Below are 57,671 nucleotides of genomic sequence, written 5' to 3'. Positions count from 1 at the left end.
GAAGGGAAGCATTACCAACCTGTTGAGATTGATTCAGCACCGTAAGCAGGAATTTATAGGGCAGCATTTTTGTTGCCCTTTAATTTACAGGGTGTTTGTAGAGTGGCTGTGCAGCTTATCCGGTACACGAACAATGTAAACGATTTTTACGAGAGCTTGATTTGAATAATGCCTGCAAAAACAAGAAGTAGTGTACAGCGGCTTGTTTTGTGATCTTCATTCAAAAATGTGCTCTATCTACCAAAAATAAACTTTTAATTTAGAAAACTCTCCTTTCATCGAGAAAAATAACAATCTAGGGTTTAGACTCTAGCATTCGATATTCAATCCAATGCATTTTATAAAGCGAATTTATGCTCGATCTCATACTGTCTGCACATCAGGGTTCTCAAGAGGAGTTATTAGGCTTATCAGAAGTCTTTGACGCCGTTGATGCGTATATTTTTATAAAAGACAGTCAAGGTAATTATCAATACGTCAATAAAAAGGCGATCGATACGTTTGGTGTAGGTCTGGATGGTATTCGAGGCAAAACGGATTGGCACCTATTTAGTTATGGCACGGCTAAATTGATGCGTGCTAGTGACAAGCGGGTGATAGCGACCTGTAAACCAACTCAACAAAAGATCCCGTTTTTTATTGGTGATGAAGAGCTGTACCATTTGACGGTCTCTTCCCCGATTGTTAAGAACGGGAAAGTACTGGGCGTGATTGGCTTTGCCGTTGATATATCAAAAGACATGGAAGAGCGTCAAACGCTACTAGAAGAGGCCAATACGGACGGATTAACAGGCTGTTATAATCGTCGGTATTTGCATTTAGCGTTGGAAGAGCAGCATCAAAAATACCGAAATGACGGTACGCAATGTTCTGTTCTGATTATTGATGTTGACCGTTTTAAACCCATTAATGACAAATACGGCCACTCCGTCGGAGACAGGGTACTTGTAGCGGTGGTTAACGCGATAAATAAAGGCACCAGAGAAGAAGATTTATTGTGCCGCTATGGTGGTGACGAGTTTGTCTTAATCCTACCGGGAAGCAGTCTTGAACAAGCCCACTTATTGGCGAGTCGTCTTTCTAAAAAAATAGATGCGTTGAGCTTCGTCAGCAGCAGTGGTAAAGCGTTTGGAGTGTCGTGCTCTATCGGTGTAGCGACGCATTCGGCGATTGAAGGCAATATTATCGAACGTGCTGACAAGGCGCTTTACGTGTCGAAAAAAGGCTGTCGTGGTCGGGTGCATATGTATTGCTCAGAGCGGCGAGACATCGTCGCTTGTGATTTATGCGGCTAAGAATTCAGCACCTTTGCTAAGCCACTGCAAACTTTAATGTTAAATCATTTCTTAATCGACCCTACCCCTTGAAAACCCCGTGAAATACAGCTATTTATAACAGTATAATCAAATTTATTTGTTGTTAGCTTGTAAGGAAAAGGACGCCTTAAAACGCCCTTTTTCTATTTTAGGGAGAAAGGGATGGCAGTATTGAGAAACGTTGTATTGGTTACGCTAGGATTGTTCGCCACCAGTGCAATCGCGGCAAATACAATAGAAAGTACCACGTTGGTTGGTTTTGGTACCGCCAAGTATCCTGAAAACTTCACCCATTTTGATTACGTCAACCCCGATGCGCCAAAATTTGGCAAAGTGACTTATGGTCAAATCGGCACTTACGATAATTTTAATCGTTTTGCTTCTAGAGGCCAACCAGCAGCCGCAACTGGCAATTTGTATGATCCTCTTATGTTCTCACCAAGTGATGAAATTGATTCATACTATCCGTTGATCGCGCAAAAAATTCGCTATTCAGATGATTACTCTTGGTTAGAAGTGGATATCAATCCAAATGCTCGATTCAGCGATGGTCACCCGATTACCGCCAAAGATGTTGAATTTACCTTTGATAAATTTATGAAAGAGGGCGTGCCTCAATACCGGGTTTACTACAAAGATGTTAAATCTGTTAAAGCGATTAGCGAGCGTACCGTTCGCATAGAAATGTCTATACCTAATAAAGAGAAGCTATTTGGGATCGCACAAAACACCCAAGTGTTACCAGAGCATTTTTGGAAAGACAAAAACTTTGCCGAACCATTGTCTCAGCCCCCTGTAGGTAGTAGCGCTTATAAAATTGTCGATTATAAAGTTGGGCAGAGTTTGACTTATGAGCTTGATGAAAACTACTGGGCTAAGGACCTGCCAGTAAACGTCGGACGAAACAACTTCAAAATTGTACAGTATGACTATTATCGCGATGATACGGTTATGCTTGAAGCGTTTAAAGCTGGGGAGTTTGACGTCAGGCAGGAGTCCAGTGCTAAGTTTTGGGCAAGCTCTTACACAGGAGCAAATTTTGACAAAGGATTTATTAAGAAAGAAGAAATAGAGCATCATAAACCGATGTCGACTCAAGCGTTCGTCTTCAACACTGAGCGTGCTGTTTTTAGTGACCCTAAAGTCCGTGAGGCGCTGAATTATGCGATGGATTTTGAGTGGATGAACAAGAACATGTTTTATAACCAATACACAAGGACGCGCAGCTATTTTCAAAATACGGACTATGAAGCAAAAGGTACGCCTAGTGAGGCTGAGTTAGCCATTCTTAATAAATACAAAGGTCAAATTCCAGAGCGAGTGTTTGTCGAAGAGTATAACCCACCCGTGACAGATGGGTCAGGGCGTATTCGTCCTCAAATGCGCAAGGCATTTTCGTTACTAAAAGAAGCGGGCTGGGTATTAAAAAACAAGGTAATGACGAACGTTGAAACGGGTGAACCACTAAGCTTTGAGTTGTTGATGTATAGCCCAACGACAGAGCGCATAGCTATTCCGTTACAAAAAAACATGCGGGCTATGGGTATTGATATGCGTTTACGTACGGTCGATACCACTCAATACTTAAAACGCTGGCGAGACCGTGACTTTGATATGGTTTCTTCAAGGTATTCTGAGCATCCTTACCCAAGCTCTAACCTAAAGATAGTGTGGAACTCTAACTTTATTGATTCAACGTATAATCAAGCAGGGGTTAAAGACCCTGTGATTGACGAACTGACCGATCTTATCGAGCAGAACCAAGAATCCCCTGAGATGCTTTTAGCGTTAGGTCGCTCTCTTGATAGGGTATTGCAATGGAATTATTACATCATTCCTCAGTGGTACATCAAAAAATATCGTGTGGCGACATGGGATAAATTTGAGCGCCCTGATGTCCTACCTACTTATGACCTAGGTATTGATACCTGGTGGGTATCTAAAGAGAAAGCTGACAAGCTTCCTGAAAAGCGTCGATAAGAGGATATTATGGCGGCCTATATTTTCCGGCGACTATTGCTGGTTATCCCAACGCTTTGGGCAATCATCACCATTAACTTTTTCATTATTCAGGTCGCGCCTGGTGGACCGGTAGAGCAAGCCATCGCTCAAATGCAGGGATTGAATTCAGGCGTAATGGAGCGTTTTAGTGGTGGCGGTAAGGAAGTGGAACTCGACAGCAGTTCTGACGATGTGTCGACTGGGTACAAAGGGTCGCGTGGCCTAGACCCAGAAGTGGTGGAGGCGATTCGCAAGCAATTTGGTTTTGATAAGCCTATCCACGAGCGTTATTTTGATATGTTGAAGAATTACGCCATGTTTAATTTTGGTGATAGCCTGTTTCGTGGTGGTAATGTTATTGATTTGATTAAAGACCGCCTTCCTGTCTCCATTTCATTGGGATTATGGAGTACGTTGATTATTTACTTAATCTCGATACCGTTAGGCATCTTTAAAGCCATTCATCATGGTTCTCGGTTTGATATTTGGTCCAGTGCCATGATCATTATCGGTTACGCGATTCCGGGTTTCTTGTTCGCTATCATCTTAATCATCCTATTCGCCAGCGGTAATTATTTCAGTTGGTTCCCATTGAGGGGGCTGGTGTCGAGCAATTTTGATCAGTTGACGTGGTACCAACAGGTTATTGATTACTTTTGGCACTTAACTTTGCCGATTCTTGCCATGGTAATTGGCGGATTTGCCACACTCAGTATGCTGACTAAGAATTCATTTTTAGATGAAATTAACAAGCAATATGTCGTGACTGCTCGAGCCAAAGGGTTAGATGAAAACAGCATTCTTTATAAGCATGTTTTTCGTAACGCCATGCTGATTATCATTGCTGGCTTCCCAAGTGCGTTCATCAGTATTTTCTTTACGGGCTCAATGCTTATTGAGGTTATGTTCTCGTTAGAAGGAATAGGATTGCTAGGTTTTGAATCAACCATTCAGCGAGACTACCCGGTGGTATTTAGCTCTTTATATATCATGACGCTCTTAGGTCTGATTTTGAGTATTATTTCTGACTTAACCTATATGTGGGTCGATCCACGTATTGATTTTGAGGCGCGATAGATGGCAGCGAATCCGCTCACTCACGCAAGATGGCAGCGTTTCAAAGCCAACAAACGAGGTTTCTGGTCAACATGGATCTTTTGTCTACTGTTCTTTTTAAGTCTATTTGCGGAGTTTATAGCGAACGATAAACCGCTGTTGGTTGAGTATGATAATCAATGGTACTACCCAATATTTAGCCAATACGCAGAAACGGAGTTTGGTGGTGAGTTTGAAACCGAAGCCGACTATACCGACCCTTATGTGAGCGATCTTATTGAAGAAAATGGTTACATAATTTGGCCACTCATTCGTTTTAGCTACGATACGATCAATTACAATATTGTCGCATCGGTTCCGTCGGCACCCGATTCTGCTAACTGGTTGGGAACCGATGATAAAGGTCGGGATGTCTTAGCGAGGATAATTTATGGCTTTCGTATCTCGGTATTGTTTGGTGTTATTTTAACCATAGTATCGAGCGTTATTGGTGTGGCAGTGGGTGCTACACAAGGCTATTACGGGGGGTGGATTGATTTAATCGGCCAGCGTTTTATTGAAGTGTGGTCGGGCATGCCAACGTTGTTTTTATTGATTATCTTGTCGAGCTTTGTTGAGCCTAATTTTTGGTGGTTACTGGGAATTATGGTGCTGTTTAGTTGGATGAGTTTAGTGGGGGTTGTGCGGGCTGAATTTTTGCGATGCCGCAATTTTGACTATGTAAAAGCCGCGCATGCCATGGGAGTCAGTGATAAGCGCATTATGTTGCGGCACATGCTACCCAATGCAATGGTGGCCTCGTTAACTATGATGCCATTTATCTTATCTGGATCGGTGACGACATTAACGTCGTTGGACTTTCTTGGCTTCGGTCTACCTGCGGGTTCCCCGTCATTAGGTGAACTGCTGGCGCAAGGAAAAGCGAACCTTCAAGCACCTTGGCTTGGACTTTCAGCGTTTGCCGTACTTTCGATCATGCTGACGCTATTGGTGTTTGCTGGCGAAGCCGTTCGCGATGCCTTTGACCCACATCGACAGGGCTAATACTGAGATTTCATTATGAACCAAGACAATATAGCCCCAACAGAAGTTAAACAAGATAAGCCAAGCCACGTACTGGTTATAGATAATCTTTCCGTTGGTTTTGGGCGTGGCAAAAGTGTAGAGCAGGTGACGAATAAGGTTTCCTTAAGCATTCAAAAAGGGGAAACCTTAGCTCTCGTTGGGGAAAGCGGTTCCGGCAAGTCCGTAACGGCCAATTCAGTCCTTAAGTTGCTGCCGAAAGGTTCAAGCCATTATCTAAACGGTACGATTACATTCGATGGTATCGATATGTTGTCGTGCAGTGCTCGACAACTTCGCGGTATTCGTGGTGGTCGAATTGGAATGATTTTTCAAGAACCAATGGTGTCCTTGAACCCTTTGCACAAAATAGGTAAACAGCTGGTGGAGACATTGGCTATTCATCGCGGCATGAGAGCAACCAAAGCAGAAGCTTTAGCCGTGTCGTGGTTAAAAAAGGTGGGAATACGGTCTCCTGAGCGTAAGATTTCTGCCTATCCTCATGAGTTGTCAGGTGGGGAACGTCAACGCGTTATGATCGCGATGGCGTTAATTAATGAACCTGAATTACTTATCGCCGATGAACCGACTACGGCTTTGGATGTATCAGTACAAGCCCAGATATTAGATTTACTAAAGGAGCTGCAACAAGAACTTGGTATGGCGATGTTATTCATCACTCATGACCTGAGTATTGTGCGACGTATCGCGGACCGAGTCGCCGTAATGAAAGACGGTGAACTGGTTGAAGTTGGATCTTGTCGACAAGTCTTTACTACGCCGTCACATCCCTATACCCAAAAACTGATTGATTCAGATCCGAGAGGCCTGCCAGTTGATATTGAACCTGACGCGAAGACACTCCTGTCGGTCAATGATTTGAAAGTGTGGTTTCCAATAAAAGGGGGATTATTCAAAAAAGTCGTGGATCATGTTAAAGCTGTGACGCAGATGCAATTTCAACTTAAACGAGGGCATTCCATTGGCTTGGTAGGCGAAAGTGGTTCTGGTAAATCGACAACAGGCATGGCGATACTTAAACTTGTGCAAAGTGAGGGGGTGATTGAATTCGATGGGCAGGACATTCAACGCTTAGATAGAAAAGGAATGTTACCTTATCGAAGCCGTATGCAGGTGGTCTTTCAAGACCCGTTCTCAGCGCTTAATCCTAGAATGTCCGTCGCTCAGGTGATTGGAGAAGGGTTGCGAGTCCATTTTGAGCATGATGAAGCGCGGTTGGACAGCATGATTTGTGACGTGATGAAGGAGGTCGATCTAGACCCAGAGACGCGCCACCGTTACCCCAACGAGTTTTCGGGCGGTCAGCGACAGCGTATTGCTATCGCAAGGGCTCTCATTCTAAAACCAGAGTTTATTCTTCTGGACGAGCCAACGTCTTCATTAGACCGCACAGTGCAAGCGCAAGTACTCGACTTATTGAAGTCATTGCAGACTAAGCATGGTTTGACGTATTTGTTTATTAGCCATGATTTAAACGTAGTGAAATCGCTGTGTCACTACACAATTGTGATGCGAAATGGTGAGATTGTGGAGCAAGGTGACACACAAGTGATGTTTTCCGCGCCTCAGCATGACTATACCAAAACCTTGGTTTCGTTGTCGTCGTTTTAAAAAATCCCCTTAACAAATCGTGCGTTAAGGGGAGAGAGTCACCGATGAAACGTGTGAAACTAAATAACCTAGTCACTAAACAACTAAACACCTGAACAACTAAGTAACTAGGTAACTAAGTAAGATAACTAGCTCTGAAAGAATGATGACTAAAATGGTTAACATCGCTAGGTTGATAATCAAGTGCATCGGATCTATTTAAAGTTAAAGTTAAAACCAAATTCATAGCTGCCTTCAGTCGTTCTTGGTTCGCCTGGGCGAACACGGTGCTGACCATATCGATATTTGACGTACGGTTCGATGTATTTAGGCTTAAACGTTAACGTGAAGTCAGCATGCAAGATGTTAGGTTCTAAGTCTGTGTATGACATAATTCTTTCATGATTAAGTGAATAGCTAAAGTTCAACCAGTCTATCGGGGTATAGCTGGTTCCTAGGCTGGTTTTCCACTCTTGATGAGGGGATGCGCCTGTCTCTAGGATTTTCCCAATCACATTTCTTCGCCATTCATAGGATGTAGAACCAAAAATCAACACGTCATCGGTTAACATTCTTCCAGCAAAGATGCCAACGTTATAAATATCAACAATATCGGCGCGGCCATAGCTAACGAAAGCCTCGGTATAGGTTTCACCAAGCAGCATGCCATAACCTGCGCCAAGCTCAAGGTAGCCAGTAGAGTCCAGCTCAAAGCCTAAGTTGATCTCTTCTGTCGCTTGTACGGTTCCGGAAACCGTACCCACCCAAGAGTCGCCAACTTTTGATGTTTGTAGGCTCATCGAAGGCTCGTAATAGGCTAAATCATGATGACTGGCATAGGCACTAAGCGGTAACAATAATAGGGCAATCAGTTTTTTCATCGGTATTACTCAAATAAAAAGGAGCCGATGAAATCGGCTCCTTTGATTTTTACTGTTATTATTCTATTTGTATTTACGAGCGGTTAACTCGGTCTTTTACCGCCTGTTTGATTTGCTGGCGTTGCTCTTGAGATAAAGATTGAATTTTAGATTTAAGCGCTTGATATTCTGGGTTATCTTTTGGTGATTTTGTTCCAAAGTCAAGTCCTCCTTCAGGAGTCCACGTAATAATCTCATTTGTCTTGTCATTAATGTAAGTGACGGTCTTCTCTTTTTGATCGATAGTTACATTTGTCATGGTGTGGTGCCCGCCATCTTTTTTCCAAAATATGGGAGTACCACTTTCACTTATTGTAATGGTTCCAATGTGAATACCGTCATTATAAATGTAATACCATCCATTGCTCTCGGAAACAGTATATTTAGCTTTCAAATCACCATCTAACGGTGGAATGCCAAAGTCAGGGTCTGTTGGTTCCTGAGCTTCAACAATAACTAACCTTCCATTTTCTATTTTGAAAACAGCCAATGCGTCGTGCTGATTCTTAAATATAAACGTGTCACCTATTTTTTCAATGTGGCCGATTTGATTACCGTGCTTGTCTTCTACAACGTTGTTATTCACAAAGTAATTTTCGCCATTTATTCTGACAACAGTCTGTTCATCAGTTTTGACGATGACTGAATTAGTACCCCCGTCACCTTTGACAATAGCACTTTCAAACAAGACACCATCTCTGTAGGTTACATCGGCAATTCCATCTTGTGGTGCTGGTCCTGCTTCACCACCATTACTAGAACCATTCGATGAACAACCTGCTAAAAAAGAGGCGGCGATAAGTGTGCTGATAAGTTTAAGTTTCATTCGTTTCTCTCAAAGTGTGTTGGAACTAAAAGTGCGCTTCATGCTTGTGAAGTGGCGTTCCTAGCCGATGGAGAGAAGTATATGGATGGGACGAATTGAAGACTAATGAAAGGGTTTTATCAGGTAAATAACGCTAAGTTATTAATAAAAGAAGCGAATCTCATTAATAACCTCAGGTTATTAATGAGGGGTAATGCTAGACTGTAAGTGTCTGATGCAATTTTTTCTTTAACCATTGAGTGGTCGCATTGTTTCTATTCTTATAGTGGAAGAAAGCATTGATGTTGGTATTAACCTCTGTATTCCCAAACAGTATAGGCAGTGAGCGTAAGCCGGAATTCTCTTCAAGGTTTAGGAATGTCGAGGCAGGGAATAGGATGTCGGAGTTTTTTACTACATCAATCACCGCTGAAGGGAGTTCTGATCGAAACACGACGTTAGCTTCTATTCCTCTCATCTTTAACATTTTCTCCGTGTTGGATAAATTGGAGTTCCAATCCGCAGCAATCAGCGTCGCGATCTCAAATTTTCCACCATCTTGCATTTCAATCTCATCTTTATCGCACGGGTGATCTTTACGTATGTAAGCTCGAAAAGTATCAGTGGTTAGTTGAGTTTGTACCAGCTCCTTTGGCGCGTGGGCAATAGAGTAATTGAGACCCAGTTGTACGTCATCATTCACTATGTCTTGTAGCGTAGTTTTGTTCCAATTGAGTAACTGAATCTGAACGTTTGGTGCTTCTTTTCTTATTGATTGAAATAACTTACTCGCAATCCCTGATAGGAAAAAGGGAGATATGGCAATTTTGAGTGTGCCGTCTAGTTCACTAGGGTCAAAGTCGGAAGAGTGATTTACCGCGTTAGAGAGCTCATCCAAAATGGGACTGACAGACTCGGCAAGGATGTTGGCTTTCTCTGTTGCGCGTAGCCCATGATGGGTTTTGACAAACAGTTCATCGCCAAAGTGATCTCTGAGCCGCTGTAGCGCTTTACTCACCGCTGGCTGGGAGACAAATAGTCGTTCAGCGGCTTTTCTCATATTGCGCTCTTGATTCAAAATGATGAAGGTACGCAATAAATTGAGGTCGAGATTAGAAAATAGGTCTTTGGCCATATGAAGTCCTTAACTGCAGGTGACGGTTTCATAATAAGAATAAACAGTAAACAGCGCAAAGAGTTATCGATAAAAAATCGTTAAAATGTTTAGTTTTTGTTACGGTTGCCGATATAGTACTACGCTAACAAGGAATTTATAAAAGGATTAAGGATGAAGTTCTCGATATCGGGTAAGCTTAGAATGGGTTTTCTAGCGCTTGGTGTACTGTTTATCGTCTCTTCGCTATTGGTTTATCGAAGTGTTGTTCAAGTGCAAGACCACACACAATCTTTGCTGCAATATGATTTGCCAACGGTTGATGCGAGTCGTCAGGTGGGGCAATCCCTTCAATCGACGGTCTCTGTGCTTCGCGGGTACATGTTATTAAACGATTCAGATAATGGCCAGGAACTCGGTCAGGAAAGAGTGCTAGAGGCGTTTGATACAACCGACATTCAACTGATTAGTTTGGAGTCACTGATTTCATCAAATCAGTATCATGACTTAGATAGTACTTGGTCTAACATCAAGCTGACTGCTGAAGAAATTGTGACGCTCAGTCATACAGATGACAACCTTCCAGCTCACTCTATGTTTATCAATGAAGCCGCCCCTATTGCTGAAGTTGCATTAGATCAGCTACAAGGTTTGATTAACGATGAAGCTGGTAGAACCGAGGGAGGAGAGCGTAAACGCTTGTTCAAGCTTTATGCCGATGGCTACACATCGTTAGCCAACGCACTCGCGGCTCTGCGAGACTATTTGCAATATGGTCAACAAGATTATTTAGACAAATACCATGACTTAATGAAATATCATCGACAGGTTGTCGATGAAATCTCCAGTAAAACGTCACTGCTAAGTTCAAGCGATCAAAGTTTGTGGTCACTGTTTAATGAAATGAAGCAGCTTTACTTTCCGCTGGCAGAGCAAGTTATTCAAATTCGACAATCGGCAGATTGGAACCGTGCAAGTTACCTGATGTCTTCTTCGCTTGTGCCTGCTGTCGACGCAATGCAAATCTCCCTTAATTCCATTGTTTCTCAGCAGCAAGCCAATGCAGTGAAGACCGAAGAGAGTATAACAACGAGTATCACCACGGTTGTTATCATTCTGATGACTAGCTGTGGGGCGGCATTGTTGAGTGCTTTCGTGGTGTCGAGTGTGATGGGGCATCATATCGGCGCGCGTATTAAGACATTAGCAGGCAGAGCACAACAAATCGCCTCTGGTGATGTATCGAATCCCGCCTTGGTGATCACAGGAAGCGATGAACTTGCAGATCTCACGCGTTCAGTGAATTCGATGAACCAATCACTGGCAGATTTAGTGGGTGGCGTCACGGAGAACGCTGTGTCGGTTCAAGGTGGCATGGCGCGGCTAATGCAATCAAGTAGAGATGGACTGCAGAGAATGGAGCGTCAATCTCAACATGTTGATGAAATAGGTCATTCTTTATCAGAAGTCGCTGTGGGCGCCGAGCAAACCGCACATCAGGTACAAGCGTCATCGACGACGTTATTTGATTCTAAAGCGGAACTGCAAAGTGGAGAAGTGGCATTAAAGGCTAACCAAGAAAGCATGACATTGTTAGCAGAGGCGATTGAAACAACGGCAGCACTTGTCGAGACACTTCGTCAAGAGAGCCAAGCAATAAGTAAAGTTACGGATGTTATAGAGGGACTGGCTGAGCAGACTAATTTACTTGCACTCAATGCGGCAATTGAAGCTGCGAGAGCGGGAGAGCAAGGACGAGGCTTCGCGGTGGTTGCCGATGAGGTACGATTGCTTGCAAGCCGAACGACAGAGTCAACCAGTGAAATTAACGGAATAATTCAGGCGATTCAATCATCAACCGAGAAAGTTGTTGAGCAAATAGGCATTGGCAATGCGATTGCGGGTGAGGCAGTCGCGCACACGAATATGGCGGCTTCGCGAATTAAATCGACCGCTGAACAAGTGGAAAACGTCAACGACCAAATGAGTACGTTGGCGGCAACGGCTGAGCAACAAGCCTCTGCGACACAATCTATTTCAGCATTGGTTAATGAAATCAATGAAGCACTAAAAATGGTCGCGCAGCAATCCCGCGATGCCAATAGCGTTACAGATGAAGTGACTGCGCGAGTAGAGCAGCTTAGCGGACAAGTGGCGCAGTTTAAGTGTGGTTGAGCGACCAAACTCGATAAGCGAAACACTTGATTATTGATTAGGGGTACATAGATACCCCTTTTTCTTATCTAAAATTAACGAAATCAATCAGTTGATAGAGCTATCGCAGAGAACCTAAACGTCAGAAGATCAAAGAGTTCCCATAGTTCTTGACTCTAAATCTGCATCCGAAATGCTACTGTATTCCCATTAGTTGTTCTCTAGAATTTATTAGAGATATACGAACTGTCTTGCTTCACCTCTAATCCTAACGTCATTATCCAATGATAAGTAACACTCATGAGCTTGGATGCATCTCTCGCCTCAAATACTAATGCATGGTATTAGCAAATATGCGGGGAGGTATTACCCACCAAACGTGGTGCCCTACCTGCCTAAATACCACCCTAGGTACATAATTAACATATCGATAGTAACCGCCTTATTGGTGTTTCTTAGGTCAGTAAATAGATGTTAATAGAAGTAATTTAACCAAGCAGAAAGTTGGTTTTTTTAACCGAAAACTACGTATATGAGAAAATAGCCTAAGCATATGAAAAAATAAGCTATGTTATTACGAAAATTATAGTTTCGTAATATGCAGTGCAGTTCAAAATAATCAATGGTTAGATGTTATTTATTAGTTGTAAAATTATCAGTAATATATTTAGTGCTAAGTATATGATTGTAACTGACTAAATTAGCAACCCCAACGCTTATTGATTTAATTGAAAATAAAAGACGCATAGAAAAGTAGATTTTTAATGTAGCGCTATCGTTATGTTGGATCCGTTATATGAATGACACTTATTCTTAATATTGATGCCGTGGATCTATTGTTTTTGGTGTTGTAAAGGATTGGTAAGTTAATTGTTGACATCAATATATATTGGTATTATTTTTTGGTTCGAAATAAATGCTTTGTTGCATATGTATAGATATTGAACGAGGAAGAAAATGGAATATCAAGGACGATTTAATAATGATTACATTAGTAATGATGGCGAATCATATATTACAAAGTACTCACTAAATAATATGGATAAGAAGTTACCTCTTAGAGTGCTTTCTCAATCCGATTGGATACACTGGAAAGAGTACGGATTCGTTATAGTAAAAGATGCAATTACAAAAGGGCATGCCGAATCAATATTGGATACCGCCTGTGATTTTCAGGGAGTAGACAGAAATAACCTAGATTCTTTTTACCAAGAAAAACACTTCGATAATGATCTTGAACAGCAGCTGCATATATATGGTTTTATTGAAATGTACCAACATCAACTGCTGTGGGATGCTCGTCAGAATGAGAGAGTATACAACGCATTTGTAGATATTTGGGATACGGAAGAGCTCTGGACCACGCTAGACCGTGTTAATGTTAATCCACCGAATGTTAGAAATCGATCCCGTTCTTTGATCCCACAAACGGATAGGGGGTTTGATATTTCATTGCATTGGGATGTTGAAACTACAAATCGCTATAAACCACAGCGAGTACAAGGCATTATCGCGCTGAATGACTTTACTGACGAAGTAGGTGGGTTTCAGTGTAGCCCCTCATTATTCAGTCAATATGATGAATGGGTTAAAACTCAGCCTGACAATCGAGATCCTGTTCGGCCTACGATTGATACCGACGAATACCCTATTATTATTCCAAAGTTATCTGCGGGTGACCTACTTATATTCAATGGCTGGTTAGCTCATGGCGTGGGACCTAATAGTTCAGACAAGGATATTAGAGCATGCCAATACCTATCAATGATGCCAGCACTAAATCACAATGAGAAGTTACGAGAGTCTCGCATAGAATCATGGAAATCACTGAAAACTCCGTGTTGGAACTCGACACTGATTGGTGATAAATATAAGCACGAATCGGAGCGATATAATAAGGCTACACTCACTCCTCTCGGGGAAAAATTACTTGGTCTCAAGACATGGGAGGCGGGACTATAATGAAAAAAATATGCTTATGCTTACCTACCAATAGAGAGTGTGCGTCGACAATTGAATTATTATATCGCGAGTCTCTTAGTGCAATTGACCATTTCATGGTTGAAATAAAATTATTGGTTCTTGATACATCTATTGGTGAAGCTGCGATTAAAAATAGAAATGCCGTAAATGAAATTAGGCCGACAGATAAAGTAGAAGTTATCTACCTAGACGAATCAAGTCAAAGAGCATTCTTGAGTCGCATTGCTAAGAAAGCACAAATTCCAGAGGACAGATTCCAGTCGCTCATGCTTCCAAAGTCAGTGTCCTACGGAGCGTGTACTAATCGAGCTTTCATTATTGCGTCGGCCCTAGGTTGTAGTTCTATCCATCGAAGGGATTCAGACTGTACCTACCAAAGTAAAAATGGGGCGATTGTTTATCCACTTTATAATGAACTGCGAGCAATCGGAGAAAAAGCAGCCGATGTATGTGAATTAATGACAGAAATTGACCTGACGACAGAGCAGAAAGAGTTACCGATTAGCGTTGTTGGGGCCTCTTTCATTGGTGAAATGTCCGTTGATATAGGTGAGATTGCATCAATAAACCAACAAGCATATTTTGACACGGTTAGCCTATGGACAAAGCCTTCTCTTAACCCAAGTGAGAAGCGAGCGTTGGTAGAAAAATCCTTTAGGGGTGGGGGGCAATCTAGGTTTGTTGAGGATGAAACTAAACTTGGTGCGGCAGATCCTATGTTCATGGATATGTGTAACATCGCATTTGAAAATGTGCATGAACAGTTTCCACTACCGCCTGCCAAAAACACCATTGGTTCAGATTATTTTCTAATGCATCTTATTCACAATTCGTCTCTTCCCGGTGTAGTTCATAATCGGCATATCGATAACTTCTATACACCAGAAAGAAGGACAGAGCAGGGGTTCAGAGAGTATCAATTTAGGTTCGTGAAGTTTTTATTGTCCATGCCTTATTATCATGAGTGTTATCGGTTGATGGCGGAGGAAAACAGCAACCTATTAGACAAAAATCATGCTATTAACGTGCCATGTGTCCTAGACATACTTCGGTCAAGTTTAACGATTTCGAGTGAAGAGGGTTATAGGATTATCGAGCAGTTTATTAGTACATACTGTGCATTAGGGAGTAAGTATGAACGATTTGCCAACCAATTAAATGAAAAAGCTGAATTGTTAATTGCGCAAGCAAGAGAGGATATGGCGGATTTCGTATTTTTGGCAGAATGTTGGGAGTCGGCAATATTGGCGGCCAAAGCGCTGCAAGTGAACGCTAAAGAGGAGGAAGAGCTATGTCTATGATTAACGTAGTTAACCTTCATGAATTACAAAAAGGTCATCAAGACTCAATACTTTTTGATCTAAATGGAATGCGCAATCAATATAATATATTGGCCAACGCGCTGCCTGATTTGGATATACGATTTGCCATAAAATCATGTGCAGTATCAAGTGTGCTTGAAACGCTAGCTTCTTGTGGTGCAGGGTTTGATGCAGCAAGTGTAACAGAAATTGAAATGGCCTTAGCGGCAGGAGGCGATATTAATCGTATTCACTTTGGTAATACGATTAAGTCAAACTCTCAGATACGTACTGCGTATGATTTAGGCATTCGAGATTTTGCCTCGGATAGTATCGATGATATTCGTGCTATTGCTTTCAATGCTCCAGAGTCTCGAGTTTTCTGTAGAATTGCAACGGATGGCAAAGGCGCGGTATATGGTTTGAGCCGAAAATTTGGCAGTTCTGATAGTTCGGCAATTAGAAATTTAATAGAGGCAAAGCGCTTAGGTTTAGTTCCGGCAGGTATCTCCGTCCATGTCGGCTCTCAACAGATGACTGAATCTGCATGGATTAATATCTTCAAAAAGATAAATAAGATATTAATCAAGTTGCAACGCAGTGGAATCGAACTTGAGTATATAAATCTTGGCGGAGGCTTACCAGCAGATGGGTACTCGGATAAATCTGGTAAACGGCTCAAACCACCTAGAGATAAGATTTTTAGTGCGATACAAGCAGGCATGCAGGATATGCGAGATAGTTTAGGGTATCCAATTAAATTCATTATGGAACCTGGTCGATATATTGTAGCAGATCACGGAATTATCCGAGCTTCTGTATTGCGGCTTTCTGAGAGAGTACAGCCAGATGGGACTATACAGAAATGGCTATTTTTGAGTTGCGGTCGTTTTAATGGACTTTATGAAACAGATGCACTTAGGTATAAAATGGTATTTCCGAGAAGTCAAAGTGATGAGTTTTGCAAAGCGGTCATTGCTGGTCCCACCTGTGATAGTGATGATGTATTTAATGATGAAGACAATGTGATACCTGTACCGAAAGACTTAAGGTCAGGTGATCCCGTTTGGATCTTATCTTGTGGTGCTTATTCTACTAGTTATATGACAACTGGTTTTAACGGTTTTGCGCCACTTCCTCACGTGTTTATCGGAAATAATACTTCTGAAAATTGCATAGATATCGGCACAAGGAAAAAAGTATCGTGAAAGTAAGAAATATAATTGATACAGATTGGCCTATGATTATGAATATACAGTCAGAGGTATACGGAACGGAATATATAGAATCGGAGTCATCACTTAAAAGTAAGGTCTTCTTATCGCCAGAGACATGCTTCGTATTAGTAGATAATGTTGAAGTTGTGGGTTATTTTATTTCTTTGCCAGTACGACAGGGATGTTTCCCGTTGCTCAATGAGGTAAGTGGTGACGCTTACACTAAAACAAGAAACATTCATATTCATGATATGGTGATAACACGTAGTTTTTCTGGAAATGGATATTATAGGTGTTTTCTTGAGGCATTCTATCAATCGTTATCGGCTTTGAGTTACTTGACCGTTTCAATTGTATCTGTCCCTCAAGCTATCGGCTTTTGGCGGTATTTGGGCTTTCGGAGGTGTCAGAGATCTACGTATGATCTTGGTGCTTATGGTTCTGACTCGAGTTACATGACGCTTGAGGTTGTTCAATGATTGATGACGTTCCTGTGTCACGAATACGATTACTGTATAAGATCGCCTTAATCGCAATACCAGTCAGTTTACAGATGCTGCTCTTCTCATCGAAAAGCATGATAGATGTAATGATGATCGGTCAACTTGGTCAAGAAGAAGTGGCCGCGATGGGCATTGCGGGCAGAATTGTATACGTAGCGATATTGGTCTTTATTGGTGTCAATACAGGCGCAGGGGTATTGCTATCTCAGTATTATGGGGCGAGATCTTGGCTGTCGCTAAAAAGAGTACAGCTCCTTTGTATGCTTCTAAATTTATTGATTGGGGCCGTTTTTCTACTCTTGTTCGTTGATTCTTCCATGTTGATGATGGAGCTTTCGACTTCATTTACAGGGGTTCAAAAGTTAGGCTCTGAATACCTAGTCATGTTTTCTTTATCGATGATTCCGATGGGCATAACATTAAGTCTATCCACTGGGTTGCGCTCGATACATAAAGCGAATATTCCTATGGTTTTTAGTCTTATTGGGTTAATTATCAATATTTTTCTTAATTACATATTGATTTTTGGTCACTTTGGGTTTGAGGAACGCGGCATTCAAGGGGCAGCCATTGCAACATCGGTGAGTTGTCTAATTGAGCTTATACTGTTATTTAGCTACTTAATTAAAGGCAATTCTGTACTTATACCAAAACGTCAAGAGTTGGCTTGTTGTTTCAGTAAAGATGAATTCAATAATATCCTTAGACTTGCACTTCCTGTGACCATTAATATGCTAATATATTCTCTAGGGCTATATGTTTACAGTGTTGTGTTTGGGTATGTGGACCTCGGTGCCCTTACTGCGTTCACGGTGATGATTCCAATTGAGTCAATAGCCACCTCCTTTTTGATTGGATTCGCAACTGGATCGTCGGTCATATTAGGTAACGAGATTGGTGCCGGAAATGATGATAATGCACTTGGATTAGCTCGATTGACAATAGCTATGTCGTTTATTGTTGGGTGTTTGATATGTGTGGTTCTGGCACTATTGAAAACGAATATCTTAAATCTATTCCCTACTTTATCTCATGATGTTAGGGAGATCAGCAGCGAATTCTATAATATTCTCTTGATTGGTTTGGTGATAAGAAGTTTACCAATATGCATGATTATTGGCGTTCTTCGTTCTGGTGGGGATAATAAGTTTTGCCTATATCAAGATGTTTTTGCGCAGTGGGGAGTAGGTATTCCCTTTATTATTGGCATTGCCTATTATTTCCCGACGGCATTCGTTGTAATTTATATGGCATTTTTTGTGGAAGAATTGGTTAAAATTTTCTTATGTACAAGTCGAATTCGTTCAGGCAGATGGGTCAAGAGTCAGATGGTATCGGCGTAAGCGCTTGAGTCTAAATAAAGTGAATCTTTGTTACTTTTAATGGCAAGGTTAGATGAATAAAAGTGGTTACGACGATTGTCGCGACCACTTTTCCATTTATAGCGAGTTGGTAGTGTTGACCCGTCCAACAATTGACACGACTAAATGAACGTTAAACGGAAAACGAGCGCTCAAAAAGCATTAGATTTTGAGGTGATTATTTTTGTCTCGGCTGCTTTTGATGAGTTCGTCGTGATTAATCTCTTGCGCTGATTTCGCCAATCGGTCGTAGAGTAGAACATTGGTTGTTGCTGCAAGGTTCATGCAGCCAATCGTCGGTACATAAACGACTTCATCAGCTTGCTTAACGATTTTCTTTGGAATGGAGTTGTCTTCCGGGCCAAAGATATAGATTGCTTTTTCTGGGTGGACGAAGTCGGGTAATGGTGTTGCCCCTACCACTAGCTCGACACAAACAATTTTCATGTCTTGAGGTAAGGAGCCGAGTAGATCTTCGGTTCCGACAAGAGGAATAGTTTTGTTTATGTTTTGAGTATCAGTCTGAAACTTTGCGGCTTTATCGAATCGCTCGCCACTATAACGAACCTCCGACGCTTGATAGCAACCCGCAGCGCGCATTACCGCACCGACGTTGGTTGGACTTTTTGGGTTAACGAGACCAATAATCACAGACATATCATTTGCCACAACAGAATTCCTCTATTTAATTAGGTAGGGGAGTATACCTACAAATTGAGTCTTGATAAGTCTTACTCAAAAAAAAACGGCCTCGAAAGGCCGTTCTATACGAAGTTTATGCCTACTAAGGGCTAAACTAGGATGTTCATTAGGAACATGGCGCCAAAAGCATTCAGTACAGAGATGGCAATCATCACTGGAATATAGCGGCCTTCAGTGCCAATAGGACCCATGATACGACCCATATATTGAATCTGTGAGCCCATTAGATAAATAGCGGGCGCGAGAATAGCAATGTGCGTACCATTAAGAATACCTTGGTCAAATAAAGTGATGACGACGCCAACTGCGCCACCCATCGACATCCATGCGCCAATTAGTACAGCAGCCGATTCTCCAGGCAAACCAAAGACTGCCATGATTGGCGAAAATAGCACGCCCATAGCGCCAAGTGCGCCAGTGATTTGCAGTGCTTTGATAATGACAAACGCCATCAACACATTAGGGACCGTTGAAGTCGTTGCGATGACCCAGCCCTTCTTTGCGCCTTCAACAAAAATGTCCGTTACCATTGGCTTTTTCGCTTTCACTTCACTCATTATGCCATCTCCTGCTTTGTTGCTGTGTCGTTGTCATTTTGGTTTTTGTCTTCCTTGCCTTCTGTAATGTTGAGGTAAAGGCGGAATAGGTTTGCACCAACAAACTTAAATATGAACATTACGGCGACCGCGAGTCCTATCGATGATGTTACGGCTAGAGAGCCATCCATCATAGTCAGGGTAAACAATACAGCGCCAGAAGAGAAAAAGTTAACAATGGCTGCGCCTGCTGTGAATTGGAACATGGTAAACACGTCGGTTTCACGTTTGGTCAGGTGACCTTCATCTTTAAGTTGACGAGTCATCGCCGCACCAGCATCAGTACTTTGTAACGACGCAATGAGCGCTAGCCCTGAGTTACCAGGAATACCCATTAAAGGGCGAAGAAGCGGAGAAAGTAACTTACGAGCAGCGTCTAGTGCACCGTAATGCTCTAACACGTTGATCATTCCTAAGGCAAACATCACCGTTGGAATAAGCGTTAATGCGAAAATAAAGCCATCGCGGGCGCCGCTTCCTCCGACACCACGGAAGGTGGTTTTAGCCGCTTCAACGACACCGTCGGAGGTTTCGCTAACAGAATGGGCCACTTGACCAAACGAGCCATTAAGTGTCGTAAAGTCGAAAACACCATACCATTCGTTGGATTGTAATAGACCAGAAAAGAAAACGATTGCAAACGCAAGAGCCAAGTAACTTCCTATGGTGACTTTGCGTTCTGGAGCAGTTGGATCAGACATGATAAATCCTTGTAATTAGAACAGGATGCATATTGTGGCGCGACATTGATTGGCGAAGAATGATCGCCGTCAATGTAATGATTAATTTTAAATGTGTAAAAATTAGTTGTTGTTTATTTGTGATTTATTGGATGTTTTAGTGTTTTATTCTGGTATTAGATTAGGGTGCGAAATGAGAAAATTAAGTGAAATGTGATGAAAAGAGAGGAAGTTTTATCATAGGTAACAGGAAGGGCTGGTAGGTGTCATACTGCGGTGTAACTTCTGCAAAGAGCGAACTTTCCGTATCATTTTTCTATTTGGTTTACGATTGAAGAGGTAATAATGAAGCAAGGTCTTTCGTTTTGGTATGCCGCCGCATTTATGTTTGGCGCGATTCAGTTAGTGGCGCTCCCTATTTTAGTTCCAAGTCATATCTATCAGGTCTCTGGCTCGATGTTTCATAGTGGCAGCGCCTTAGCGTTTGTTGGACTAAGTGGTTTTATTGCCCCGCTAATTGGAGGGGCAATTGATCGATATAAACTTCATGCCGCTGCCCAAAGCAGTGCTCTAGTGTTACATGCGACAGCGATGGTGATATTTGCCTTTGTCAATCAAACATGGGCAATGTATGTTGCGACATTTTTGATTGGCTTAGGGTCAATTACACTAATGGTAGTCAATCCGTCGTTCATTGTTGCAGCAGGATTGGATAAAGACCATGAAGCGCTTTGTTTAACTCGAATGAACCAGAGTATCTTTGTTGGGGCGATAGTGATGGGGGCGTTACTGGCCTTAGTGAGCGAACAAGCCGTGAAGTTTAGTTTCTTACTGATCGCAGTGATGTCTGTAATCGCGTTATTGATTGTAAGAATTGACAATGTCAAAGCGGCAGCAAAGCTAGTCATTGCTCACGCGGAAGGTAATGACGATGCAGATAAGGGGCATTGGAACTTAACGTTCATTACTTTCTTACTTGCAGTATTTATTGCGATGTTCGCCAGTAGTAACCAAGTCGCACAAGGTCCGAATTTGTTTGAGCAACTTTTTGCAATTGATAAGTCAGCGATGTCGGTATTACTGATGGTCTCGTCTATCATCTCGCTAGTAACGCTCGACTTGTCTGGACGCCTTCTCAATAAAATGGGGGCCGGGGCTGTTTGGGTCATTGGTTTAACGGGCTATGCGATTATTGGTGGCGTATTATCTTATCTCGTTATCGGTGACGGGAGTTATTTCTACTTGCCGCTTCTCATGCACTTACTTTTCATGCAATTTTTATCGATGGTGGACATGGTGAAACCCGCTATTGTCGCGAAAGTCACGACGTTACCACCAGCTTCTACTCAAGGTTACCTTCTATTCGCTATTGCTGGTGGTTACGCGGCGGGAACAAGCTTAGGTGGCGTGGTAGGGCAACAGTTTGGAATGGAGCGTATGTTTGTCTTTGTTTCAGCGTGCGCCGTATTAGCGTTAGTATTTGCGCTTGTGACGCTTAAACGAATCAAGAACGCTCAGCAATGATAATCCGCTAGTTCTCATATTCTATTTACAAAAGAGCGCAGAAGCGCTCTTTTTTGTGGTTAGGAAGTAGCGTTCTAGAAGACGGATTAATCGGTGTACCAATACCCTTTATTTACCAGTTCGGTTAGCAAAGACACAGCGCTAGTGGAAGGCGCTGGTAGCTGAATCGTCACATTGTGGCACAACGCCATAATGAGAGGTGCTAGCTCTTCTGGCACCTTTAGCGTTTCGCCATTCACGTAGAGCATGGAAGGCTCATCTTCATGATGCAGTGCACGCAACCCTGCAACTTTGGTCAATTCGCCTGAGTTACTGAGGTGTTGTGCCATCTCTTCTTGTGTCCATTTAGGCTCTGGCGCAATGACATTCAAATGATGACGAGACTGGCTGAGCATCGTGGCCATGAAATCTTTTACGATCTGCGGGTCATCGAGTTTCGACTTTAGCATCTCGGTTAGCGATGCTAAATCACTAGCACTAATGGCACCGTGGTTATCTTGTGTGGTTAGCTCAGGTTTGTGCATGTGCACGTCGCCATAATCATGAGCTAAGATATGGTCAGCAAAGTTGCTGATCAGTTCTTGCTCTTTTGGAGAGCGGAAGCCAATGGAATAGCTCATTGATGGCTCGAGTGCGTAGCCATCGTGAGGAAAGCCCGGTGGAATATAAAGAATGTCGCCAGGCTCCAAAATTTGGTCAATTTCAGCGTCAAAAGATTCGATCTGACGCAAGGCTTCGTGACGGCAAGTTTCTTTATACTGACCTATGTCTTTTGCGCCAACGCGCCAATGACGTTTACCCATGCCTTGGATAATGAATACGTCATATTGATCAATGTGAGGTCCAACTCCGCCGTCTTTAACTGAATAGCTAATCATTAGGTCATCGAATAACCATTGTGGCATTGCTTTAAAAGGCGTGACGAGCTGTGCGGCACCTTCATGCCAATGGTTAGCCGCTTGAACGATGAAGGACCAATTAGTTTCCGCCAATGAGGCAAATTTATCCTCATCAAATGGACCATGGGCGGCCTGCCATTCATCATTTAGGTTGGAAACAAAGCGAGAGTCGACTTCCTCTTCCATCGTCAATCCGGCGAGTTCTTCTGGCGAAAGTGGATCTTGAAAGTGAGCAAAGCCACCTTTAATGATGGTGGGTTTCTTCTGCCAGTAAGTGGAAAGAAATTCTTGGAGCGAGAAAGTTAATTGGTACATGGTTTGAGTTCTACTCTAATGAAATCTGAGCGCATTCTAGCAAGAACTGGGCAAGAGTCATAAAGGCGTTCACACCTTTTATCGGATTATTGGCCTCTACATGCACTGGCAATATTTTTTCAAGCGGGTGCTATCTCCAATGGCATTGATAGAAATCACTTCTATACTCAAAATATAGAGCAGAGTACGTTGACGAAGATATTGAAAAATAGAGTAATTCTACAGGTAGGTTGACGTGGGGCTGTCTGAGCGTATTAAAGATAAAGCGAAGAGCTAGTATTACCGTAGGCAACAAGAAAAGGTGGCAAATGAAAATAGGGATTTTAACGTGTGGCTACGTAGATCAGGCGCTTTCGAGTGAACACGGGCAATATTTTGATATGATCAAGGCATCGTTAGCTGAGGTAAACCATGCTTTTGAATTTGTAAACTTCAATGTGTTGGAACGAGAATTACCCAGCCTTGATGAGTACCATGGGTTTATTGTTAGTGGCAGTGTGTATAACGCTTATGATGATCTACCGTGGATTCATGATCTTATGGATTGGATCCGAGCGTGTGAAGCAAGGCGCAAGCCGTTAGTGGGGATTTGTTTTGGTCATCAAGTGATTGCGCGAGCGTTAGGGGGAACGGTAGAAAAGTCACCCAAAGGCTGGGGGTTAGGTAGTTACGAAGTGTTTGTCACTGCCCAAAAGAAATGGATGAATTTGTCTATGGACACCATTCGTTTGCTAGTGAGCCATCAAGATCAAGTCACGATTGTGCCGAAAGGGGTTCGAGTGATTGCCAGCAATGAATTTTGCCCCAACTTCATGTTAGTCAAAGACAATCATGTCTTAACTGTGCAAGGACATCCAGAGTTTAGTGCTGAGTTCACAACAAAAGTACTGGAACAACGCAAAAAGCTAGTTACGCCCCACCATTATAAAGATGCCTTTAAACAAATTGATAAGCCCCAAGACTCTGTGCTTATTCTGCATTGGATAGACGCGTTCTTTGTACTAGGAAGTCAAAAGCGTCAAGCGGATCCCCTTGATGAAATGACGACGTAATGATTGTTGTGGTGAATTGGAAAAGACTAGAGTTATTAATAGCTGGATGACGTTAAAAAACGATTCAGAAATTAATAACTCTATGTACAAACGCTAAGGGGAAGTTACGCGAATTCTTTTTGCAGGTAGGTGACGATATCTGATGATTCGTACATCCACTCAACTTGTCCATCTTTTTCAATTTTCAGGCAAGGAACTTTAACACGACCACCACCTTCTAGCAGTTGCTCGCGTGCAATGCTGTCATTTTTAGCGTCTTTGAGCTCAATATTGACAGACTGGCGCTTCATTTCACGGCGAACTTTGACACAAAAAGGACAAGCTTCAAATTGATAAAGTGACAGTGCTTTTGCTTTTTCGTTGGCTTGTTGCTGAGCTTCGCTCGAACGTTTTACACCGCGTGGGGTAAACACAAAATTCAGCACCAAAATAATTTTTCCAAGAACAATACGAATGACTTTCATAACGACCTTTATTGAGCGGTTTTTTATTGTGGGGCGATGTTAACATTTTATTCACGCTTCAGACATCTCTTTACTATGATAGCGACAGAACCGTTGATATTGTTCCTGTCATAGTGTCCTCACGTAAAAGTGAGATTAGAAGGCTTCAAAATTCAATGCCACTGCATCACCTAGCCAATAAGCAAAGGTCGTATGATCTTTGATGTCGTCACCGGTGTTAGCGTGAATGAGTACACTTAAATTTCCTCTGTTCGCTTCTAACCATGGAACCAGTTGATCGAACGATTGGTCGTTGAACAAAATTTGGCAGCTCCACTTGGTATGAGGGCCGACGTTTTTTTGATGAACACGTCCTATCTCAAGGCCAAATTTCTCACCTGCGCGGTGACACAAGTTAGAAGCCAATTCTAGTGTCTCTTTATCGAAGTAGACATGAGCGTGATAGTCTTTATGACTATTGATGGGTTTTTGTGGGGTATTCATTTTACATTCCTATTTATTCACCTTAAACCTATGTTTGTGTTGCCATAGGCAATGACGGCTTATAACAAAGCCGTCATTTGTAATGATCGTTATTTACAATGCCCGAATTTACACCATCGGGGTTGCAACATCACCGTTTGCAGCATTACCGTTTACAACATCGCTACATGCGATTAATTTGAGGGTTTTTGGAGACCGTGATGCCAAGCCTTTTGGCAAGTCGTATTAAGTTAGCACGGTCGGTTTTGAGTACTCGACTGGCTTGAGCCCAGTTATAATCAGCTTGAATGAGCGCATCAGAGATAACCTTTCTTTGGAACTCTTCTGTTGCTTCTCGTAAGCCACTGTTAGTGTCAATGCTAATAGGAGATTGAGCGTGGCTTGTGGTGACATTTGGTGCCGACTCATCGTCAAATTGTCCGCAGTCTTCAATACTGACAGAAATCACTTTCTTGTCGAACATGCGAGCCTTTGCTTTCAACGTCGCTCGATTAATCACGTGCTCAAGCTCGCGAACATTACCCGGCCAGTTGTAGCGATTAAGATAGGCGCTGACATTCGGGCTCAATTTTAGCTGAGAAATCCCAAGTTTTCGACGTGCCTGTTCAAGGAAAAATCCGGTGAGTAACTCAATGTCACCGTTGCGCTCTCGAAGGGGAGGGACGGAAATCGGGTACACGGTTAAGCGATGATATAAATCTGCGCGAAATTTACCTTGTTCGACTTCTTCTTTCAATTCCCGATTGGTCGCTGCCAGTATACGTACGTTGATCTTTTGAATTTCGTCACGACCAACAGGTTGAATCTCATTGTTTTGCAGTGCTCGTAGTAACTTACTCTGCGCGGCTAGCGGAAGCTCGCCAATTTCATCAAGGAAAAGAGTACCGCCGTCGGCCAGTGCAAACTTGCCTTTTCGATTTTGGTCTGCACCAGTAAAGGCACCTTTGACATGACCAAATAATTCACTTTCGATGAGGTTTTCTGGGATCGCCGCGCAGTTGACGTATACCAACGGGTGTTGCCTGCGCGCAGATTGATGATGAAGAGTACGAGCCACAAGCTCTTTACCGACACCGGTTTCACCGTGGATGAGAATATTAAAATCTGATGGGGCGACAATTTCAATATCAGACTTCATAGCTTGCATTGGTGCACTGTCGCCAATCATCTCTCCGCCATCTCGTTCCCACGCTTCTACGTTGAGTTCTTCCAGCAGTTGCTTGGATTGCTTTGCCTGATATTCAAGTTGAGAAAAGGTCATCGCCATCTTCAGCGTAGAGGCGGCGATGGCGGACAAAACATCAAGGCTACGCTGAGGGATATCGTCAAACGCATTCGTGGACAAGCTGTCTAACGTCAGTGCGCCCAACATTTTATCTCCGAAAATCAGCGGAAGCCCCATGCAAGAGTGCATCGGTAAATCGCCATGGTGATCAATAAGCAAGCCATCAAAAGGGTCGGGAAGATCACTGTCTGCATCAAAAATAACGGGCGTGGTCGCCGCGCAGATTTGTGAAAATCGTGGGTGTTCGGCGATGACAAATCGCCGTCCCATCGTATCTCGAGATAAGCCCTGCATCGCAAGTGGTACTAACGTATCACCTTGCTGGGAAAGCAGCGCTACCGAATCACAATGAATGGTTTTGCGGATGGTATTGAGCAACGTGTCAAATCGTTGCTGGTCATTGCTGCTGCTTGCCAGTCCTATCGTGAGTTCAACCAGATTGGAGGGAGAGAAATCTTGCATGGTTAGCCAACGTTAAAGAGTTATAAGTTCATTGTAGTGTCTAATTGACTTAATTAAAAGGCGTCAATTGGACATATTGCTTTAAAAAATAGTGTTGAAAATCATGGTATAGCAGTAGCTGGTAAAGTTGGCATGTTCTGTGCTTTACCCTGTAGGTCGGAAGACAAATGCGTGTGATTCTCAACTCACATGTGTGCTATCTACGTGATAGCAACAATTTATACCCGTAAAACTATATTTGTAAAAACTATACCCGTAAAAATTATACCAATAAAAGAGCGAGTGCCTGATTTGTCTATTGAAACCTTCTCAGAGCGCATCGCCAAGTGAATAGTGAAGTAAGTTAATAATCAATGATTTACGTTATTTTAAAACTAACGAGATCGTTACTTTTGCCTTCAAGGGAGCGCATATGCTAAATAATACCCATATCGATATCATTAAAAGTACCATTCCACTATTGGAATCGGCAGGGCCAGCGTTAACACAACATTTCTACCAAAGAATGTTTTCTCATAATCCTGAGCTGAAAGATATCTTCAACATGACTCATCAAGAAACGGGGCGTCAAAGCGTCGCGTTGTTTGAAGCCATTGCCGCCTACGCAAAAAATATTGAAAACTTGGCGGCGCTAAGTTCAGCTGTAGAGCGTATAGCTCACAAGCATACCAGTTTTAATATTAAGGCCGAGCATTACCAGATTGTTGGTTTGCATTTAATCGAAACATTGAGAGAGCTCGCTCCAGATGCATTTACGGCTGACGTTGAAGAAGCATGGACAGCAGCTTACTTATTCTTGGCGCAGGTATTTATTGACCGTGAGTCAGCGCTATATTTAGCCAGTGAAGTTGCTACAGGCGGGTGGCGTGGTGCTCGTTCATTTGTAGTGGCGGAGAAAGTGACACAATCTGATGCGGTGACAAGCTTTGTACTCGTGCCTGAAGACGGCCAATCCGTTATCGGCTATAACGCGGGTCAATATCTAGGGATTGAAGTGACACCATCTAAAAGTGACAATGTCGAGATCCGTCAATATTCATTGTCACAGGCGTCAAATGGCGAGAATTATCGTATTTCGGTTAAAAAAGAAGCGCAAGACTCGCATCAGGGTTTAGTTTCGCACTATTTGCATGATGAGGTATCGGTAGGGGATAAGATTAACGTAATGCCCCCAGCAGGAGATTTCTTTTATGTCGAAAAGCATAAGCCCGTTGTACTGATTTCCGCGGGTGTGGGATGTACACCGATGCAAGCAATATTACAACAGGTAGTACGAAGCAACAAAGAGCAAGAAGTTACGTATCTTCATGCGTGCGAAAATCAGGCGCAGCATTCATTTTTGGATGAAACGGCTACCGTTATTGCTGGCAAAGGGTGGAGGAGTCACACGTGGTACAACAAGCCGACGAGTGCATTGAGCCTTGATAGTGAGTCTGCAGGGTTAATGCAGCTTAGCCATATCGCTGAACAGCTGCCGATAGCTAATGGTGACTTTTATATTTGTGGTCCGGTGGTCTTTATGGAAAGTGTGGTGAAGCAGCTAGAGGCATTAGGTGTATCACGTGATGCAATTCATTATGAAGTTTTTGGACCACATGCATATTTATAAACGCGCGCACTAGGCGTTAGTACGAAGTGAGAGGAGGTTATTAAGCTTACCTCTCACTCTCTAATTAAACCATTTCTCAAACCATCGCTTCCAACCGGAAGTCGGTGGTTTGTTTGCTTCATAATAACGAAAACCAATATAGTAGCTTTGGTTAAACGCAACTCGGTAATGATCTATATCGCCATTGGTAAACTTACTGAGCAGCGAACTGGTTTGCTGGGCGTGGTCATTAGCCAAACTGTAATCCATGCCTAGGCAGCCCTGAATATAAAGCCAACTATGGGTGACAAGCTGCAATTCATCGAGCATAGGAAGCTTGAAAATTTGTGCGCCTTGCTTGCCAAGTTGTTGTTCAAAACTCTGCTGCATGCTGTGGATTTGCTCAGAGTGCGCTTGCAATGAGCTTAGTGATTCAATATGAATTTTTGTAAAGAGCCCAAGTAACAGCTGAAGTGTTGGCGTTTCTGGTTTGTTGGCTTGAGCGCGTTCAAACAATGCGTTTTCCCGAGCGCACAGCTCGGAGAAATACGCAGTGTGATCGGCAACCGCGGCAATATTCATAATGTTGAATTGACGTAGATGCGTTTCTAGTGGGCTCATTTTTCTTGAAGTTCCTCAACAAGGACTTCTACAGAACCGTTATCGCCATCGACGAATAAAGACGTACCCGTAATCATAACGGATAGATCCATGGTGCGAGCCACTAAACTGGTTAAGGCTTCAATAGATTCATTGTTGAAGCGGTATACGCTGGCGTTTAGGTAGCCAAATTTTCCTTGGTTCTGTTTCCACCAAACATCACTTTTCGTATTAAAGCTATAAACTTTGGTTTCCTTGGACAAGCGTGTCGCTTTCTTCACTCGCTCGACATCGGGCTCACCAATTTCAATCCACATTTCGGTTTGGTCATCGAGTGTTTTTTGCCAGATGTCTGGCTCTTCGATATCGGATAGGCCTTTTGTAAACTGAAGTTCAGGTGAAGCATTCAAACAAAATGCCATCAGACGCGCCATCATTCGTGCGTGAGTTTCTGATGGGTGTAATGCGACAGTGAGGTTAAGTGAATCGTAATAGTCACGATTCATATCAGTAAGTGCAACACGGAACTTGTAGATGGTCGGTTTGATAGCCATAGGTGGAATACAACACAATTAATGATAAGACAGGGTATCTTACGTAGCTTAGTGGCAAATTGGTACAGAATTGGCAAGTTAATGGATTAAATGGCAAAAAAATAGCCAGCTTGCGCTGGCTACTCGTATCTGGGGTATCAACAGTAATTAAACTGGCATGATCTCTTCAGCTTGAGGACCTTTTTGACCTTGAGTTACTTTGAACTCAACTTTTTGGCCTTCAGCTAAAGTGCGGAAACCGTCTGCTTTGATGTTGCTGAAGTGAGCGAACACGTCAGGGCCATTCTCTTGTTGAATGAAGCCAAAGCCTTTAGTTTCGTTGAACCACTTAACGGTACCAGTTACTGTGTTAGACATAGTGTAATCCTAAAATTTAGTATTTTCTTTTTTGTTTTGCCGATTCGGCAGCTATAGCGCGAAAAAGTAAATTGCTATTGCGTACAACACGACAAGGAATTGCTTCGAATTCAACGAATGTCTTTTGTAAACAACGTAACTTCATTTCTAGCCAGAAATTAATATAAGCCACTACAGAGTTAAGTCAACGATTCTAAGTGGAGCTTGTATGGAATATTTGAACTTAAGCTAGTTTTTTGATTTCAATTACATGACATTTCATTTCTCTGACAAAACGCTTAATTAAAGTAGGGTGGAAGAATAAGAAACAAATTTTTAACCTTTTGATATAAAAGAATAATTTTTAGCCGAAAATTAATAAATTTGTAAACTTACTGGAACAAATATAAAGCGGTTTGCTCGGGGCTGGACTAATAGTCCAGCCCCGAGTATGACTAACGATCTATTTTAGGGGAGTACAAAGAATAAGCAGTAATTTGCCCTGCAACGATCGCGGAGAACATAAATAATGCGGATAAACCGATGTTGGGGATCGGCAAAATCGATTGGTCAAACACCGACTGACTGGCACTGACCAATACCCGGCTACCGGGGACCAGTATGATGATGCCTTGGACGATATAAATAGAGCCGGTGAGATCGAGTCGTTTGGCTACCCAAGTGCCGTACAAAGTAATGAGCACGGTTGTAAACCAGGTGCCGACAATCCAGCCACTGCTAAAGCCAAGATAAAAAGGACCCCACATACCAAGGACAGCAACGGGTAATCCGAGCAATATATCTTTTGGACGAGCGTTAAAAATCACACCGATAGATGATGAAATTAACAGTAACCCAAAACAGTGCAACCATAGAGGGACTTCGTTGGTGTAGGATAAAGATTCTGCTTGCCCCCACCACGCTTCACCAATATTGAGTCCCATTATCACACCAATGAACAGTTTGATCAGTGTTAATGCACTTTGCCCTAATAGAGCCGTACCAGAGACTAAATCATTAAACGCTAGACATTCCAATGAGTTGGCAATAGAGAGTCCGGGAACAAAAAGCACCACAGTGGCGATACATAATGCCCAAACGGGAATTGCTGCCCCCGTGCTGGCGATAAATGCCACAAAAATTCCGGTTAACAGTGCAGCTACAAATTCGACGGCGATTGAATTACGACCCTTCACAACTAACTGAGTGAGCCAAACAATCAAACCCAGTACAACGGAATAGGCGACGGCTTCTAGGGTGCTACCAACCAGCATTAAGTAGGCGGGTGGGATCCCCATATTCGCCAATGCAACGACCCACTTTGGATAGCCAATCGGTTCAGGAACGGGCTCGTTGCTGGGCTGATTAATACGAATAATGGTATTAGCCAGTAGGCCAAGATTGATGGATGCAGGTTTGAGTCGCTTTAATACCACAGTGTTGTTTTTATCAGGGAATTGATAATTAATCGCGGTAGGCGTTGCTTGAACCATGACGTCGATACCATGCTTTTGAGCATAGTATTGCGCGTACTTTTCTACTTTATAAGGAGCGCAACCACTGCGGTGTAATGTATCACCAATTTCAACGATTTTGTTTATGGTATGAGGTGAAGGCATAAGTGCGTCAAACTCAGATTGTAACTATGTTGTTAAGTGGCGTAACGGTAGCAGAGCTTTGTGGTTTTGACGAGAGGTATTATGCGAATTTACACGGATTTGTGTTGGTGGATTAAATTGACCATTAATTGCGCATGATAAAGGTTGGCGAGTTGTCGGCTAATATAACCATTCATCCATCATTTATCCCTTTTTATCGCATTGCCATGCACACCATTACCGCTATAGATAGAGTTACCTTAGAACATCACAATAACATATAAAAAGGTGACGCCAATGACCATACAGAATACACAGCAGACTTCTATCTCTAACAATCTATCGACTTATAAGGCGTCATTATCGCCTGTAGGCCTTCCTAAAAATGTTGTTTTAGCGAGCGCACTCTTATTCTCTTCATTTACGCTACAGGCAGCTGACAAACAAGGTGCATTTGTGGGTGGTTCTTTGGGTAATATGCAAACACATTCGGTTGAAAACACCTTCGAAGGTGAACGCTATAATCATTCAAGTCCCGCGATAGCCGTCTATGCCGGCTACCATTTTACAGACTGGTTTGGTTTAGAAGGGCAGGTATTAGGCGCAAACACTTCAGTGACTGGTTTATCATCGGTTGCGGGAATCGTGTCAGTGTCGCCCAAGTTCTCCTTCTATTTTAATGATAATGTCGCTTTGTATACAAAGCTGGGGGTATCAGGGCTTTTAATGGCTTGGGACGGCAAGCCACATAAAGAGAGTGCCAACGATTACTCGTATGGTATAGGTACCCATGTTGGCATTGGCGTTAATATAGCGATGAACAATAGCGTTAACATGAGGCTAGATTACACGCACATGATGCCCAATTTTGAACACGGTAGTGGCGTGAACCTTGGGAATGCGGAGATTGGTTTGTTTATGGTGGGCGTCCATTATCAGTTCTGACCGGAGTTATACGGGGAGTATTCGTTCTAGTGTGAGCGTGACTGTTGCCCCAGGGTTAAACGATAGATTCAACTACCCGAGTCATAAACCGTGTGCCATATCACGGTTTTTGTTCTGTGCACGCTGTTTGGTGTACAAGCACTAAGCAGTAAGAATAAAAAACGAGCAAACAAACACTTAAGTGCAAAATAACGCTTTCCATTCTGAGTGATTGTGGCATTATCTATCTCGTACCAACGATGTGCGTGCATCGTATAATGGCTATTACCTCAGCCTTCCAAGCTGATGATGCGGGTTCGATTCCCGCTGCACGCTCCAATCTCTTCTCCTTCCGGTACTAACTCTCAACCAACTGAAAACAAGACGCTTTAATGCGTATTTTTAGCATCTGAAATTTGGCTTTTGACGATAAACGGTCGAATGATCACCTTAAATGTCTATTACCCGATCGAATCGCTGTAGATACAAATGTAGTTATTCATGATCTGTAGAGTCTGAAAGGTCTAGAAATTGAAGCGAACTTTACTTTTGTTTATGATGACAAGCGTGGTATGAATTCTTCAATTATCTTTAACGATTTTAATGACTAACTGAAAATAACCCAAGGAGTGGGGAATGGGAATGTGGCGTAGTTTGGTGACTGGCACTGCAATAGCCGTTGGCATGAGTTCAAGTATTCAAGCCGAGACGGTTGACTTGTCGACGCTGTTTCCAGACAAAACCGTGCGCTCGTGTGGTACTTCAAACCAGTCTCTACACATCAATAATAATGAACCCTTAGTGCTAATTGTTCATGGTTGTCTTGCGTCTGAAGGGCAGTTTAAAGCACTGTCGGAAGTTTATGGGCAATTAGGGCAACAGGCGGCATGCTTTGAATATGATGATAGACGCAGGCTAGATGATGTCGCTGGTAGGCTTATCGAAGCGGTTAATACACTGAGCCCCGTATTAGGCGAGCAACAACTTACTGTTTTAGGTCATAGCCAAGGTGGATTAATTACTAGGCGAGCTGCTACTAGTCAGCGCAATGATGGTAAAAAAATCACTCACGCTTCCATAGAGATCGCCACGATATCGGCGCCATTTAAAGGCATCGAAGCCGCATCGCATTGCGGCATAAATTGGTTAAGAATCGCGTCTCTCGGGGTAGTGGATGCGATTTGCTACGCAGTGACTGGCGCCAAATATCTCGACATCCCACCACAGGCGGACTTTATTGAAACGCCTGGTGAATTGATACCGCAACTCGACCGTCACCTCATTATTAAAACTGATGAGCTAAACACATGCCGAACTCAAGATGCCAAGGGACAGTGTATTCAAGATGATTACGTGTTCTCACTCGTCGAGCAAACTAAATCTATGGTGGACAGTTCGACGCAAGGTCAGCCAATAACCGTCCATGCAGGGCATGCTGAAATTGTTGGTAGTGAAACCGTTACCCCTTGGAAACTGATTGAAGTGCTACAAAGGTATGGTTTGATGGCCAAACCCGCCCCCTCAGAAGTCGAAACCTTTACTACATCGGTGAATCAAATTTATCAGCGATTTATCTAGCGTTGCTTTATTGCCTCTCATTACGAAAAAGTAAGCGCCACGGACGCTTACTTTTTTAACGTTTACTGAGTGAAACCATAATGGGTATTAAGTGAGCCAAATTGGGCTTGTCCAACCAATGTTGCGGTCTTTTTGGAATACGCGTAGATAAACATACGAGGCGTTAGAACCTAATGCGCAAGCTTTCAGATCGGCGGTGAACTTATGTCCGTTTACCGCCCATTTTTCTAATACTTCGCCATTTACGACTAATTCTACTTTTGACATAGGGTCTGGCGTGATGGCTTCAATGGTTAAATGATGAGTGTCTGCCTTTGGCGCATCATTACCGATTGTCGTCTTGTCTATTTTAAGATCTAAGAACATACGGGGATGTGTGGTAGCAATGGTGTGGCGCGCTTTCATCGAGTCAAATATGTCAGCGCGGGTTTGCTGCTTGGCTATCACTCCCGTAATACCGCCATAACCGGGATTACCATCGTGACCATCACTATTGGAGACAAACCCGAATTTTTTACCTCGGTTTAAGAAGTCGACGACGGTATTATCTTTTACATTGTTACGGGCTTTGTGGAGCATTGGGTTTTTCGCATACTCAAAACGCCCCCATTGCGCGGAATAGACTTCGATCATCGTTTCATCTTCGCTACTCGCTTCCCAGTTGGCGAGGTCGAAGCCTTTCTCGAATTTTGCATCTTGGTTGTCGACGTGCTTTGGACTGCGACCATTACAAAAACGGTGCAGGTGCGGAATGGTGATGAATTCACGGCCTTTGTAGATATCCCATATATCGTGAATGATGGTGACATCACGATCGGGGTACTTCTCTTCCAATAAAGAATGTTTAAATAGTGCAACGGTATCACCACGACGACCATGCAGTTCAAAACCACAGAAAGTCACAAACTCACCGTCTTGATTAAACTTGTCACACTCTTCACCAATGGTTTTCCATGTGGCTTTATCAATGTTGACGGTTCGGTCTTCATTGAACGTAAAGGTTTGTTCTGACAGCCCTACAAAGTCTAATCGAGCCACTTCTTTGGCGTAAGCGTAAGCGTTACGTGGGTAAGCCCCACAATCATTATCACGAATGTTGGCGGTTAGGTTAGAGTGTGTATGTGTGTCGCCCCAGTAGATGTTGTGCTCCACTTTCTCAACAACTTTAATAACAGCAGGGGCGACATGAAGGTCGGTACCTTCAATGCTGGCAAGGTAACTGCCTTGCTCCAGGACGCAGTTTACGTTCCCGTATGCGATATTGGTGATGCGGATTTTTTCATTGTTGTCTAGGTTGGTGAAAACAACTGTCAGTGGAGAGCAAGTATAGTTTTTTATTGGGTTTTCAAAACGGTCCACTGCCAACATAGACAGTTTGAAGGCTTCTCCTTGCTGGGCGATAGTCGGCGCAACCAGTGACAGCTCTTTTGCCGCAGCAGGTGTTAATGTGATGTCTGGGAAGACCGCTAAGCGACGTGTGTTGTTAGAGCCGCCGAGCGTCATATCAAAAGTTTTTTCAATGCGACATACGTCGTCGTTAAAGGCGCGAATACCAATTCGAGTAGGCGCTGCATCACCTTTAAGATAGAGACGGTCGACGCCTCCGAATTGAACAAAAAATGCTTGTCCGGTTTGAAATTCGTCAATGAGCGAGATGTGTGCTTCGCGAGATGAGTCGTTCCAGCGATGAATGTGGCTAAATTCTGTTTTGACTTTGTGAATAGCAACGTCAATTTCTAGGCTTTCTTCATCAGCTAATGCATAGAGGTAGCTGGGTTTCCAGTAGTCGTAACATTGTAAATATTCATCAGACAATTGATGCTGATAAGGCTGGACAGTGATAACAAACTTAGTGCCCGCTGGTAACGTACACTTTGGTTCTACGTCTAGGCGCCATTCATATTCGCCATTGACTTCAATTTCTTTTTCTTGCGTCACTCGAAACGTCGCCAGCTCATCTTGATAAGTGTATATTTCCATAATCTTCGCTTCTCTATATCTGTATCGGAATAGTCGTTATTTCGAAGGGCTTTCTATGTTTCTATTTAAATCTAATAGCGCGCTCGGGCTGTATGATAGCCGTCATAAAAGGCAGAAAATAAAGGCAGTTGATAGAGGCAGTGGATAAAGGTTAGGGCAGGTTCATCGGGGGAATAATTGAGCGTGAAATAAAAGGTGATCACTTCTTAAGCACATAAAATTGTGACATGAATCAGAGGGGAGAAATTAGATTCAGTAATATTACCGTATTGGTAAATCGCGAAACAGGTCAGTATTGGCTCCAGAAAATAAGCCGTTAGGCACCGTTACAACAGCGATTACAATTTATTGGGATATTACTATGAAAAAGCTAGCCGTCGCGATTGCGATGATTCTTTCCGCTCCTACCATTGCAGAAACCAACGATGCAGGCATTGTTACTGAACAGTCTTCAGCAGCCAATATTTCTGAACTTTCTTCTACTGCTGACAAGCCTAATAATCTTTACGATTTTATCGAGAATGATAAATTATCAGGTGTTGCATATTCTGGTGCTGAATTAGGTGGAAATGTACTGTTTGATGATCAAAATAACAGTAACTTCGCCCATGGTTATATGTTTAAAGTTGGTGCCGACTTAAGCTACGCGGTGACGGACTCCTTTTCGCTTTTGATTGGTGGTGAAGCCCGTTATGAATGGGCAGGGGTCGACAAGAAAGTAGAGCCAGTTAACTACGTCGATCGTTTTGTCTTTGGGGTGAATTCAGTAGCTGGCGTAACAACGTTTGGTAAACAGTGTGGTATTGCAGACGTCTATCTCGGTTTTGGTGATATTTCCAAAGAGCACGGGATTGGTGCTGAAGCGGACGAAGCAACATGTACCGACGAGCAGTTAAACCATCACTACTTCGGAGAGAATTTCGATATCGGTGCCGCATGGGAGCATTCGAATGACGCCTGGGCTGTTGGTGGTTCTACAACAGTAGGTCCAGTTGTTATTGGTGGTACTTACGTTGATATTTCGAAAGGCGAGAACTCGACGGCAGCACAAGATCGTTCAGAGAAGGTGTATACGGTAGGTGCGGTTGCCGTGTTGGATAAGTTTAACTTTGCGGCTAAGTATGATTTTGCTGACGTAGAGGCCATCAGCGCGAATAACGAAGAAACCAAAGGCTATGCGTTAGGTATTGCCTATCAAGCGACCATGAATTTATCTATCTCTTCAACCTACAACGCTGAAGAGTATAACTTTACCGAGTCAAGCCGTTCATACATGGAAGATGATTGGTTTACTTTGGGAGCATCTTATCGTTTGAATGAGCATTTAGAATTTGTGACGGATTACAAATTTGCCTCTGAAGATGACGATAAATTGTTTTTACGTGCAAACGTAAGTCTGTAACTTTTTTGTCTTTGACGTTTCATTATGAACCTTTTGCCAGTAGCTCTGCTACTGGCCTTTTTTCGTTTGAAGCAATAGCGTTTTCTTGTATTCAAGTAAAGCGCATTGACACTGTACCACTGAAAGACTAATTTTTAATTAAAACCGATAGTTATACGAGTGTATATGGATGTTAATACATCGTTGTAAAATGCGGCTCGCACCTTAGCTCCTTCATTATAACTTTCTCAGAGATGGTCAGAATCATGACAACAAATTTCGAAACCTTGCTGATGAACCAATCGAATCGACTTACCGCCAGTCGACCTAACGACTTTTTAGACAATTTTGTAGGCATTGTTGAGGATGCGTTGGAGTGGTTTAAACTCGACAGGCTGACCGTTTTTCCAAACTCAATGATCTTATTAAACGATGGAAAGACCATTTCAGTATCAAGGAAAGGGATACCAAAGTTAGATAAGCAGCGATTTTTGAAAGGAAATTATAAGGATTACCTAAGGATTTTGCGCTCAAAACAGCCGTGGCAGATCTTTGATAGTGAAGCGCTTGAAAATCACCCGTTAGATCCGATAAAAGAGCTCTACCGAGAAGGGGCGTGCTGGCATGGTATTATTCGCCTAGAGTTGTTTGGGCAGACTTGGGGCGCGTTGGCATTTTCGCGTTTCAGTATGGATGAGCCGCCACTTAGCGAGGAAAACTTTAAACGTTTGAAATTGCTGTGCGACATGTGGCTTTGCTTTTGGCAGCACGCGACAATGACAAGAAACCTCAGTTTAGATGACAGTTCTGTTGTTGACGAAAGTGAAAAGCTGCTATTACTGAGCAAGAAGCAGTGCACTGTGCTGACACTGTTGTCACAAGGTTACACGGCAAAGCAGTGTGCAGAAAAACTGTTTTTAAGTTCCCGAACGATTGAGTCACACAAATATCGGATGCTTGATATTTTAGATTTAGATAATCACACCGAGTTGGTTCAGTTCGCATTGAGAAATGGCTTAGGTATCGAATCTATCGACCGGTAAATTGTGATACAAATGCAGTAGTTCTTCCCGTATATGGCTATCGTACCAGCCGTTAATATCTGAATAAGTAAACCGTTCAGATAAGGGTGAAACGATGCAAAAGAACATTCTAGTCATAGGCGCATCATCGGGCATTGGTTATGACCTGTGCGATACGCTTCTTAAGCAAGGGCATACCGTTTATTGCGGAGCACGTCGTCTAGACCGTTTAGAGGGGCTGCGAAAGCAGGGGGCGTATGTCTTCCAAACGGATGTATGCAATGAAGAAGATCTTCACCATATTGTCGAAACCATGGCCGCACAGCAAAGCAGTATCGATATCGTTTACGCCAACGCTGGTTTTGCTATTGCAGGTCCAATTGAAGAAACGCCAATCGATAAAGTGAAGCAACAGTTCGATACCAACGTCTATGGCCCCGCTCGTATTGCGCGGAAAGTATTACCTTATATGAGAAAGCAAGGTCATGGGCGAATTATAATTACCACCTCTATTGCCAGCCGAGTCTCTACAAGTATGAATGGATGGTATTCAGCAAGTAAGCACGCGGTCAATGGTATGGCTAAGGCGTTGGCTCAAGAAGTCGCTGGTTTTAATGTGCAAATAGTGATCGTTGAACCTGGATGTGTGAAAACGGAGCTAGACGCCGTTCAGTTAGCGGATATGAAGGCGACGACATCCCTTCCGGTGTACGCTGATATTGTGGACAAATCTTATGGATTTCTTAAGCGTGGCTATGAATCTGGTTCGAACAGTGATTCGACGGTGAAGACGATGCTTGCTGCAGGTTTTAGCAATAAACCTAAGCTCAGTTACCAAAGCACATTAGATTCGAAGCTGATGTTTTGGGTACAAAAGATTATCGGCGAGCAACGACTAGGACAAATCATTCTAAAGCTCATTATGCGTCAGAACTAAATAAGCCATATTATGGCATTTGAGCAACGTGCTTGAATAAGCGGTTCGTGCGTCATGCGTTATTATTGTACACATAACGCATGACTGTATTGGCGGTTTTGTCACCCTTCCAAAATATCCCTGTTTTTCAATTTCGTGCAGTAGTTTTACCGATCAATTTGTTGCCTGATAACTTTAAAATTAGCTCAAGTAACCACCTAAGCCTCGTCGCTAGATTGTTATGCCAAAGGCTTACCTTAAATTCTTACTTGAGCGACTTATAATGAAAAAACACACACTAGCTTTATTGCTATGTACACCTCTAGCCAATGCCAGTGGTTTGCTACTTCAAGAAGCTGTTACAGCGAATGCGGGCACGGCCGGAGCCGGTGATGGCGTCCATACAAGCTCTGCCGCGGCGAGCTGGACTAACCCTGCAGCTATGTCTTTTATGGGGGAACAAGTCACCACGGTGAATGCTATGCTGCTTCATCTGCAAATGGATTATCATGATGACAGCCCTCAGAAAAGTGATGGCGAAGCTAAAACGACAATGCCTTCAGTCGGAGTATTTCACGTTCGTCAAATCAGTGACGAAATTCATCTAGGCATAAATTTCGGAATCGTCGGTGGCTCTTCTATTGACTATGGTGACCAGTGGGCTGGAGCGCCGTATTTGGACAAAGCCTTTATGAGTGGGTTACAGCTGAACCCCAACCTGAGCTACCAAATTAATGACAATCTATCGCTAGCCGTGGGGGCGCAGCTAAGTTATGGCTTACTAGAAGTCTCGACAAGCGGACTGCAAACCAATTTAGACACGGATTGGGCCTATGGTTTTACCACGGGCATTATGTACAATCAGCAAGATTGGGCGTTAGGTCTTAGTTACCGTTCAAAGTTGGAGCACGATTTTTCTGTGACTGCGATATCAGACGCACCACCACTTTCTATCCCTTTAGACACCGAGCTATTAGTTCCCGCTATCATTGATTTAAGCGGTCGATATAACCTTAATTCTACCCTCTCTTTGTTAAGCTCCGTCCAGTTCCATCAGTGGAGTGACTTCGCGCAAACGCCGTTGTATACCGACAAGACAACAGCCAACGTGGAGAGAAACTGGAATGATGTCTGGAAGTTTGCCGTAGGGGCAGAATATCAAGTCAGTGACAAGTGGGCGCTAAAAGCGGGCTTTTCTTATGAGACCTCTCCTCAAGATGATCCATCGCTACAGTGGGTGGATTTACCGGTTGGAGAACAGTACCGATATGCATTGGGCGCTAGTACTCGATGGAACGACAATCTGATTGATATCTTTTATGAATTTGCCGACCTTGGAACCATGCCTATTGAGCGACAAGTTGGGCCTAATGCTGGTCGCGGTGATGGTCTTCCGGATCTTAAAGGCTCTTTCGAAGGCCACATTCATTTTGTCGGCGTAAACGTCAGTTTCTAATCCAATTTAATGACAGGTTTCTTTTAATAGCGCCATTCTGGGCGCTATTTTTTTATTTTCTCTCACTGCCACAAGCGGTAATTATTACTGAATAACTTACCGAGTCTTTTGTATAGACTGCGATGGAAATGTTCTTTGTTCAATGAACGATCAATACCCATCTACTTACAAAGGTGTCCTATGTTTTTCAATCGTTACCTTAAACCTTTTCTAGCGATCGGTGGCTTAGTCACCATGTATGCAGGGATATACGCGATTAATCCCGAGTCAGCGCTACGAGAAATGAATAACTTGCCCTATGATGATAACTATGTCTTTTTATTTAGACATTGGGGAATGATGGTAGGGTTAATGGGGTTCTTTATTGCGGCATCGGCATTTGTGCCAAAGTGGCGAGAGCCGATAATACTCTATTCATTTTTGGAAAAGTTGTTCATGGTGTACTTGTATATCTCAAATTTTTTCAATCCAGAAACCGCTCATCTAAATTCGAGTTTTGTTCCATTTGCCATCACCGATATTACGATTTGTACTTATACAGTAGGGTACTGGCTTGAAAACAGAAGGCAGAGCCGCCGCTCATAAAAGTAATCGACAATCCATCACTCATAAAAAAACCTCGGCTTCGACCGAGGTTTTTTTATGAGTGATAAGAAAGTGGCTTTACTTCATTGGCCAAACGTACTTGAGCCAAGACATCATGCGAATGAGTACTCTTCGTACAATTGAAGTGTGTAGGATGTCCCCATCGTGGTTGAGTACGACAGCTTGTCCTTGAACACCCATTGGTAGCTCATAGTCGTTAAGATCTTCGTCCAGCTCAATGATACCAACAGCAAACCCATGTCGTGCGAGCGTAGAGGCTGATACCAGCGTGCCATTGGCTTGTACTTCACCCTCGCGCATGGCTGGCAATACGCTTATTAATTTACCAGTAAAAACTTTACCCGGTTGCGAATCTAATATCATTTCGGCTTCTAGCCCTGGCTTTAGTCTGCGTAATGAGTTTTGCCAGAACATGCCCGCTATTTGACGTTTTCCAGTGTCAGGGATAAAAACCATTGATGGACGTAGCGGGAGTGTTGCAGCGCGAAATCCAGGTGCAAGTGCAATTTGTGTTGGTGTACCATTGGTTGGTGCTCGAACAAAGGTATTTTCTAAGTCAAGCTCCGCTTGTTTCACCACTTCAACCAACTGTGCCACGCGGGTATTTTCTCCATAGATATGCGATTCGGAATCAAGGCGTATTCGTTCTTGCTCTGATTCCGCGGCATTTAATGCCGATAGTGCAATATCCACACTCGCTTTTGCCGCATTATATAGCTCTTTTTGGCGTTCAACTTGACCGTCAGTAAATGGTGAGTTGTCTCCTCCTTTTTGATGCGCCTTGGCATAACGAGTGTAAGAAGAGAGTGAACGCTGCAAATTTGCTTGCGCTTTAGTGACGGCAGCCTTTGCTTTATCTGTGTTGGCAATAGCAGAGTTAAGGCCTTGGTTTTTCTGAAAGGCAACGCTTTTTTCTTCCTCTAAGGAGGCTTTTGCTTTACGTAGTGCTATTTGTTGCTTTTCATTTTCAAGGGTAAAAAGTAATGCTCCTTTTTTAACAGGGATATTGGCTTTTGCATGGACCTCTTTTACCGTTCCGGTAATTTGCGGAATAATAGGGACAGAAACAAATACTTCTTTTGAAAATTTGGCATAAGGGTGGTTGTAATTCATCGCGATCATGATGGTGCTTAGTATTGCAATACCACCTAAAACGGCTGTTGGTACAGACCACTTATTTAATGGGATTTTAAAGAGCTTGAAAATGGCAATACATATTGCGGTGTAGGTAAGAATAATTAACATATCCATAATAACTAGTCCTTAATGCTGTTTATTTTATTTTCTAAACTAGTCAATTCTGATCGTAGAGTTTCCAGTTCTGAATGAAATTGTTGTGTCTGTTGCGCGGTAAATCCCCAACCTGTACCGGGTTTGTATAGCGTTGCCCAAATCCATAGAAATGGCCAGATGGCGTGTAAGGTAAACAAGCTGACCCAACCTGCAACATGGATAGCATCTTGGTGTGGGTGATTGCGTTTGTGAGCGATTTCATATGGGATATCATGAATGACAATGATCCCGTAAAAAAGCGTTAAAAATACAAAAAAAACGAGGAATAGGGCGAAGTAATCTAACATAGAGATACCTAAATTTTTGATATTGAAGTGATGCGAATAGAACTAATTAACTTGGGTAGTAAGTAGGGGGAATTCTAAGTAGGGATAGGGGTGAGAAATACAGTAAAACTACTGAATGATGACAGACTGCTACGTCTGAGGTAATAAAATCACCAAAATAATGACGGCAATCAATTTACAATAAATAATGGATTTTGCTACGAAAGCAGAGGCTATAGTTTAATTTTGATTTGTATCAAAGAGTTATTGAAGAGCAATTAATAATCAGTAAATATACTGATTACCTAGAAAGTAGCATCTTAAATAATAAGTTCGACTTAAATCTAATCCAAGGTCTGAACTATGTTCCAAAAGAAAACCTTTCTACAACTTGCTGTAGGTGCAGCGTTGGCAGTAACGTCAATGACAAGCTTTGCAACGACAGATACTTCTCGTCCTAACATTCTCGCTATTTGGGGAGATGACATTGGGATGGATAACTTGAGTGCCTATACCAAAGGTCAAGCGGGTCACTGGACGCCAAATATCGACCGTATTGCCAATGAGGGGGTGTTGTTCACCGATTTTTATGGTGAGAACTCGTGTACTGCGGGTCGGGCAGCCTTCATAACAGGCCAGCATCCTATGCGTACTGGCCTGACAAAAGTGGGGATGCCGGGAGCAAAACAAGGTTCTAAATCTGAAGACCCGACGATTGCTACTATGCTAAAAGCAAAAGGCTATATGACAGGGCAATTTGGTAAAAACCACTTAGGTGATTTGGATGAGCACTTGCCTACAAATCACGGCTTTGATGAGTTCTTTGGTAATCTTTATCACCTTAACGCTGAAGAAGAACCAGAGCACGAAGACTATCCTAAAATGCCTTGGTTCAAGCAGAAGTTTGGACCACGTGGTGTTATCCATTCATACGCAGATGGCAAAATCGAAGACACGGGTCCATTGACCAAAAAGCGTATGGAAACTGTGGATGAGGAGTTCTTGACTGCCGCACTTGATTTTATTGACCGCGCACACGAAAAGAAAACGCCATTCTTCGTATGGTTTAACGCGACTCGCATGCACGTATGGACGCACCTTAAAGAAGAATCTAAAGGACTCTCTAAGCGTGGTGGTATTTACGGTGATGGCTTGGTAGAACACGACAATATGGTTGGTGAACTACTGGATAAACTGGACGAGCTTAAAATCTCAGATAATACTATTGTTAGCTATACCACTGATAACGGTGTCGAAAAACTATCATGGCCCGATGGCGGTACCGCTCGATTCCGTGGTGAGAAAAACTCTTCTTGGGAAGGTGGACACCGCGTGCCTGCCATGATGCGTTGGCCAGATAAGATTCCAGCAGGTTCTATTGCGAATGAGATTGCGGCGCACAATGACTGGATGCCAACCTTTTTGGCGGCGACTGGTGACACGTCTATTGTCGAGGATCTTAAGGCCGGCAAGAAAATTCAGGGAACAGAATATAAAGTACACCTTGATGGCTACAATTTACTCCCAGCGTTGAAAACAGGTCAAGCAACCACGCAGCATAACTTGGCAACCTGGCCACGCCAGTACTATATCTATGCAACGGATGGCGGTGATATTTCTGCGGTAAGGGTTGGGGATTACAAAGTGATGTTTAGCGTGAATAACTGTCATGGTTTAGAAACGTGGAACTGCTCGTTTGAAGAGCTGCGAGCGCCTAAAATGTACAACTTACGTCAAGACCCTTACGAGATTGCTGATCATGAAGGGATGTATACCAAATGGTATATCGAGCACTTACCGTACTTATATTTAGGCGCAGCGACGACAGGTCAGTTCTTACAAACTTTCCAAGCGTTCCCGCCACGCCAAGTACCCGGTTCATTTTCAATCGACCAAATCGTTGAAAAAATGAATATTTGGCAACGCGCTCAGTACAAGTAATTCCAATAGATATTTAAGGTTAGCCCGGTGTTGTCACCGGGCTTTTTTGTGCTTAAAAATAACAGAACTTTCTGGTTCGCAAGCAGTAAATTTACCGATTACCAGACTCACCTAGCGCGAGATAATAGCGGCTCGATTAATACAAGGAAGCGCTAGTCACACGGTATGTGAACCCAACGCGAGGCTTCAAAATGTCCCAGAAAACACAGTGTTTTGATCCATCTCTATCACTTAGTCTACCAGTTAAGAGAATGAATATTATGACGAAGCCTATTGGCTCTGCTTGTAATATTGATTGCACTTACTGCTATTACTTAAGTAAAGAAGAATTGTTGGGGCATGAAAAAGGTTGTAGCAGCCAAATGTCACCAGACATGCTTGAACACTACATCAAGTCATACATTGAACAGCAAAATTATCCTGAGATTGTGTTTCATTGGCAGGGTGGAGAGCCGACGTTACTTGGGGTGAATTTTTTTCGTGACGTGGTTCGGTTACAAAAAAAATACCGACCGAAAGGCGTGAAAATTGAGAATAATCTGCAAACCAATGGCACGTTGCTAAATGACGAATGGGGCAAGTTTCTAAGTAAAAACAAGTTTATGGTTGGGATTAGTCTTGATGGGCCTGAGATGATTCACAACACGTATCGCACGAACCGTTCTGGCAGGGGAACGTTCAAACAAACGATGAAGGGTGTTGAAATTCTACATAAGCATCAGGTGAACTTTGCAACGCTCACTTGTGTAAACAATATATCAGGTGCAAACCCTCATGAGGTCTATCGCTTTTTACGCGATGTCGTTCGCTCTCCGCAAATGCAGTTTATCCCTATCGTTGAACCTAAGTCTTTTCGTGACACTGCGCCACAGCAATGGCCGGAAGCAGACATATTGTTTCAAGGAATGCCAGAAACCGATCCTAAACACCCTCAATCTATTGTTGAGCCGTGGTGTGTTTCTGATGCTCAGTGGGGGCAGTTTTTGTGCACCATTTTTGATGAGTGGTTAGAGAATGATATTGGTCAGGTGAACGTCCCTTATTTTGAAGCGTGTATCGAGTCATGGATGGGGCGAGTCAATCCATTGTGTGTATTAGCACCAATGTGCGGTAAGGGACTGGCTATTGAACACAATGGCGACGTATTTTCTTGTGACCATTATGTTTATCCAGATTACAAGCTTGGCAATATTAATGATGCGGCATTAGAAGAGCTGCAGTTTTCTAAAGGGCAGCAAGAGTTTGGGAACGCCAAGGAAGGCACTCTTCCAAAACAGTGCAGAGAATGTAGTTACCAGTTCGCGTGTTTTGGTGAGTGTCCCAAAAATCGCTTTATTAAAACGCTTGAAGGTGAGCAAGGGCTTAATTATTTGTGCGGGGGGTGGAAACAGTTTTTTACTCATATCGACCCGTATATTTCGATGATTGTTGCCACTATGGCTTACCCCGTCCATAAGACAATTAACGCTGAAGCTATGAAAATTCGTTTTAAATAGGTGGAGATGAGGATGAAGAACATCGGTAAAATTTTGATCATAAGCCTGTTGTTGCAACTTTCCGGTCACGCTGTGGCACAAGACATTGAGCAACGTTTTCCTCCTCATCAGGTTGAGAAAATCCTTGCTCTCGCGTTCGAGAATAAGAGTATTCGTTACACGTCATTCGCGACACAGTTCAACTTTTGTCAACAGAAGCCTAAGCACTCTGAGTGTGGTGAACCTTATCAGGTTAAGCGCTCAAATTATCAAATCGCGAAAGGAAACCATGATGTGTTGGAGCAAGTTTATCATCAAGAAATGAGGGCGTTGGTGATGCCAGAAATGGCCTATCCAGATTTAGTCACGTCATTGCGCGAGCTGGCGTATCTAGAGCGAAAACCTCAAGCCGATCTTTTATATAAAGATACGTTGCACGCCGTCAATGATTGGTTGGCAATACATGATATGCCGCAAACGACAGAAGTCTATTTTTTACATGCGTTAATGATCAAAGCTGAGGCGCTTAATCAGCAAATCCGGGACGAGGAAACGTTTTAATGTGCCGAAGACAAGCGCGCCTGAAAAGCTTGGTTGTTACGTGGTTTATGGTGCTCGCTTGCGTTGTTGCCTTACCCATCTACGCAACGCCTTCTTTTGAACGTCATGAGTCTGTGCTTGCCGAGCAGTCACAAGATATTACCTTACCGATTGAACAACGTATTGCGGCTACGCAAATGTTGGGAAATTACACTGGAGCGAATGCCATTATTGCTATTGGGCGTGCGTCTAGATCAGCAACGGTAGAGCTACGATTAGCCAGTATTTATGCAACGCAGCGTTGGCAAGGCAGGGCTAAGTGGGATGTGGTCGCACCGCTGCTTAATGATGATGCTCCTGAAGTACAAGCATTGGCTGTTCGTACTCTCGCGCCACTTTGGCGTCAGGTGCCGGAGAGCTATCGACAGATTTTGAATCCGGCGATCGATGATCAATTGATGAAAGTTCGCGACACGCCTAATGGGCGTCTGGACACGGCGTGGTTTTATCGAATGCGTCAGCAATATACTGAAGCGGAGCAGCGACTACTGCTTGAAACGGAATTAAACAATCAACCAAATGTAGTGATGGCTTTGGCTGCACTCTACCAAGACACAAAGCAAGAGAGCCGATCGTTAGACGTACTAGAGCAGGGAGTATCGAGTTACCCGGACAGTTCTATGTTGCATCAGCGGCTAGCTCTGACCTATTGGCGGACTCAGCAGTATTCTGCTGCCATTGAGCACATGCAAGTGGCTTACCAGATTGAAATAGAGAGTGCCGCGCATGCTTATTTACTTGGTCTTATGTTGGCAAAACAACAGCCAGAGCAAGCCATAGGGTTGTTTGAGAAAGCCTACGGGCAACAGGCAGAACCTCAGTATCTCTATTCACTTTGTGAAACCAAGCTCGCGTTAACAGCAGAATCCGCTGCGTGTCTTAATGAGCTGAGTAAATGGTATCCAGATCCTGCATTACGCGCACTAACCGAAAAATATGATCATTCCAAACTATCTCTCGCAGAGGACCGATGATGACTCACGTTCCGTACATGCCTATCACTGAGCTTATTGAGCAGGTTAATGGCAATATTGTTGGTCAGCACCATGTGACCAAAGCAATGGTTATTGGCTTGATTACTGGTGGTCACATTTTGTTAGAGGGGCTGCCGGGCACAGCGAAAACGCGAGCGGTAAAAACATTAGCAGACACGCTAAACTTGTCATTTAGCCGCATTCAGTTTACGCCTGATCTTCTACCATCGGACATTACTGGCACGCAAATCTATCAGCATGAAGAGGGCAAGCTTGAGTTTCAGCCCGGTCCGATTTTTAACTCTATTGTATTGGCTGATGAAATTAATCGCTCACCTGCCAAAGTGCAAGCTGCATTACTTGAAGCCATGGCAGAAGGAACCGTCACTGTTGCGGGTGATTCAAAACCTCTGCCACAGCCTTTTATGGTGCTGGCGACACAAAATCCTCTTGAGCAAGAGGGGACTTATCCTTTACCTGAAGCACAGATGGACCGATTTATTATGAAGGTGTCTGTGGGCTACCCATCAGCACAGTCAGAAATGGATATTATCCGTTTGGTTCGCGGTGAAGATAAGGATAACGAACAATTACCGCTTGATGACGCGAGTGCTGAGCATTGGCATGAGCGTTACGGGTTAAGTACGCTCGTAGCGGCGCGTGAAGCGGTAAAAAACATCTATGTATCAGACTCGATTGACCAATATATGGTGGATCTTGTCATGGCCACAAGACTGCCAGATAGTTATCGACATAGTCACTTAGCCAACTGGATTGAGGTTGGGGTGAGCCCACGAGCATCAATCGCTCTCGATCGTTGCAGTCGTGCTCATGCTTATATTTCTGGGCGGGATTTTGTCTCTCCAGATGATGTCAGAGCGGTTGCGCCTTTCGTTTTAGGGCATCGTCTTACACTCAGTTTCGATGCGGTAGCGGAAGGTATCACAACGGCGCGTGTTGTTGATGAGCTGTTACTTCAAGTCGCATTAAGTTAGCGATGCCAGATTGTAGTGTGGTAAGTCGCCCTGAGGTAAACAGTTCTGAGGTAAATAGCGCTAAGGTAAATACTATGGATCCCAGAGTCGCGGTAAGTGTTAGTGATTTGATCATGACTAAGCAATGGAGCCACGCATTTTCTTTGCCGTCTTCAAATAAAGTCGCCAGCCGCTTAGCGGGTAGCCATCCATCGTCGTTAAGAGGAAGAGGGCTAGATTTTGAAGAGTATCGTCATTATCAAGCCGGGGATGATGTGCGTAATATTGATTGGCTGGTGACAATGAAAACGAATCAGCCACACGTTCGAGTACATCAGCAAGAGAAAGATCGAGCCGTGTTGTTTTGTGTCGAACAGGGTACAAGTATGTTCTTTTCGTCGCAGCAAACCATGAAATCGGTGGTGGCAGCCCAATTACTGGCTGCTTGCAGTTGGCAAGTATTGAGGCAAGGCGATCGGATCGGGGCTGTCGTCGTTGATGATGAATCGCTGCATTGGTTTAAACCTAGCCAGTCACAAAACTCACTATTACGTTTGTTTCGAACATTAGAAAGTCTCCACCTTAACCTCGTTTCAAATGCATGTAGGCGTCACTCTTTGCAGGGTAAACCTAATTTAAATCGAGCGTTGAATCGTATGCTGCTACAACGTACTCAAGGATCATTAGTGGTGGTCATTAGTGATTTTTTCGATTTTGACGACAACAGTTCTCGGCTTATGACTCAACTCAAACGTCACAATGACGTCGTGTGCTTGGCCGTGCAAGATCCTATGGAGCAAGCGCTCATTGTGAATGACACCTCGTATTTTAGCGACGGTGACTATCAGGTCATGGTGGATAGCACGTACCAGACAAAACTTGAAGCTTTTAACGCCACCCGTCAAGCGCATCAGGACAATATAAAGCAGCAGTTACAGTCGAAAGGCATCCGTTATATTCAGTTGGACACATCGGGTCATTATTTCTACCAGCTAACAGAGCAACTCAGCGGATGCGATCATGTCAAAAAATAACATACTTCTAAAAACGTTAATTGACCCAACACTGCCGCCTAGTGTTGATTTTTATCCTGAAACGGTTGGTTGGAAGTTGGTTTTAGTCATTGTTTTCATTGCTAGCGCAAGCGTGATGGTCCGGTTTTTACGGCGATATCGCTCAAATAGATACCGACGAACAGCACTCAAGGCAATAAGACGTTTATCGAAAGCTGACGCTAAAACTTACCTAATGACCATCAACAGCATTTTGAAGCAGGTCGCTTGTTATCGTTACCCTCATACCTCAGTCGCGTCTTTATATGATGAACAGTGGTTGATGTTTTTAACGAGTCAAACCACAGATTGTGACTTTACGACACCCATCGCTCGTCTTTGGCAGCGTCGCCTCTATACCCCGCAACCAAACAATGAGTGGACGTCGAGTGATTTAATGCAGCTTGAGTCGATGGCGTGTGATTGGATTAAATATCATCGTTAAGGGAAAGGTATGATTGAGTTGGCAAATCCTTGGTGGTTACTCTTGCTCCCTCTTCCGTACGGGGTGTATCGATGGGCACCAAGCTATCAGACAACAAAACAGGCGCTGTTGGTGCCATTTTTTGAGCGTTTGGTTGAATCGTTAGGTTTAGATGCAACAAAAGGAGCGGTGAGTCTTAAGCCGAGTCGCTGGCAGCATGTCTCTTTGCTGATGACTTGGATGATGCTTGTCCTCGCTGCCGCAAAACCGGTTTGGCTTGATACCCCGCAGACGCATCAATTAATTGGCCGAGATTTGATGCTGGTTGTTGACCTGTCCGGTTCAATGTCGGAACAAGACTTTGTCGATAATACCGGTCACTCACAATCTAGATTGGACGCGGCCAAGTCGGTTTTGCAAACCTTTAGTGAACGTCGGCAAGGTGACCGTCTAGGACTCATCGTCTTTGGAGACACGCCTTACCTTCAAGCGCCGTTCACCGCCGATCATCAGGCTTGGCTGACGCTGTTAGAGCAAGCTGAAGTCGCAATGGCAGGTGAAAGTACCCATTTAGGTGATGCAGTGGGTCTCGCGATAAAAACCTATCTAGGCCGGGCAGCGAATAACATGTCTGAAAAAGTAGTGATTGTTCTAACGGATGGCAATGATACCAACAGTCTTGTTCCGCCAATTGATGCCGCTAAGGTTGCTAAGGCTTATGGGGTCCGGCTGTATATGGTGGCGATGGGTAACCCCAATACAACAGGAGAGCAGGCCATCGACTTTGATACGATGAAAGAAATGTCAGCTCTGACGGATGCCGAAGCCTTTTTGGCCTTGTCATCGAATGAGCTTGATAACATCTACCACACTATTTCCGATCTGGAGCCAACGCTCTATCAGAGTTTTAGTTATCAACCCAAGACGAGCTTGCACGAGATACCAGTCATCATTGCGCTACTCAATTATTTGCTGTTTATGTGTTACCGATTGATAAAAGGCAGCAAACCGCGCACATCGGCTTCAGTGTTGAACAAAGAGCGTAACCTGTGAATATCGTAAACATAGAGATGTGGTTTGAGTCGTTTCACTTTTTACGGCCATATTGGTTGCTACTTTTCCTGCCTTTTATTGTGATGGTTTGCTTTCGATGGCAAAAACACGAGCAGGCGAACACCTGGTTGCTTGGGTTACCCTGTCACATAAGAAGAGTGTTGATAATAGGACAGTCTAAATGGCACCGAAATAGGCCGTTGATGGGCCTCACGGTACTCGGTGTGTTAACGGTCATTATCGCGGCTGGGCCTAGTTGGTATCGTCAACCATCTCCCTTTGCCGAAGATTCGACCCCGTTAGTTATTGTCTTAGACGTTTCAAGTTCAATGCAACAGACCGATGTCGCGCCTAACCGATTATTTATGGCCAAACAAAAAATCATTCAGCTGCTTCAACAGCGAAGCAGTGGCAAAGTCTCGTTAGTGGTGTTTTCGGGCAGCGCTCACTTAGCCATGCCACCGACATTAGATAGAGAAGTGTTTCACTCATTATTGGCAGCAATTCAGCCACAGATCATGCCAAGGGAAGGGAAATTTGTAGAGTACACGTTGCCCCTTATCGATGCGGAACTCAATAAGTCCTCAACCTCGGGGTCGGTAATATTGATGACTGACGGGATAAGTACGGCTGGATTGAATCACTTTCAGCGTTATTTCTCGACAAACCAGCATCAATTACTGATTTGGGGAATCGGTAGATCGCACGCCGATAGCACCGTGCCGTTGGAGCGGGAAAAGTTGTCGGCATTAGCGGAAAAGGTAGGAGGGCAATGGACGCCTTTTACCATCGAACATCGAGATGTGGATGCGATAGCGTCTCTGTTAGAGCAACACGCTAAATTTAACGGTGGTGAAAGTGAGCCTTGGTACGACTGGGGGTATCATCTTCTATTTCCTTTAATGTTGTTGTACTTATTGTGGTTTCGTCGTGGTTGGTTAGTGCAATGGGGGCTGGTGGTCGTTATCTGTAGTAGCGTTTACAGCCCTTACAGTTACGCCAGTTTCGGTGAGGTGACGTCGCAGGCATGGCTCAATCTCTGGTTTAGCAAAGATCAGCAAGGACAGCGCCTATTTAGGCAGCAGCACTATGAGCAAGCGGCGAGGGTATTTGAAGATAGTTATTGGAAAGCGATCGCCTTTTACTACGCGGCTGACTATCCAAGTGCTCAGCAGTATTTTTTAAGGATCGATAACGTTGACGCGCAGTTAGGTGCCGCTGCGGCATTAGCTCATCAAAGAGAGTACATTGCGGCGAGATCACTTTATCAACAGATATTGACACGCGAACCTGCCAATGTTGTGGCTCTGCATAATCTCGACCTTATGGTGAGTATCATCGAACACATTAACGATTTCTCTGAGGGGCAGCTTAGTAGTGGTGAGATGGAGAGCAGTCAGGAATTAGGTCAACAACCGCAAACAGCAGAAGGGGTGACACAAGAAGTGGACCCATCGTTATTAATAGAAGAAACACTTAGTGCAAAAGAATTGCTCAGCAATAAGCAGGCTCACGAAAAGTGGATGAAGCGTGTCGATAGTGATTTAGGGGTGTTTCTTGGCTATAAATTTCACCGTCAATTAGAGTTGGGATCAGCCACGAAGACGCTGACAGAGAGCGCCAATGACTGATTTATTGAATATGTGCGCGCGCGTGTTATTGGTTTGGATATTGATGGCAATGGCTGCTCAGTGCCATGGCAATGAGATAGCCAACTTAAATGAATCGGCAAAGGTGATGGTTTCTGCCAAGCTCGCATCCAATCAACCCGTCGCATTACATCAACAAGTGGTGGTTACCGTTGAGGTGGCGACTGATACTTGGTTTACGAAGGGCACAAAAGTCCATCGCTTCGAGGTTGAAAACGCACTGGTCGCAACGCGTAGCGCGTTTGCGGTGAATTCTACCCAGCGGCGCAATGGAAAAACGTATGCCGTCCAACAGTGGGATATTGTGCTGTACCCGCTAGCGACGGGTGAGCTGATTATTCCCAGTATTGTGGTCGAGCTGCAAGTGAAATCGGAGCAATCGAATATCTCAGGTTACCTAACAACCACTCCGATTAAGTTTGAGGTAATCAAACCCTCTGCGTTAATGAACCCGGACAATAGCTGGCTGGTTAGCCCGGATGTCACACTCGAACAAAAGTGGCAGCGTATTTCTTCGTTATCGGATGAAACCGAATTGTTGGTCGGTGATGCCATGATTCGTGAAGTGAGTATCGAAGCGTTACAAACCAGCATTATGTTCATGCCTGATAGGTTGATAAAAGAAGGCGCCAATAACGGTTATCAACGCTATCGTCAGCAGATCACGTTATCAGACTCCGAAAATCGAGGGCTGCATATCGCAAGGTTTAAGCGGCAATATACGTATGTGTTTGAACAGCCGGGTCGCTACACGCTACCCGCGATCGAGCTTTATCAGTGGCATCCCGATACTAATCAAATGCATGTATTAAAACTAGCTCCTATAGAGGTTGTTATTAAGCATACATTTGTCAGTTATGTTCGCAGTTATTGGCGGTGGATAATGACGGTGTTGATAGGACTGGTCTTGTCACTTTGCGCCTTGATTACACTCTGGAAACGCTATCAATGCGCTAAAAGGCAACACAAATTGCCGCTCTTTTGGCTGTACTTGTTAGCTGTAGTGCGGATGGAAGAGGTTGAACTTGAAGTATTACTGTTTAAAAAGCGGCATAGCCAAGGTCACTACCAACTCATGAGTATTTCTGCTGACACTCAATATCATCGATTAATTGCACGAATACAGGTTAAGCGATACGCATCAACAGTAGGTTTGATGGTCACTACTTTGTCGCGATTTGAGTGGCTATGGTTGTGGTGGCTGGTGAGTAATGGTCTTCGAACGCGTTTAGTTCGGGTCTAAGTTCGCGTTTTTAGACGTAGCGTTTAGTCTATTTAAAAACGATGCATTATCGTGTCGTAAAATGACAAGTGCGTGGATTGATTTTTGTTTATGGTGCGATGGCCTATAAAACAAGAAGAGATGATATGAAGAGTGCGACTCACAGTATTCCCCTTATTAGGGCAAATAGTTTGCACGATATAGGGGAGCTTTTTAAGGAGCAAAATCCTGACATTCACGCTCTGATTGCAAGTATCAGCGCTCCATTGGATGTTCAACAATGCCATCAAGATTTCCTACCTGAAGCGACACTACGTAGTCTTATCAGGGTCTTCGGAGAAAGTTGCTCGCCACAAGCGTTCATCATAGCCATACAACACGCTTGTAAGACGCGCTATATCCCCAGCGTGATCGCGCAGCTAAGCCAATATGGGCCGATGACGGTTAGGTCAGCGCTGGAACAATTTAATGAAATCATTAGTGACCACTCAAGTGGTGCCGAACTATCCCTCAAGCACTTTAATGGGGATGACTGGTTTGTTCGTGATAAAGAGGGCGTGTGTGAAGATTGGTTTAAATATGCGGAAGTGTTCTCAGTCATCTTTATGGATGAGTTGGTATCAGCGTTATCCGGACGTCGCCATTGGAATACATACGTGACATTAAGAAGCTCAGACATGGGATCCTTTATTACCTGTCCACAGCTGGCTCATATCCAATTTTTTACGCATCGCTCTGTAACAGGCATCCGTTTAGATGCGTCTATTCTGAATACCGACGCCTTGCTACATCGCTATCCTTCGAACCATGCCGCGCAAGTACTCCGCCCAATACCCATTCAGTTTGTTCCTGCCTTTAAACAGTCACTGCAACCTTATGTACGTATGGGTAAGCTGCCGCTGTCACAAGCATCAAGGATTTTATGCTTACATACCCGAACCATTCAAAGACGTCTGCATGCCGTGGGCCTGACATACCGTGATGTTATTGAAGAAATCGTTCTTGAGCGTGCACAAGATCTGTTGCTCAACTCTTGCTTATCCATAACGGCGATCGCCGCGAATATGGGGTATGGTGACTCTGCTAATTTTACTCGATTTTTCAAACGGAAAATGGCCATGACGCCTTCCCAATATCGGTGTCAAAAGAGCGCTAAAGCGGGCGTTATTCGGGATAGAAGATAAGATTGAGCTGGTGGCACGAAATGACAATTTTCCTCACGTTGAATTCCATATTATGAAGACACACAACGCAAAGAGAGAAATTATCATGACACATCGCTTTAATGAATATCGTTCACCACTTGAGCAATCGCTAAAACATTCGGTTTCTTACTTAGAGTCTTTGGCAGACAGACCGGTAGATAAAGGGACGAGTTCACAAGCATTACGGACGGCAATTGGTGGACGTTTGCCATTAAAACCGACTGACCCATCACAAGTCATCGATGACATGGTGAAGAATGTTGATGCAGGACTTATCGCGTCAGGCGGTGCTCGCTTCTTTGGCTATGCGATCGGCAGTTCATTTCCTGCATCACTCGCTGCAGATTGGCTCGTGAGCGCATGGGATCAGAACGTGCCGTATTATGTGTCGAGCCCAGCAATGTCAGTGGTAGAAGAAACAGCAGCAGACTGGATGGTTGAGTTACTGGGGTTAAGCCAAGGCACCGCGGTAGGCTTTACCTCTGGTGCACAAGAAGCCATTTATACCGGATTAATTACGGCTCGAAATACCTTACTTGAACGAGCTGGCTGGGATGTGGCGACACAAGGTCTTTTTGATGCGCCAAGGATCAATGTGGTCGTGAGCGACCAAATTCACTCTACCATCAAACGCGCGCTTTCTATGATTGGCATTGGTTTGGAAACCATTATCACAGTGCCGACGGATGATAATTTGCGGATTATTCCAGATAATCTCACTGAAACTATCGGGCTGCTAGAAGGGCCAACCCTCGTATGCGCACAAGCAGGGTGTATAGATTCGGGCGCATTTGACCCGTTTAATGAACTGGCTGATGCAGTAGAAGCGCACGGTAACGCTTGGCTACATGTTGATGGCGCGATTGGATTATGGGCAGCAGCAAGCGATAAACAAAAACACTTGCTCGCGGGTATCGAACGCGCTGACTCTATTGATACCGATGGACATAAGTGGTTCAACATGCCTTATGACAGCGGCATGATTGTCGTAAAAGATGCGGCGGCGTTGTCTAAAGCAATGGGCGGCAGCAATATGGGTGATTACCTCAATGATGCGATGGACAAACCTGATCGTAATGCGATTAATTTTGGTATTTCTGCGTCTCGACGTGCTCGTGGTGTGCCGGTTTACGCGGCGTTTAAATCACTTGGCAAGGAAGGAATCGTTGAGCATATTGACCACTGTACCGATTTAGCAAAACGTATGGCGAACACACTGGCAGACATAGATGGGATTACCATTCTCAATGATGTGGTGTCTAACCGATTCTCTGCCCAGTTTGGTCATGGCGATGACGAGTATCGTAATGAACTCACCGCGCGTGTGGTCCATAGGTTGCAAGAAGAAGGCACGTTATACCCGTCAACATCTGGATATAAAGGGCTGAAAACCATGTTATTTTCTGTCTTGAGCTGTCATACCTCTGTCGCCGATATTGATTTGTCGGCAGAAAAAATTATTGAAGCCTACTTAACGGAACAAGAGTGCATGAAGGGTTCGATACGTGGGTAAAATGATACGTTGTTAGATAAAATTAAAAGCCCCAACGCTAGGTTGGGGCGTTTGTGTATCGATGATGGCACATAGCAACGATTAGTCGATTACGCCTGCGCGTCTGGTTTGGTTCCTTTTACTTTTTCGCGCATAGACTGAAGCATCACGTAAAAGACTGGCACCAAACACGTACCGACGATAGTGGCGGCAATCATGCCACCCATTACTGCGTAGCCCAAGGAAACGCGGCTTGCAGCGCCAGCACCTGTCGCAATAACAAGTGGGATCACCCCAAGAATGAACGAGAACGCCGTCATGAGTACCGCTCTAAAGCGCAATCGAGCGGCTTTCACCGCAGCATCCTTGATACTCATACCTCCTTCTCTCAATTGCTTGGCGAACTCCACAATCAAAATTGCGTTTTTACAAGCAAGTCCAATCAGCAGTACCAGACCAATTTGAGTGTAAAGGTTGATATCTGAGCCCATAATCCAGATGTAAACAAAGGCGCCTAATATGGCAACCGGGACAGCTAACATAACGGAAACGGGTACTGTCCAGCTCTCATATTGCGCCACTAAGAATAGGTAGGTGAATATGAGTGCCAAACTAAAGATAAACGGGGCGAGATTTCCTGCTTTGA

52 protein-coding genes and 1 tRNA gene (2 of these 53 running past the window's edge) are annotated in these 57,671 nt (G+C 43.6%); 35 read left to right on the top strand and 18 right to left on the bottom strand.

Annotated features, from left to right (window positions below; translation table 11 throughout):
* From secF to L4D05_RS09535, 6 genes are all read left to right on the top strand, one after another.
* On the top strand, window positions 1–45 hold the 3' portion of the coding sequence (gene secF, locus L4D05_RS09560) for a protein translocase subunit SecF (RefSeq protein WP_428794001.1). The gene continues 858 nt to the left of window position 1, outside the view; 45 of the gene's 903 nt are visible here — the last part of the coding sequence; its start codon lies beyond the left edge, outside the window; the stop codon is at window positions 43–45.
* A gap of 308 nt (window positions 46–353) precedes the next feature.
* Window positions 354–1,295 (top strand): sensor domain-containing diguanylate cyclase, encoded by a 942-nt coding sequence (locus L4D05_RS09555; RefSeq protein WP_428793782.1) that lies wholly within the window; start codon window positions 354–356, stop codon window positions 1,293–1,295.
* A gap of 183 nt (window positions 1,296–1,478) precedes the next feature.
* Window positions 1,479–3,296: an extracellular solute-binding protein gene (locus tag L4D05_RS09550; RefSeq protein WP_428793781.1), complete on the top strand. Its 1,818-nt coding sequence runs from the start codon at window positions 1,479–1,481 to the stop codon at window positions 3,294–3,296.
* 9 nt (window positions 3,297–3,305) lie between these two features.
* Window positions 3,306–4,394 carry a microcin C ABC transporter permease YejB gene (locus L4D05_RS09545; protein ID WP_428751470.1) on the top strand — a complete coding sequence of 363 codons (1,089 nt, stop codon included), beginning with the start codon at window positions 3,306–3,308 and terminating at the stop codon, window positions 4,392–4,394.
* Window positions 4,395–5,417 (top strand): ABC transporter permease, encoded by a 1,023-nt coding sequence (locus tag L4D05_RS09540; protein WP_265674966.1) that lies wholly within the window; start codon window positions 4,395–4,397, stop codon window positions 5,415–5,417. It abuts the gene before it with no gap.
* 15 nt (window positions 5,418–5,432) lie between these two features.
* Entirely contained in the window at window positions 5,433–7,067 is a 1,635-nt protein-coding gene (locus L4D05_RS09535; protein WP_428793780.1) for an ABC transporter ATP-binding protein, read from the top strand.
* A gap of 194 nt (window positions 7,068–7,261) precedes the next feature.
* Here the strand turns inward: L4D05_RS09535 and L4D05_RS09530 are convergent, their stop codons facing one another.
* The 3 genes from L4D05_RS09530 to L4D05_RS09520 all read right to left on the bottom strand — a co-directional run bounded on the left by L4D05_RS09530 (window position 7,262) and on the right by L4D05_RS09520 (window position 9,906).
* Entirely contained in the window at window positions 7,262–7,927 is a 666-nt protein-coding gene (locus L4D05_RS09530; protein WP_428793779.1) for a hypothetical protein, read from the bottom strand.
* A 73-nt stretch (window positions 7,928–8,000) separates the two neighbouring features.
* The gene (locus L4D05_RS09525; RefSeq protein ID WP_428793778.1) at window positions 8,001–8,792 is read right to left on the bottom strand and encodes a hypothetical protein; all 792 of its coding nucleotides are present in this window, start codon (window positions 8,790–8,792) and stop codon (window positions 8,001–8,003) included.
* Window positions 8,793–8,988: 196 nt separating this feature from the next.
* On the bottom strand, window positions 8,989–9,906 hold the full coding sequence (locus tag L4D05_RS09520) for a LysR family transcriptional regulator (protein ID WP_428793777.1): 918 nt from the start codon (window positions 9,904–9,906) through the stop codon (window positions 8,989–8,991).
* A 153-nt stretch (window positions 9,907–10,059) separates the two neighbouring features.
* Here L4D05_RS09520 and L4D05_RS09515 point away from each other — a divergent pair, with 153 nt between their 5' ends.
* From L4D05_RS09515 to L4D05_RS09490, 6 genes are all read left to right on the top strand, one after another.
* Window positions 10,060–12,060 (top strand): HAMP domain-containing methyl-accepting chemotaxis protein, encoded by a 2,001-nt coding sequence (locus tag L4D05_RS09515; RefSeq protein ID WP_428793776.1) that lies wholly within the window; start codon window positions 10,060–10,062, stop codon window positions 12,058–12,060.
* 936 nt (window positions 12,061–12,996) lie between these two features.
* Window positions 12,997–14,001 (top strand): phytanoyl-CoA dioxygenase family protein, encoded by a 1,005-nt coding sequence (locus L4D05_RS09510; protein ID WP_428751459.1) that lies wholly within the window; start codon window positions 12,997–12,999, stop codon window positions 13,999–14,001.
* A complete protein-coding gene (locus L4D05_RS09505; protein WP_428793775.1) occupies window positions 13,983–15,323 on the top strand; it encodes a DUF6271 family protein in 1,341 nt (446 codons plus the stop codon). The genes L4D05_RS09510 and L4D05_RS09505 overlap by 19 nt, the downstream gene beginning before the upstream one ends.
* Window positions 15,314–16,531, top strand: a complete 1,218-nt coding sequence (locus L4D05_RS09500; RefSeq protein ID WP_428793774.1) for a type III PLP-dependent enzyme — start codon at window positions 15,314–15,316, stop codon at window positions 16,529–16,531. The genes L4D05_RS09505 and L4D05_RS09500 overlap by 10 nt, the downstream gene beginning before the upstream one ends.
* Window positions 16,532–16,563: 32 nt before the next feature.
* Complete coding sequence (locus L4D05_RS09495) at window positions 16,564–17,019, top strand: GNAT family N-acetyltransferase (protein ID WP_428794000.1); 456 nt, start codon at window positions 16,564–16,566, stop codon at window positions 17,017–17,019.
* Entirely contained in the window at window positions 17,016–18,386 is a 1,371-nt protein-coding gene (locus L4D05_RS09490; RefSeq protein WP_428793773.1) for an MATE family efflux transporter, read from the top strand. Before L4D05_RS09495 ends, L4D05_RS09490 begins: the two co-directional genes overlap by 4 nt.
* Before the next feature lie 180 nt (window positions 18,387–18,566).
* Here the strand turns inward: L4D05_RS09490 and L4D05_RS09485 are convergent, their stop codons facing one another.
* The 3 genes from L4D05_RS09485 to L4D05_RS09475 form a co-directional block, all read right to left on the bottom strand.
* Window positions 18,567–19,061 (bottom strand): RNA methyltransferase, encoded by a 495-nt coding sequence (locus L4D05_RS09485; protein ID WP_428793999.1) that lies wholly within the window; start codon window positions 19,059–19,061, stop codon window positions 18,567–18,569.
* A gap of 134 nt (window positions 19,062–19,195) precedes the next feature.
* On the bottom strand, window positions 19,196–19,663 hold the full coding sequence (locus L4D05_RS09480; RefSeq protein WP_265674953.1) for a YjiG family protein: 468 nt from the start codon (window positions 19,661–19,663) through the stop codon (window positions 19,196–19,198).
* Entirely contained in the window at window positions 19,663–20,403 is a 741-nt protein-coding gene (locus L4D05_RS09475) for a nucleoside recognition domain-containing protein (RefSeq protein WP_428751455.1), read from the bottom strand. Before L4D05_RS09475 ends, L4D05_RS09480 begins: the two co-directional genes overlap by 1 nt.
* A gap of 324 nt (window positions 20,404–20,727) precedes the next feature.
* On the opposite strand from L4D05_RS09475, the gene L4D05_RS09470 reads away from it, so the two are divergent.
* Complete coding sequence (locus tag L4D05_RS09470) at window positions 20,728–21,906, top strand: MFS transporter (RefSeq protein WP_428793772.1); 1,179 nt, start codon at window positions 20,728–20,730, stop codon at window positions 21,904–21,906.
* An 86-nt stretch (window positions 21,907–21,992) separates the two neighbouring features.
* Here the strand turns inward: L4D05_RS09470 and L4D05_RS09465 are convergent, their stop codons facing one another.
* Entirely contained in the window at window positions 21,993–23,120 is a 1,128-nt protein-coding gene (locus L4D05_RS09465) for a ribosomal protein uL16 3-hydroxylase (protein ID WP_428793771.1), read from the bottom strand.
* Window positions 23,121–23,428: 308 nt separating this feature from the next.
* Here L4D05_RS09465 and L4D05_RS09460 point away from each other — a divergent pair, with 308 nt between their 5' ends.
* Window positions 23,429–24,172, top strand: coding sequence for a type 1 glutamine amidotransferase (locus L4D05_RS09460; RefSeq protein ID WP_428793770.1), 744 nt, complete (start codon window positions 23,429–23,431; stop codon window positions 24,170–24,172).
* A 104-nt stretch (window positions 24,173–24,276) separates the two neighbouring features.
* On the opposite strand, the gene L4D05_RS09455 is transcribed toward L4D05_RS09460, so the two are convergent.
* The 3 genes from L4D05_RS09455 to norR form a co-directional block, all read right to left on the bottom strand.
* On the bottom strand, window positions 24,277–24,636 hold the full coding sequence (locus L4D05_RS09455; protein WP_265674947.1) for a glutaredoxin family protein: 360 nt from the start codon (window positions 24,634–24,636) through the stop codon (window positions 24,277–24,279).
* 135 nt (window positions 24,637–24,771) lie between these two features.
* Window positions 24,772–25,119, bottom strand: a complete 348-nt coding sequence (locus L4D05_RS09450; protein ID WP_428793769.1) for a DOPA 4,5-dioxygenase family protein — start codon at window positions 25,117–25,119, stop codon at window positions 24,772–24,774.
* A 163-nt stretch (window positions 25,120–25,282) separates the two neighbouring features.
* Window positions 25,283–26,866 carry a nitric oxide reductase transcriptional regulator NorR gene (gene norR / locus L4D05_RS09445; RefSeq protein ID WP_428751450.1) on the bottom strand — a complete coding sequence of 528 codons (1,584 nt, stop codon included), beginning with the start codon at window positions 26,864–26,866 and terminating at the stop codon, window positions 25,283–25,285.
* Between the two features lie 412 nt (window positions 26,867–27,278).
* Between norR and hmpA the strand changes: the two genes are divergently transcribed.
* Window positions 27,279–28,475, top strand: coding sequence for an NO-inducible flavohemoprotein (gene hmpA, locus L4D05_RS09440; protein ID WP_428793768.1), 1,197 nt, complete (start codon window positions 27,279–27,281; stop codon window positions 28,473–28,475).
* Between the two features lie 60 nt (window positions 28,476–28,535).
* Here the strand turns inward: hmpA and L4D05_RS09435 are convergent, their stop codons facing one another.
* The 4 genes from L4D05_RS09435 to L4D05_RS09420 all read right to left on the bottom strand — a co-directional run bounded on the left by L4D05_RS09435 (window position 28,536) and on the right by L4D05_RS09420 (window position 31,563).
* A complete protein-coding gene (locus L4D05_RS09435) occupies window positions 28,536–29,075 on the bottom strand; it encodes a hypothetical protein (protein ID WP_428793767.1) in 540 nt (179 codons plus the stop codon).
* A complete protein-coding gene (locus L4D05_RS09430) occupies window positions 29,072–29,608 on the bottom strand; it encodes a YaeQ family protein (RefSeq protein WP_428751447.1) in 537 nt (178 codons plus the stop codon). Before L4D05_RS09430 ends, L4D05_RS09435 begins: the two co-directional genes overlap by 4 nt.
* 147 nt (window positions 29,609–29,755) lie before the next feature.
* Window positions 29,756–29,965: a cold-shock protein gene (locus L4D05_RS09425; protein ID WP_102469409.1), complete on the bottom strand. Its 210-nt coding sequence runs from the start codon at window positions 29,963–29,965 to the stop codon at window positions 29,756–29,758.
* A gap of 434 nt (window positions 29,966–30,399) precedes the next feature.
* A complete protein-coding gene (locus L4D05_RS09420; RefSeq protein WP_428793766.1) occupies window positions 30,400–31,563 on the bottom strand; it encodes a threonine/serine exporter family protein in 1,164 nt (387 codons plus the stop codon).
* A gap of 276 nt (window positions 31,564–31,839) precedes the next feature.
* On the opposite strand from L4D05_RS09420, the gene L4D05_RS09415 reads away from it, so the two are divergent.
* From L4D05_RS09415 to L4D05_RS09405, 3 genes are all read left to right on the top strand, one after another.
* Window positions 31,840–32,487, top strand: coding sequence for an outer membrane beta-barrel protein (locus tag L4D05_RS09415; protein ID WP_428793765.1), 648 nt, complete (start codon window positions 31,840–31,842; stop codon window positions 32,485–32,487).
* A 243-nt stretch (window positions 32,488–32,730) separates the two neighbouring features.
* A tRNA-Gly gene (locus L4D05_RS09410) sits at window positions 32,731–32,805 on the top strand.
* A gap of 297 nt (window positions 32,806–33,102) precedes the next feature.
* On the top strand, window positions 33,103–34,044 hold the full coding sequence (locus tag L4D05_RS09405) for an esterase/lipase family protein (RefSeq protein ID WP_428793764.1): 942 nt from the start codon (window positions 33,103–33,105) through the stop codon (window positions 34,042–34,044).
* An 87-nt stretch (window positions 34,045–34,131) separates the two neighbouring features.
* Here the strand turns inward: L4D05_RS09405 and L4D05_RS09400 are convergent, their stop codons facing one another.
* A complete protein-coding gene (locus L4D05_RS09400; protein WP_428793763.1) occupies window positions 34,132–36,024 on the bottom strand; it encodes a DUF3604 domain-containing protein in 1,893 nt (630 codons plus the stop codon).
* Between the two features lie 361 nt (window positions 36,025–36,385).
* Between L4D05_RS09400 and L4D05_RS09395 the strand changes: the two genes are divergently transcribed.
* The 5 genes from L4D05_RS09395 to L4D05_RS09375 all read left to right on the top strand — a co-directional run bounded on the left by L4D05_RS09395 (window position 36,386) and on the right by L4D05_RS09375 (window position 41,384).
* Entirely contained in the window at window positions 36,386–37,426 is a 1,041-nt protein-coding gene (locus tag L4D05_RS09395) for a hypothetical protein (RefSeq protein WP_428793762.1), read from the top strand.
* A gap of 245 nt (window positions 37,427–37,671) precedes the next feature.
* Window positions 37,672–38,448: a helix-turn-helix transcriptional regulator gene (locus L4D05_RS09390; RefSeq protein ID WP_428793761.1), complete on the top strand. Its 777-nt coding sequence runs from the start codon at window positions 37,672–37,674 to the stop codon at window positions 38,446–38,448.
* A gap of 94 nt (window positions 38,449–38,542) precedes the next feature.
* Window positions 38,543–39,364 carry an SDR family oxidoreductase gene (locus L4D05_RS09385; protein WP_428793760.1) on the top strand — a complete coding sequence of 274 codons (822 nt, stop codon included), beginning with the start codon at window positions 38,543–38,545 and terminating at the stop codon, window positions 39,362–39,364.
* Window positions 39,365–39,626: 262 nt separating this feature from the next.
* On the top strand, window positions 39,627–40,799 hold the full coding sequence (locus tag L4D05_RS09380; RefSeq protein ID WP_428793759.1) for an OmpP1/FadL family transporter: 1,173 nt from the start codon (window positions 39,627–39,629) through the stop codon (window positions 40,797–40,799).
* Between the two features lie 180 nt (window positions 40,800–40,979).
* A complete protein-coding gene (locus L4D05_RS09375) occupies window positions 40,980–41,384 on the top strand; it encodes a hypothetical protein (RefSeq protein ID WP_428793758.1) in 405 nt (134 codons plus the stop codon).
* Between the two features lie 78 nt (window positions 41,385–41,462).
* On the opposite strand, the gene L4D05_RS09370 is transcribed toward L4D05_RS09375, so the two are convergent.
* Window positions 41,463–42,656, bottom strand: coding sequence for an HlyD family secretion protein (locus L4D05_RS09370; protein WP_428793757.1), 1,194 nt, complete (start codon window positions 42,654–42,656; stop codon window positions 41,463–41,465).
* 5 nt (window positions 42,657–42,661) lie between these two features.
* On the bottom strand, window positions 42,662–42,985 hold the full coding sequence (locus L4D05_RS09365) for a DUF3302 domain-containing protein (protein ID WP_428793756.1): 324 nt from the start codon (window positions 42,983–42,985) through the stop codon (window positions 42,662–42,664).
* Between the two features lie 342 nt (window positions 42,986–43,327).
* Between L4D05_RS09365 and L4D05_RS09360 the strand changes: the two genes are divergently transcribed.
* The 12 genes from L4D05_RS09360 (at window position 43,328) to L4D05_RS09305 (ending at window position 57,046) form a co-directional block, all read left to right on the top strand.
* Window positions 43,328–44,905: an arylsulfatase gene (locus tag L4D05_RS09360; RefSeq protein WP_428793755.1), complete on the top strand. Its 1,578-nt coding sequence runs from the start codon at window positions 43,328–43,330 to the stop codon at window positions 44,903–44,905.
* 191 nt (window positions 44,906–45,096) lie between these two features.
* The gene (locus tag L4D05_RS09355; RefSeq protein ID WP_428793754.1) at window positions 45,097–46,401 is read left to right on the top strand and encodes an anaerobic sulfatase maturase; all 1,305 of its coding nucleotides are present in this window, start codon (window positions 45,097–45,099) and stop codon (window positions 46,399–46,401) included.
* Between the two features lie 12 nt (window positions 46,402–46,413).
* On the top strand, window positions 46,414–46,941 hold the full coding sequence (locus L4D05_RS09350; protein WP_428793753.1) for a hypothetical protein: 528 nt from the start codon (window positions 46,414–46,416) through the stop codon (window positions 46,939–46,941).
* On the top strand, window positions 46,941–47,954 hold the full coding sequence (locus L4D05_RS09345; RefSeq protein ID WP_428793752.1) for a tetratricopeptide repeat protein: 1,014 nt from the start codon (window positions 46,941–46,943) through the stop codon (window positions 47,952–47,954). The genes L4D05_RS09350 and L4D05_RS09345 overlap by 1 nt, the downstream gene beginning before the upstream one ends.
* Window positions 47,954–48,949, top strand: coding sequence for an AAA family ATPase (locus L4D05_RS09340; protein WP_428793998.1), 996 nt, complete (start codon window positions 47,954–47,956; stop codon window positions 48,947–48,949). The genes L4D05_RS09345 and L4D05_RS09340 overlap by 1 nt, the downstream gene beginning before the upstream one ends.
* A gap of 74 nt (window positions 48,950–49,023) precedes the next feature.
* Window positions 49,024–49,962, top strand: a complete 939-nt coding sequence (locus tag L4D05_RS09335) for a DUF58 domain-containing protein (protein ID WP_428793751.1) — start codon at window positions 49,024–49,026, stop codon at window positions 49,960–49,962.
* Entirely contained in the window at window positions 49,949–50,425 is a 477-nt protein-coding gene (locus L4D05_RS09330; protein ID WP_428793750.1) for a DUF4381 domain-containing protein, read from the top strand. Before L4D05_RS09335 ends, L4D05_RS09330 begins: the two co-directional genes overlap by 14 nt.
* 9 nt (window positions 50,426–50,434) lie before the next feature.
* Window positions 50,435–51,457, top strand: coding sequence for a VWA domain-containing protein (locus tag L4D05_RS09325; protein ID WP_428793749.1), 1,023 nt, complete (start codon window positions 50,435–50,437; stop codon window positions 51,455–51,457).
* Between the two features lie 203 nt (window positions 51,458–51,660).
* Window positions 51,661–53,088 carry a VWA domain-containing protein gene (locus tag L4D05_RS09320; RefSeq protein ID WP_428793748.1) on the top strand — a complete coding sequence of 476 codons (1,428 nt, stop codon included), beginning with the start codon at window positions 51,661–51,663 and terminating at the stop codon, window positions 53,086–53,088.
* Entirely contained in the window at window positions 53,081–54,349 is a 1,269-nt protein-coding gene (locus L4D05_RS09315) for a BatD family protein (protein ID WP_428793747.1), read from the top strand. The genes L4D05_RS09320 and L4D05_RS09315 overlap by 8 nt, the downstream gene beginning before the upstream one ends.
* 125 nt (window positions 54,350–54,474) lie before the next feature.
* Complete coding sequence (locus tag L4D05_RS09310) at window positions 54,475–55,512, top strand: helix-turn-helix transcriptional regulator (protein ID WP_428793746.1); 1,038 nt, start codon at window positions 54,475–54,477, stop codon at window positions 55,510–55,512.
* Between the two features lie 85 nt (window positions 55,513–55,597).
* Entirely contained in the window at window positions 55,598–57,046 is a 1,449-nt protein-coding gene (locus tag L4D05_RS09305) for a pyridoxal phosphate-dependent decarboxylase family protein (protein ID WP_428793745.1), read from the top strand.
* Between the two features lie 89 nt (window positions 57,047–57,135).
* Here L4D05_RS09305 and L4D05_RS09300 read toward each other — a convergent pair whose 3' ends face one another.
* Window positions 57,136–57,671, bottom strand: partial view of an efflux RND transporter permease subunit gene (locus L4D05_RS09300; protein WP_428751384.1) — the 3' end only. The gene runs 2,590 nt beyond the window's last position; only the last 536 of its 3,126 coding nucleotides appear in the window; its start codon lies beyond the right edge, outside the window; it ends in the stop codon at window positions 57,136–57,138.

This window comes from Vibrio nomapromontoriensis, from assembly GCF_050337205.1.
Classification (GTDB): domain Bacteria; phylum Pseudomonadota; class Gammaproteobacteria; order Enterobacterales; family Vibrionaceae; genus Vibrio; species Vibrio nomapromontoriensis.
Note: the sequence above shows the minus strand (reverse complement) of the source record. Positions and strands in the feature narration are given on the sequence as shown.

Coding starts and splice junctions, on each gene's coding strand:
- L4D05_RS09555 (WP_428793782.1), top strand. CDS start 354: ATGCTCGATCTCATACTGTCTGCACATCAGGGTTCTCAAGAGGAGTTA.
- L4D05_RS09550 (WP_428793781.1), top strand. CDS start 1,479: ATGGCAGTATTGAGAAACGTTGTATTGGTTACGCTAGGATTGTTCGCC.
- L4D05_RS09545 (WP_428751470.1), top strand. CDS start 3,306: ATGGCGGCCTATATTTTCCGGCGACTATTGCTGGTTATCCCAACGCTT.
- L4D05_RS09540 (WP_265674966.1), top strand. CDS start 4,395: ATGGCAGCGAATCCGCTCACTCACGCAAGATGGCAGCGTTTCAAAGCC.
- L4D05_RS09535 (WP_428793780.1), top strand. CDS start 5,433: ATGAACCAAGACAATATAGCCCCAACAGAAGTTAAACAAGATAAGCCA.
- L4D05_RS09530 (WP_428793779.1), bottom strand. CDS start 7,927: ATGAAAAAACTGATTGCCCTATTATTGTTACCGCTTAGTGCCTATGCC.
- L4D05_RS09525 (WP_428793778.1), bottom strand. CDS start 8,792: ATGAAACTTAAACTTATCAGCACACTTATCGCCGCCTCTTTTTTAGCA.
- L4D05_RS09520 (WP_428793777.1), bottom strand. CDS start 9,906: ATGGCCAAAGACCTATTTTCTAATCTCGACCTCAATTTATTGCGTACC.
- L4D05_RS09515 (WP_428793776.1), top strand. CDS start 10,060: ATGAAGTTCTCGATATCGGGTAAGCTTAGAATGGGTTTTCTAGCGCTT.
- L4D05_RS09510 (WP_428751459.1), top strand. CDS start 12,997: ATGGAATATCAAGGACGATTTAATAATGATTACATTAGTAATGATGGC.
- L4D05_RS09505 (WP_428793775.1), top strand. CDS start 13,983: ATGGGAGGCGGGACTATAATGAAAAAAATATGCTTATGCTTACCTACC.
- L4D05_RS09500 (WP_428793774.1), top strand. CDS start 15,314: ATGTCTATGATTAACGTAGTTAACCTTCATGAATTACAAAAAGGTCAT.
- L4D05_RS09495 (WP_428794000.1), top strand. CDS start 16,564: ATGATTATGAATATACAGTCAGAGGTATACGGAACGGAATATATAGAA.
- L4D05_RS09490 (WP_428793773.1), top strand. CDS start 17,016: ATGATTGATGACGTTCCTGTGTCACGAATACGATTACTGTATAAGATC.
- L4D05_RS09485 (WP_428793999.1), bottom strand. CDS start 19,061: ATGTCTGTGATTATTGGTCTCGTTAACCCAAAAAGTCCAACCAACGTC.
- L4D05_RS09480 (WP_265674953.1), bottom strand. CDS start 19,663: ATGAGTGAAGTGAAAGCGAAAAAGCCAATGGTAACGGACATTTTTGTT.
- L4D05_RS09475 (WP_428751455.1), bottom strand. CDS start 20,403: ATGTCTGATCCAACTGCTCCAGAACGCAAAGTCACCATAGGAAGTTAC.
- L4D05_RS09470 (WP_428793772.1), top strand. CDS start 20,728: ATGAAGCAAGGTCTTTCGTTTTGGTATGCCGCCGCATTTATGTTTGGC.
- L4D05_RS09465 (WP_428793771.1), bottom strand. CDS start 23,120: ATGTACCAATTAACTTTCTCGCTCCAAGAATTTCTTTCCACTTACTGG.
- L4D05_RS09460 (WP_428793770.1), top strand. CDS start 23,429: ATGAAAATAGGGATTTTAACGTGTGGCTACGTAGATCAGGCGCTTTCG.
- L4D05_RS09455 (WP_265674947.1), bottom strand. CDS start 24,636: ATGAAAGTCATTCGTATTGTTCTTGGAAAAATTATTTTGGTGCTGAAT.
- L4D05_RS09450 (WP_428793769.1), bottom strand. CDS start 25,119: ATGAATACCCCACAAAAACCCATCAATAGTCATAAAGACTATCACGCT.
- norR (WP_428751450.1), bottom strand. CDS start 26,866: ATGCAAGATTTCTCTCCCTCCAATCTGGTTGAACTCACGATAGGACTG.
- hmpA (WP_428793768.1), top strand. CDS start 27,279: ATGCTAAATAATACCCATATCGATATCATTAAAAGTACCATTCCACTA.
- L4D05_RS09435 (WP_428793767.1), bottom strand. CDS start 29,075: ATGAGCCCACTAGAAACGCATCTACGTCAATTCAACATTATGAATATT.
- L4D05_RS09430 (WP_428751447.1), bottom strand. CDS start 29,608: ATGGCTATCAAACCGACCATCTACAAGTTCCGTGTTGCACTTACTGAT.
- L4D05_RS09425 (WP_102469409.1), bottom strand. CDS start 29,965: ATGTCTAACACAGTAACTGGTACCGTTAAGTGGTTCAACGAAACTAAA.
- L4D05_RS09420 (WP_428793766.1), bottom strand. CDS start 31,563: ATGCCTTCACCTCATACCATAAACAAAATCGTTGAAATTGGTGATACA.
- L4D05_RS09415 (WP_428793765.1), top strand. CDS start 31,840: ATGACCATACAGAATACACAGCAGACTTCTATCTCTAACAATCTATCG.
- L4D05_RS09405 (WP_428793764.1), top strand. CDS start 33,103: ATGGGAATGTGGCGTAGTTTGGTGACTGGCACTGCAATAGCCGTTGGC.
- L4D05_RS09400 (WP_428793763.1), bottom strand. CDS start 36,024: ATGGAAATATACACTTATCAAGATGAGCTGGCGACGTTTCGAGTGACG.
- L4D05_RS09395 (WP_428793762.1), top strand. CDS start 36,386: ATGAAAAAGCTAGCCGTCGCGATTGCGATGATTCTTTCCGCTCCTACC.
- L4D05_RS09390 (WP_428793761.1), top strand. CDS start 37,672: ATGACAACAAATTTCGAAACCTTGCTGATGAACCAATCGAATCGACTT.
- L4D05_RS09385 (WP_428793760.1), top strand. CDS start 38,543: ATGCAAAAGAACATTCTAGTCATAGGCGCATCATCGGGCATTGGTTAT.
- L4D05_RS09380 (WP_428793759.1), top strand. CDS start 39,627: ATGAAAAAACACACACTAGCTTTATTGCTATGTACACCTCTAGCCAAT.
- L4D05_RS09375 (WP_428793758.1), top strand. CDS start 40,980: ATGTTTTTCAATCGTTACCTTAAACCTTTTCTAGCGATCGGTGGCTTA.
- L4D05_RS09370 (WP_428793757.1), bottom strand. CDS start 42,656: ATGGATATGTTAATTATTCTTACCTACACCGCAATATGTATTGCCATT.
- L4D05_RS09365 (WP_428793756.1), bottom strand. CDS start 42,985: ATGTTAGATTACTTCGCCCTATTCCTCGTTTTTTTTGTATTTTTAACG.
- L4D05_RS09360 (WP_428793755.1), top strand. CDS start 43,328: ATGTTCCAAAAGAAAACCTTTCTACAACTTGCTGTAGGTGCAGCGTTG.
- L4D05_RS09355 (WP_428793754.1), top strand. CDS start 45,097: ATGTCCCAGAAAACACAGTGTTTTGATCCATCTCTATCACTTAGTCTA.
- L4D05_RS09350 (WP_428793753.1), top strand. CDS start 46,414: ATGAAGAACATCGGTAAAATTTTGATCATAAGCCTGTTGTTGCAACTT.
- L4D05_RS09345 (WP_428793752.1), top strand. CDS start 46,941: ATGTGCCGAAGACAAGCGCGCCTGAAAAGCTTGGTTGTTACGTGGTTT.
- L4D05_RS09340 (WP_428793998.1), top strand. CDS start 47,954: ATGACTCACGTTCCGTACATGCCTATCACTGAGCTTATTGAGCAGGTT.
- L4D05_RS09335 (WP_428793751.1), top strand. CDS start 49,024: ATGGATCCCAGAGTCGCGGTAAGTGTTAGTGATTTGATCATGACTAAG.
- L4D05_RS09330 (WP_428793750.1), top strand. CDS start 49,949: ATGTCAAAAAATAACATACTTCTAAAAACGTTAATTGACCCAACACTG.
- L4D05_RS09325 (WP_428793749.1), top strand. CDS start 50,435: ATGATTGAGTTGGCAAATCCTTGGTGGTTACTCTTGCTCCCTCTTCCG.
- L4D05_RS09320 (WP_428793748.1), top strand. CDS start 51,661: ATGGGCCTCACGGTACTCGGTGTGTTAACGGTCATTATCGCGGCTGGG.
- L4D05_RS09315 (WP_428793747.1), top strand. CDS start 53,081: ATGACTGATTTATTGAATATGTGCGCGCGCGTGTTATTGGTTTGGATA.
- L4D05_RS09310 (WP_428793746.1), top strand. CDS start 54,475: ATGAAGAGTGCGACTCACAGTATTCCCCTTATTAGGGCAAATAGTTTG.
- L4D05_RS09305 (WP_428793745.1), top strand. CDS start 55,598: ATGACACATCGCTTTAATGAATATCGTTCACCACTTGAGCAATCGCTA.